Consider the following 43,256-nt stretch of genomic DNA (forward strand, 5'->3'; position numbering starts at 1 on the left):
TTAAAAAAAATATTTTATAATAGTGTTGCGGAATTAAGGTTATAGTCTGTCTTGGTGATACGCGGATATTTGGCGCCGGTATTCGAAGATGACCATGCATTATTGATATATTCCTTCAGTACATTCTGATAACCGCCGTCGGGTGCATAGACTGAGGTCAAGCGGGCCGAAGAATAAGAAAGGATATCCATACCGGCTACACCGTACAAGTTCATCGAGAAATCAAAGTTTTTCCAGGAAGCGGTAAGGTTCATTCCGTAAGTGAACTTGGGATATCCATTGCCTATAACAGTACGGTCGGCATCGGTAATCTGCCCGTCACCATTCAAATCAACAAACTTATAGTCGCCGGGCTGGGTAGTCTTGTCCTGATATACACCACTTTCAACTCCCTTTTCAACCGCCAGCCTATTCATTTCATCAATTTCGGCCTGGGTTCTGAAAATGCCTTCTACCTTCCAGCCATAGTAGGAACCTACAGGATAGCCGTTCTGTGTAATGGAGTGGTTGTCCCAGTTGTCGCCATCTTGTGCTGAACCTGACTTGCTGAATATCGGATCGCCGACTTCAATAGCCTCGTTCTTCAGGGTAGACCCATTCAGTCTTATGCCGATATTCCAATCGCTGAAGCTCTTGTTCCACGCAGCAGTAAACTCGAAACCTGAGTTACGGATATGTCCCGCATTAGTATAGACATTGGAGAAACCGGTGGAAGGACGAATCTGGCGATACAGAAGCAGATCCTTTGCGTCACGGATAAAGTAATCGGCAGAGAAAGAAAGCTCATTGTTCATAAAGGCAAAGTCAATACCGATATTTGTCTGCTCATTGGTTTCCCATTTCAGGTTGGTATCAATTTCTTTCTGCTGGGCAATACCGGCACCGTTAATCACACTCGAACCATTAAAGAACCAGTACATTGCATTTGCCGAAGACAACTGTGCTATGGACAAGTTGGTACCATTGCCCGCATTACCGGTCTGTCCCCATCCGGCACGCAACTTCAAGTTACTGAACAGTTCTAAATCCTTAATGAACTTTTCCTCGGAAAGACGCCAAGCTACAGAAGCGGAAGGGAATGTACCATAACGATTGCCGGCACCAAAGTTCGAAGAACCGTCGCGGCGTACCGTTGCAGTCACAATATAGCGGTCGTTCAAAGTATAAGTCAGACGGCCGAAGTAAGAAAGGAATCTTGTCTTCAAATCCAGCCCACCATCCGTTTGCTTAGACGATGGGTCATTGGTCAATGAAATTTTGCGGATGTTGTCTGCCGGGAAATCGTTGGCACTGGAATTCAGCCAGGCACCGTTCGTATCGCTGGTAGAGAAACCGGCCATTGCACTTACGCGGTGATGCTCATTGGACCAGTCATAGTTCAAGAACGCTTCCAGACCGAGTGAAGTGGACTGGCTCTGGTTCAGCGAGAACGAGTCCTTACGGTCTTGAGTTCCAAAGGTTCTATCATTATAGGCTGTATAGCCATTATAACCTTTTGTATAATAATTATAACTGGCAATAGTTTTGAAGGTCAACCCTTTGTACAAATCGAGTTGTAGGAAAGCACTGGCGAGCAGACGGTCCCATTTATTGATGCTGTCGGCAGTCTTGGCAGCAGCAACCAGATTGTCAGCTCCCTTGTTCACATCCCCATTACCTTCTTTCTTGTAATGTCCCCAAGTACCGTCGGGCAACACAATAGGCATGGAATAGAAAACACCGTCCTCTACATAATCCATGGTTGGAATGGCTTGTGCATAGTTTCTCAGGTTGCCTCCTCCCATCTTTTCCGAATGTGCATAGTTCAAGTTCAAGCCTACATGCAGAAAGTCTTTCACTTTGTGAGTGATATTAGCGCGTGCCGTCAAGCGTTTAAAATTCGACTCAATCACGATACCCTGGTTGTTCAAATAACCCAGAGATAAGTTGGCTTGGGTATTTTCGCTGCCTCCCGAAGCAGAAAGGTTATAGTTCTGCTGTAATGCCGTGCGTGACATTTCATCCTGCCAGTCAATGCTGTTCAGTCTGCCTATGTAATCCTCGCCATATGCCAGATTGGTCATGGCAATACCGTCATTCTTGACGGCGGAACGTACAGCACTTGCAAACAAGCCCGCATCAGCCACATCAATCTTATTCGAATTGAACTGGAGGGCATAGTTGGCCGAAAAGTTCACCTTTGCCTTCCCCTTACCACCGTTCTTGGTAGTAATCATAATGACGCCATTGGCACCGCGAGTACCATAGATTGCCGTAGCCGAAGCATCCTTCAGAATTTCGATGGACTCTACATCATTAGGATTCAAGAAATCGATGGAAGTTCCTACCTGCACACCGTCCACTACATAGAGTGGGTCGGCAGAACCATTCACGGTTGCCACACCGCGGATACGGATGGAGAAACCTCCTTCCGGGTCACCGGAAGAACGGATGACAGATACACCTGCCGCAGCTCCCTGCAAACCTTGTCCCAAGTTCACCGGATTCCGCTTCATCATTTCCTCCGCATTCACGGAAGCCACAGAACCGGTGAGGTCGGATTTCTTCATCGTACCGTAGCCCACAACAACTACCTCATCCAAGGTTTCGGTATCCTCCTTTAAAGTAATTTTCAGAGCATTCATATTCCCGGTTACTTTGACCGTTCGCGCCAGATAACCGATGTAACTGGTCTTCAGCGTAGAACCTACGGGACACTGCAAGGAGAAGTTACCGTCCAAATCGGTAATCATACCGTTTGTCGTACCTTCCACAATGACATTGGCACCGATGATGGGCTCGCCTTTCTCATCCACCACTTGGCCCTTCACAGTAACTACACTCTGCTGTACGACAGTGACACCTGCAAACGGCTGTACGCTTGTTGCAAAGAGAGGTCCGGCACATGCCAGCGATACTGACATGATACCCAAATACTTCATCACATTTCTCATAAATACTAAATACTTAGGTTTAACAAATACCCCGGTCATAAGCACATCGGGAAAAAGATATGCGACACAATTTTGTGCCACTATAGAGGCACTGCCGTGCCATTGGGAAGGCACATCTGTGCCACCATAGTGGCACAGATTTCGGTAACTATATCCCTTTCTCTTCCATACCGACAGGGGTGAATTCAATATAGATTTTCAAAGATTAAGTTCAGAAACTCAGGGAAGTGCCTTCAACCTGGTTCAACAGTTGCGGTTTGGCCTTTCCACAATCCACTTTCACAACCTGAATACGGTTGTCGGCAGGTAGACAAACCAATCCTTCTGCCTGCTTCTTGTCAGCACTGTATACCTTCAGGCTCATTTTACTCCAATCCATCTCAGCAGTGGACTGCGCCAACTTCAGATGAGGAAGTACCGAACCGTCACGTACCAGCATGATTATCGGCAGACTGCCTGCTTCAATCCGGTGCCATCCGCCTTCGTAGACTTTCTCTGTCTGGTAGTCTATCCATTTTCCTTCGGGAAGGTAAACTGTGCGGCCCGTCATACCGGATTCAAGCAAGGGGGCAACCAGAATCTGCGAACCGAAGAGATACTCGTCATCCACTTTCCATGCTCCCGGATCATCGGGGAATTCTACAAACAAGGCTCTTAGCATCGGTAAGCCCTTTTCTGTACATTCCTTAGCCTGAGCATACACATAAGGCATCAGACGGTACTTCATCTCCGCACTCTTGCGGAAGACATCCTGCACACGCTTGCTGTCGTACAACCACGGCTCTGTCGGAGGTGCCCCATGCGCGCGGGTATGGGAAGTAAGAAAACCGAACGGTATCCAGCGGCAATACAAGTCCTCCGGAGTGGATTTTACAAAGCCGCCCATATCATGGCTCCAGAAGGAGAAACCGGACAAGCCGAAGGACAAGCCTGCACGAAGCGTACCCAGCAGACCCGTGTTCGTAGTTGCAGCATCACCGCCCCAATGCAATGGATAACGCTGGGAACCAGCCCATGCGGCACGTGCCCACATTATATTCTCGTTGTGCAACTTCTTGGTTATCTCGGACACTGCCATATCATAACGCACCGGATAGAGGTTATGCTCATACCATCCGCTCTTGCCGGAAGCGTAAATACCATTCAGTGGAGCAGCCTCGCCAAAGTCTACTTTAATGGCACTGACACCGATATTCAGCAATCCCGCCAGTTTGTCCTGATACCACTTTACTGTTTCCGGATTGGAAAAATCAAGCACCACATCTTCGTAGGGAAGTTCACCATTTCCATTTTTCACATACATGTCTTTCTCTATCAGTTCAGAGAAATAACGGTTTTTAGGAGTGAAATAAGGCAACTGCCACAAACATACATGGAAACCTTGAGACCTCAAATCCTTCAACATCTGCTGTGGATTCTGGAAACGGTTCTCGGAGAATTTATAGTCACACTGCCAGTCCACATCAAACCAGCCGGTATCGAAATGGATAACATCGCACGGATACTTGTTCTTACGGATATTGGCCGCTACATCATAACCTTCCTTTTCACTGAAATAGGTAATACGGCTCATCCACGTACCGAAAGACCACAAGGGGGGCATGCCCGGCTTTCCTACCAAATCGGTGTACTCGTCCAGAATATCTTTCGGCTCGCCGAAGAAAACGAACAAATCCAGGTTCTCGTCACCCATGAACATTTTGTTCAGCCCAATATAGGTAGCACCAAAATCACAAGTCACGGGAGCGGATGTATGCATAAACATACCATATCCCCGGTTACTCATAAAGAAAGGAATCGGTTTGTACATCTGGTCCGTCTCAGGCCCTTGTGGGTCTGTAACGAACAAGTTCACCTTCTGTCCGGCCTTGTTCAGCCCAGTGGCAGACTCTCCGCAACCAAAAATCATTTCATCTGCAGTCAAGGTAAATACCGGATTGATGCGGCGAGCATTGTCGCTTCCCCGCTTCACAAAACAGAACGGCGTATATTTTACCTGCGTAGAGTCCGCGTCGCTCAAAGCGGCAGTCTGGCTCAAGATACGTCCGGCTTTATCCTTCAAGACGATTCTCCAAGGATTCTTGTTAATCTGAATGGTTCCATAGTCGCTGGAATAGATAATCTTGTCATTCGTCTCGGTAACTTTCCAGCTTCCATCCCTGCCCGGTTCCTTTGCCAACATGATGGAAGCGGCAGGTTTGGGTTCCACCGGGGTCGTTAGCATACGGATACGTACCGTACGCGGAGTTACAAAGTCAATCTTGAATTTGAGGTTAGGGTCATTTTCATAGGCAGTGAAGGGGAAATCGAGCATTCTCATTTTACGGGGCTGTGCACCGTTGGTATTGAAGGCTTGGCGGGGCATCAGATGCCCGCGTTTCCAATTCACCAGCCCTTCACCCGACTTGGCATCGAATGACTCCAGGTGATCTGCAAAAAACAAGGTATTACTCAAGTCACGGAAATCGGTACTCATGTCCAGAGGTTGGTTCATCAAATACGAAGTACCGTCATTGACATGTGGCTGTGCCAACAGATTGCCACCGGCAAACAACAGCATCGCCACTGCTAAAAGTTCTTTCTTCATACTATTAGGATTTAAATGATCTCGACTGCAAATGTATTTTTCTTAAAGGAAACACAGATGCCTTAAAAATGTCTTTTAATATCCGGTTTTGTTTCATAGAACCCATATAGGGCCATTGGAAACAAAATGCATACTATTTTTCACCAAACGGAGGATATCATCCCACACGAATACGCAAATCTTTCCTTGCTCGTTCGAAGGATTATATTTAAGTTTGCAGTTACAATATTGTTAATCCTTCTAATAAAGAAAATACATGAAACAACTGCTCCTATTCCTTATATGCAACCTGGCCTTCCTCCTTACTGTTCAAGGTAACTCAGCGGAAATCCCGCCGGCTGTCATGTTCAAGCAGCTCTCTACAACAGAAGGACTCTCCAACAACAGTGTCCGAAGCATCTACAGAGACAATAGGGGATTCCTCTGGGTGGGGACAGAATCAGGACTCAACAAATACGACGGCTACTCCTTCCAGCAGTATTACCAGAACAACTCCGACCTGCCGGACGATGCCATCAGCGAAATTTTCGAAGGACCGGACGACAATGTATGGATAAGGACTTCCAGCGGCTACAGTATCTATAATTATAAGACCGGTAAATTCGACAATGACTATAAACCCATACTCGATGGGCTGCAAATCCCCAGTAAAAACATTCTGAGGATGGGAAAAACATCCAAGAATGAGTTTTGGGCCTACGACTATTCCAAACTTTACATACGAAGCATGGACAACAGCTCCATCAAAGCCTATCCACTGGCAGTTGAAAAGATTTCAAACCTCTATATAGGTGTCCAGTTCATTTATATAATGTACTCCAACGGTACCCTATACAGTATCAGCAAGCAGACTTCCGAAGTCAAGGAAATAGCCATTCCCACCATCTATAGACCTTTGCTGGAGAATCATGAGCCACACATTTACATAGACCAAAACGAAAGCCTATGGGTATACACCTTCCAAAACAGCCTACTTTTGCACAAGAACAGTTTTACACAGCAATGGGAGGACATCAGCCTGAACAATAACACTCACATACAGTACAATCGCGTGCAACGCATCCTCGACCTGGGAGACGGCAACGTATGGATACTTACCAGCCATATGGGGCTGTTCGTTTACAACACCCTGACCAAATCGCTTACCAACTTGGTGCACAATCCATTGAAACCGCACACCATTGCCAGCAACAATCTGAATACCATTTACCGGGACAAAGACGGAACCATATACATAGGGAATTTCAAACACGGTATTTCCTATTATAGCCCCATGTCCCAAATCATACTATGCAACAAATCCCTGGAATATGATGATATCCTGACCTTCTGCGAAGACACCAGCCAGGAATACATTTACTACGGAACAGACGGTACGGGACTAATCCGACGTTCACTAGTGACCGATTCATACGAAAAGATAGCAACTCCCGCCAATATTGTAGTCGACTTATCCATCGACTCCAAAAACCGCCTATGGATAGGCACCTTCCAGAAAGGACTGCTATGCTACTCGAAAGGGCAAATCAAACAATACACAGTAAGTAACAGCCAGCTTCTCGAGAACAATGTGTATACAGTAAAGGTAGACAAACACGGATACATCTGGATAGGTACCATGAAAGGATACATACAGAGGTTAAATCCGGAAACCGAGCAGTTTGACACCATCTTGTACCGTCCGGGAGAATTCTTTGTCCGAGATATGTACTATGATAAAGACAGTACCCTTTACGTAGCGACCAAAGGAGGACTCATTATCATCGATACGGAAACCCAAGCCTATAATATCTACGCCGAAGCCGGCCGCTTCAAGGAGAACAATATGCTCACTGTCTATAAGGACAGCCGGGACCTTCTTTGGATAGGACATCCACACGGACTGAGTATATGGAACCAGAAGAACGACTCCATCTACTTCCTTGACCAGAAAAACGGACTTGCCGCCAACCTCGTCAGAGCCGTCACGGAAGACAACAACAACCAGATGTGGATTGGTACCGGCAACGGCATCTCACGAATCAAAATAACAAACGGTACATACGCCATCGTGAACTACTCCGTAAGCGACGGACTGATATGCAACGATACCAATGTCCACGCCATCCTCAAGCTACAGAACGGCAATATACTGATAGGCACGCCACAAGGTTACCAGACTATCATTCCACAAGACATCCTGACCACAAGTTATGATGCCAATATTTACCTTACCGGTATTGAGCTCAAATCCGGAATGACCCATCCGGACATCCTGAACGGCAGCTCACTTGAATGTGCACAACATCTTTCCTTCACTGAAAAGGAAAATTCATTCACTCTGTCCTTCTCTGCCCTCGACCTGGTGGAAACGGATAAGATAAAATATGCCTATAAGATTCATTCCAACTGGATTTATGCTGAAAACAACAAAGTAAACCTATCCATGCTGACTGCCGGAAACTATACTTTATCCGTCAAGGCATGCAACTCACAAGGCATATGGAGCCCCAACGTCAAGGAACTGAAAATAAAGATACTCCCTCCTTGGTGGCGCACTTGGTGGGCTTATACCATATATAGCGGTATCGTTTTGTACATCCTTCTGTCCATTATCCGCAATCTGCGCTTACGCCAAAAGCAGAAACAAATCATGCAGGCCATCGAGGTGGAAAATGAAAGGCAGCAGAAAATCAACAATATGAAACTGCAGTTCTTTGCCAACATAAGTCACGAACTGCGGACCCCCTTGTCACTTATCATCAATCCGCTTGAAGAGTTTTTCGTAGACCATCCCGAATATCGTAAAGGCATTCTGGATATGGTCAAACAAAATGCCGACTATCTGCTGGAACTGATTAACCAACTGCTGGATTTCAGAAAGCTGGATGCCAAGGCTGAAACCCTGAAATGCAAACATGACAACATCCTTATCATTCTGAGTGAAATATTCCACTCTTTCGATCCGATAGCACAGAAACGGAACATCAGCTATAGCCTTACCGCTCCACAACATTCTGTATTCATGGATTTTGACTATGACAAGATACGCAAGATATGCACAAATATCCTGTCAAATGCATTCAAGTTCACTCCCAATAAAGGAAGCATCTCACTGGATATTGCCGTAAGAGGCACAAATCTGGAACTGACCTTTACCGACACCGGTTGCGGCATAGAGGATGAAGCCAAGGAGAAAATATTCCAAAGATTCTATCAGTCGGGCAAAAACCAGTCGAACAACGGAGGCAGCGGCATTGGACTGCACATTGTTTCCGAATACGTAAAGATGCATCAGGGTACTGTCTGTGTCAGGGATAACCAGCCTTGTGGTTCTGTATTCCTGATTGCCCTACCCCTACACCAGAACAGTAATGAAACCAAAAACGGAGAACCGGTCGAAGGACCGGAAATAAAAGAAGAATCCCATCCATTCACCATACTACTCGTAGATGACAACTACGACTTCTTGAAATTTCTCTCTGAAAGTCTTGCCAGGCAGTATCATGTATTAAAAGCCACAAACGGAAAACATGCACTGAATGTACTGGAAAAGGAAGATATTGATTTAGTGGTCAGTGACATCATGATGCCCGAGATGGATGGTCTGGAACTATGTTCAACCATCAAGAATGACATACGCTACTCCCATATCCCCATTATCCTCCTGACAGCTAAAGCAAGTGAAGAACACCAATTGGAAGGGCTTAGCGTTGGCGCAGACGACTATATCACCAAGCCTTTCAATATGGAAGTCCTCAAGCTGCGCATCAACAAGATTATCGAGATGAACGTCAAACGTCAGGAAATATTCAATCAGGACATTAAAATCGAGCCAAGCCGTATCACCATCACTCCCCTTGACCAGCAGCTGGTGGAAAAAGCCATCCAGATTGTAGAGGACAATATCAGCGAAACCGAGTTTTCCGTCGAGGAGCTTGCCAGCAGCCTGAATATATCACGCAGCTATTTCTACAAGAAAATGATTAAGATAACGGGAAAGAAACCCATCGAATTCATCAGGACCATCCGTATGAAACGTGCACAACAACTCTTGACAGAAAGCCAGATGCAAGTTTCGGAAATTGCATATACCTTGGGGTATAACTCCCCCAAGATATTCTCCAAACATTTTAAAGAAGAGTTCAACATCAGCCCATCCGAATTTATAAGGCAGCAGGCTGAATAGAAACATTATTTTGACATCAAAGCATCCAACGAAGACACCAACGCCACCAAAGCAGCACTCCAATTAATGGCTATTTCATTGGAAGCATACGAACCTTCCACATCTGCATAAGACTCATCCGGCAGATTGGAAGGATAGGGTACACCGTCTTGTTGGCCAGGATTGGGACCGCCAACAAGGAAACCGGGAAGAGGTGCCTCTATATCATCCGATGCAGAAAGACGATGGTGCGGATACAGAGGACTTTTCATCCCGAAACCGGTGACATAACAATATCCCGTGGCATTCTTTCCTAAAATGTAGTCCATATTGCGGTAGGCGTTCGTCAGGTACGACTTCTCACCCGTAAGCAAATAGGCGCAAACCAGTGAAGTGGCTTGGTTAGCACACCCTTCGGCAAGGCATCCCCAAAAGAAATCTTTGGCATCGTTGCCGTAAGGAGCGTGGAAAGGAGAGCGGTCAGCACCCCGCACAGCCTCGGCAGCATAGTCCAGTAGCAGGTCCTTCATGGCATTTGCCAACTCCACGTCTTCACCCTGATATTCCCTGCCCGGTTGCAGCCAGGCAAACACGCCCAACGCTGTGGTATTGCCCCAAGAAGGAGTCTTATATGCGGTGGGGAGATGCTTCTTCACTTGTTCCCGGTAAACGGTCTTTCCCGTAGCAAGATAGAGCTCGGAAGCCGCCCAGAAGAATTCGTCATCAGCACTGCGATCACCATAAGCTCCCGTAACTACGGCAGGTTGATATTGCTTGTTGAGAAGATCCTGATGATAGAGTGCCTGCGGATGTGCTTCTGCCCAGGCATAAGCACGTTCGGCAGCCTGCAAAGCCACTTCCGAAAAGCCAGGATAATCCTCTTCGTAAGGAGCAAACAACACGGAAGCCTGCGCTAAAGCCGCAGCATAGTCCAATGCCGCCGTTACTGATTTCTGAACTACATAACGGGGCTGCTTACACTCCGTAGGCTTGATAAATCCCTCGAACGAAGGGGTAGTCAGCTTGTGGTAGACTCCTCCGTCGGCAGGGTCTTGCATGGTCAGCATCCATTTCAGGTTATAGTACATCTCGTCCAGCAAATCGGGCGTGTGGTTTCCGCTTTCCGGGATGTTCACCCGTTGACGGATAAAATAGTCAGGAAAACGGGCATAAATCGCCTGCATCAATCCGATGGAATAAGCGGAGTTCACAATGTACTTGTTATAATCTCCGGCATCATACCATCCTCCCGGAGAAGAAATCACCGCTCCCGCCTTACGTTCCGGCCCGGCAGCATTGGGATGTACCAGCACCTTGTCATCTGGATGGCCTGCCGGACGGCTCCACCGACCCGCATAAGTCGCTTCGATGGGCATACCCGTACGTTGGTAATAGAAAGACTTCAAAGCGGCATCGGCCAAAGGGGACAGCACCTTTTCCTTTACTTCGAATGCCACTGAATCGCCGTTAACCAACAGAAGATATCTTCCCGGTACCGTGATGTCACTGAAATCCAATATTGTCCTGCTCTTATCCGACCAAGCGGATGAAGCGGTATATCCGGGTTTGCCGGAAAGTAGCCGATTGCCCGTGGCTGCATCTACTATGGTAAATTCACGTACCTCACCGGCATTCACCACAGCTACTTTTTCCTGCTGGGGATAATACCCTAACTGATTCAAACGTACAGTTTCTGAAGGATGCCCTAAAGTGGCCATTCCTCCCAGAACTGTAAACAGACATGTAGTTATATTCATATCACTATTCTTTATATATTAATATTATTCCATTTCAAAATTATTTATCCGACAATAAGGTAATGAAACTGATAGCCGGCAAGTGTACCCGTACCAGTCCATTCTCCACCTTCACAGCAGTTTCCTTCATGCAGTCCTTTGTATTGGTCACATAGACTTTCAGTTCCTTCACTTCTGCAGGGATACCGGAGATGACAGCCTCACAATCCGCCCCATTATTGACCATATGGACGGCATATTCTCCGCGCACCATATTTCCGAAAGCTGCACAGTTTACATTTTTCTTGCTGCTACTGACTGGAATGGCCAAGGCATCGGCCGGAGTGGAGGCCAGCTGCTTAATGTTCCAGAAACGTTGTGTAGGACGCAAAGGACCTTTGGAGCCATAAATGCCGTCTCCCCACAACAACGAATAGTCTGAAGTGAGCTGCCACTGCAAGATGGACAGTGGTTGGCAAATAGCACAAATACGCGTATACAGATTGATTTCATAAAGTGCAAACGTCGACTCATTGAATATCTCGGCATAACCATGAGCAGCGGCATCCGTACTACCCTCACCAACCAAGAGTGGTACATTAATCGCTTTGGCAGCATCCGCCCACTTCTTTAACGTAACATCATCACAACCACGCCATGAATGGAAAGAAACTGCACCAATATACTTATGAGTCTCAGAATTGTTCAAAGCAGGAAGGATAAAATCAAAAGTCGTAGCATCCGAATTGTCGCCAAGCAGCATACGGGTAGGAAGATTCAACTCTGCCAGATAAGCTCCAAACTCCTTAATGAAATCGGCATGCTCCTGCGGCGTGTGAAGGACATCAATACCCAAATCCGATTCATTGAACGAGAACATGGAGAACTCAATACCATAATACCGTTTGGCATACAACAGATAATCTGCCATGGATTTATAAATCTTCTCCTTTTTCCGGCTATCCAGACGATAAGCAATGACACCACCTTGACGGGCATAACTTGCAGGACCTCCGTCAATGGCCCATGCAGGCGGAAACCAACAGCTTAGTATTACCGGCATTCCCATCGCCTTCAAGCGCTTTGCCATGAGGAAACTTTCCTCCACCCGCTTGTTCAGTCCCCCATTCTGTGCCACGGCAATAGGATCGGATTCTTCTTCGGGTTGCCACAATCTCCACGGAAATTCCACACGGCCATAAGCTACGCGCAAATTTTCCAGACAGTAATCTATCACTTTAGGGTCGGCAGCAGGATTCTGCAGGCGGAAATTCCCTCCAAAGCCTGCAAACAAACTTCCCGGATTCTGCATATCCAATGTAATTTCCGCGTCACTGTGATCTATCACTCCGGAAGCATGCAGTTCCATAGACAATGCTGTTCTCCCAGCCTTTTTCAGAATCGGCATCAGCGAGATATACACAACAGTACCGGTAGACTCTTTTTCAACCGTGACCTTTATAGACTTATTGAACTTGAATTCCAACTTCCTATTGGCCGAAGTAACGGTCAGCTTCCTGCCACTTGTCCTTACTTTGGCATCAACGTAGTTTTCCGGACTTAAAGCAATACAGTAATAGGCTGCCTGATTCAAAGTAGTGTCCGACAGCGCATCAATAGAAATCTCCACCAAGCCTTTTCCCTTATCAGTCACTTTCTGATGGAACTTTACACCTCGCAGAGTAGTCGTCACTTCCTGCATATCCCCCTCACGATGGAAAACGGGACGGACCTGCTTCTCCTTTCCAGTAATCTCCATATCTCCTTTCAAGGTTCCGACACGCAGGGATGACTCAAAGTCTATCAATTCACCGTCTACACGGACACCCGTGATATTGCTCCATGCCATCACTTCCGTCTGGGCAGAAAGCGGCAGAGATAATATACCACACAGCAATACAACTATTCCAAACTGGAAAATTCGTAAATTCTTCATAATATCAAATCTATAAAAGGTTGTCATTTCAGTCTGGTATCAATCTCAAACCCCATACGGCTGTTATGATAGGGACAATTCCACATACTTGCTTTAGGTTCCTTGTAGCGGGGAGTCCCATCTTCCAGCACGGTTCTGAACCATTCGCCATACTCCTTGTCTATCATCCGTGATTTGATGAAGTTCCAGGTGCGGACGGCACTGTCCAAATAAGATTGTTCACCAGTCAGTTGCCAGGCATTGATACAACCGACCACAGTTTCCGCCTGGCACCACCAGGAAGCATCCTTCCTGATTTTGTCCTTATGCCGTTCGTACATCATGGCGCCCATCGGGTTGATGCCCTCTTTCAAGGAGGCGTCTGCAAGTTCCAATGCTACCTTCCTGCACCTCCCGATAACCTCCGGGTCACCCAGAGCCTCTGCAGCTTCCGTCAGCAACCAGGAAGTTTCGATGTCATGCCCGTAAGAGTCGATGTCATCCAGATTGTTCCAATTCGAATCACAGTACAATATCAGGTGATGTGTTTGTGGATTGTAGAGCTTGGTTATTATCAAATCTATTACTTTTGTAAGACGTTCGCGTAGGCCATTATCCTTCCATACTTTATATAAAGCTGTGTATGCCTCCAATACGTGGATATGGGTATTCATTGTTTTGGTGGCAACGCCATCTCCATCATATCCCAGCTTTTGGGGAACTCCCCATTCGCGGGTGAAAGATTCTATATAACCATCGTTTACGGGGTCTTTGATTCTGCTCTCCATGGTCCGGTAAAGTTCTATGGCTTTTTGCAGGCTTTCATTGTTGCCCGTTGCTCTAAAATGTTCGGACAAACCGTAGATAGCATAAGAGCAGCCGTAAGTCTGCTTGTTCGTATCCAATGGGGTACCGTCCGCTTTTATCAGCCAATATACGCCTCCATACTGCGAATCAATGAAGTGGTCTATGAAATACCGTTGCGCCCTGTCAGCCAATTTACGGTAGGCAGTATCGCCATACATCCGGTAGGCGGTTGAAAAAGTCCAAAGGATGCGGGCATTCAGTACACCACCTTTGGGAGCATCCGCTATCGGGGCACCGTCACGTCCCAATGAACCATAAAAGCCTCCGGAAGAATCTACGCTGTATCTTTCCCAAAAAGAGAGGATATTCTCTTTCAAGTCCGAGGTTATTTCATCTTTTAAAACCTTGTCTACGTGTGACTGTGCTTGCAGGAAAGGTGTAACCAGCAACCATACTGTAATCAGCAAAAAAACGGAAAACATACGTTTCATAATATAGCGATTTAAGGAATTAATCATAGTTACATTGCAAATGTACAAAAAAACAAGTTGCCACTACTCACTACCATCCTTTTTCAATGGATACAATTGGTTCCGATAAAGGCTGTTTTTGGGTACTGAGTCCTTGTTTTACCAGACATCAGCTTTTATTAGCTCAAACGTTGGTATCTGGCAGTTCAAACACCATTGTATGACAAATATAACAATGAATATCATAAAAATAGAGGAAAAAGACACATTTCATAACGTTATTGGCTACAAACAAAAGCCATCCGTTTCCTTTTTAGTCCGTATATTAGTAGAAAATTTTGTAACTCAAAAATATATACTATGAGAAAGAAACATTTCCTATTTGCATCAGTCTTGGCACTGCTTTGCGGCAGCAGTACGCTGCATGCGCAAGACTTCAAGCTGACATCCTCCGGTTATTTCAAGAACCAGGGAGTCGACGTCATGGCTTTTGATGACATCTATCCCGAAGGACACCAGGGAGGGGTATGTATCATCATGAACGGACACCGTGTGGCGACAAACGGAGACATCCGCCTGGAAGCCACGCCCGGACAATGGCAGCCCGTACCGAAACAGCTCGACCGGAAGCTCGGTGACAACAGCATCACCGCCACACTGTGCTATCCCGACTCCTCACGCCATCTCACCGGATTCAACCCGATGATTTACCCGGACCTCCACCTTATATATACGGTAAACGTGGAAAGCAAAGGTAAAAACATAGAGGTGACCGTAGACCTTGACCGCCCCATTCCCCAGGAATTCATCGGAAAAGTGGGCTTCAACCTTGAATTCTTCCCGGGTTCCCTCTTCGGCAAGCCCTGGATTATGGACGGTCAGAGCGGCATCTTCCCGCAACAACCCAACTCTCCCCTAATGACAACCCAACCCAACTATCTGCATACGGGAAATTATCATGACGGCAAGCAATCGCTGGCAGACATGGACAAACTGATAGGAAAAGGTTACAGCCCGATTGTGGCCGACGACATCATCAGCGAACCTTATGCCAAAGGCCGTAAGTTTACCTCCCGCCCCGACGACCCTTACAACAAAGTAACCATCGAATCATTGAGTGGTGACCTACAACTGTTTGACGGGCGTATGAACCACAATAACGGCTGGTTCGTACTGCGCAGCAACATAAAACCGGGTGTCACCAAAGGGGCCGTCAAATGGATTATCACTCCGAACGTAGTGGCCGACTGGATGTATCAGCCGGTTATCCAGACTTCACAGATAGGTTATCATCCCGCCCAGGACAAGGAAGCCGTCATCGAAATGGATATACGTGACAATAGAAAGGAAACGGCACAAATCATCCGCATTGACGCAGACGGCGAGAAAGTGGTCAAGAACGTCACTCCTGCCAATTGGGGCAAGTTCCTGAGATACAACTATCTGAAGGTGGACTTCACGGATGTGAAGGAACCGGGACTCTACAAGATTAAATACGATACCTCCGTATCCCCTATCTTCCGCATCGACAATGACGTATATGCCCGCGGCGTATGGCAGCCCGTACTGGAATACTTCCTTCCCGTACAGATGTGCCACATGCGCGTCAACGAAAAATACCGCGTATGGCACGACTGCTGCCACATGGACGATGCCCAGATGGCACCGGCACACAATCATATCGACGGCTACGACCAGAAAGAGGGCCTGTCCAAGTTCAAACCGGGTGAAGTGGTTCCCGGAGTGAACATAGGCGGCTGGCACGATGCCGGAGACTTTGACCTCCGCATCGAATCCCAAGCCGGAGAATCCTATATCCTGGCACTGGCCTACGAAGCTTTCCACCCGAATCTCGACGTGACTTCCATCGACCAGATAAACCGTGTGACGGAAATCCACCAGCCCGACGGTAAGAATGACTTGCTGCAACAAGTAGAGAACGGCGCCCTTACGGTAGTCAACGGCTACCTGGCACTGGGACGTCTCTACCGGGGAATCATCTGCAACGACCTGCGCCAGTACGTACTTCTGGGTGATGCCGCCGCCATGACCGACGGGAAAATCGGTAATGAAGACGACCGCTGGATATTTACGGAGGATAACCCCGGACGGGAACTGTCGACAGCTGCCCAGCTGGCTGCCGTATCACGTGTATTGAAAGGTTTCAATGATACATTGAGTGTGCATTGCCTCGACATTGCTCGCAAAGTATATGCTTCTACCGGAAGCGGCAACAACAGAGCCTTGTTCCCCAAAGTGCAAGCAGCCGTAGAGCTGTACCTCACCACCGGCGAACAACCCTATATGGACTTCATTCTGGACAACCAGGAGCTCATCATCAAGCAGATAGGCCGCATCGGCTGGTACACGGCACGTGTGGAAAAACTGTTCGCACAGATGAAGAACAAGAAAGCCAAAGCCTTTTCAGCAGCTTTCCGCAAAGCTTTGACCGGATATGAACAAGAACTGAACAAACAAGTACAGGAGACTCCCTATGGCGTTCCCTACCGTCCGAACATCTGGGGTGCAGGCTGGGATATACAGCGTTTCGGCTTCCAGCACTACTTCCTGACAACCGCCTATCCGGAAATATTCCCGAAAGCACCGGTATTCAATGCCCTCAACTTCATTCTCGGATGCCACCCGGGCTCCAACCAAGCTTCCTTCGCCTCGGGTGTCGGCGCACAATCAGCCACTGTGGGCTACGGACTGAATCGCGCAGACTGGTCGTACATTCCCGGTGGAGTCATTTCCGGTACAGCTCTTATCCGTCCCGACTTCCCGGAACTCCTGACGTTCCCGTTCCTCTGGCAACAGACTGAGTATGTGTTGGGAGGAGGTTCGTCCCACTATATGTTCCTGGTACTTGCAGCAGAACAGTTGCTGAAACAATAAAAGACAGAGGGGGAACAAAACCCTCTGGATATTTTCTTTTAGGCGCGGATTACACGGATTTAGTTTACTGCATCCGTGGATTCCGCGTAACCCGCGCCCAATATTATAGTATAATGAAAGTGTTTATATACTTTTCACTCTTTCACCAATTATCCGTACGGAACGGAATGGTAGGCAGTTCATTCCCGCCAATCATTGTACCGACCTGGAAATCACGGAAACAATAGCGCACGGCAACGGGATTGGGCACCTTTTCCGAAGAAATCACGACCTCATTCGTCTGCCAGTGCAGCCATACTTTATCGGCAGGATGGAACACACGGTCCTCACCCGCCACTTCGAAACCGCGAAGGTCATAGTTGCGACAGATACCCATTTCCAAATGGTCGAAGGAAACCCATGCTTCACTGCCTTTAGCAGTCCATGACTTATATTGTGGGCCGAAACAGTGTATCTGCTTCAATCCATAGGTAAGGTTCAATGCCAGATAGCTCAAGCGTTGACCTACCTTTGTCTTGTTGCGGGGATGGATATTGTATATCTCATAAGGCTCTACAAGGTCGTTTGTAGAAATCATGGCACTGTTCGGAATCAGGCTTTGGGCACGGAATTGCGCTTCACGTAGGTAAGCAGCTTTCTCTTGCTGGGTACCTCCATAGGCGTACGGCGCTATTTCGGCAAAGTAGAAAGGCAATTCGCCCAGTCCCCATTCTTTGCGCCACAGCTGCACCATATCGGCCAGACGCTCGGCGTATGTTTCATGACGGCCTACGTTAGACTCGCCCTGATACCAGATGAATCCCTTTATGGTATAGTTCTGAAGCGGCTTCAGCATGGCATTGTACATCAGCATGGGGCGGTGCATGGGGTGCAGGCGTTCGATGGAATCGGGGTTGAGAGATATGTCTGGATAGTTTTCCAGCAGTTCACGGCTTATCCAACCTTCTACAGTGGCTCCACCGTAAGCGCTACAGATGATGCCGACCGGAATCCGGAGGGCACGGCTCAACGAAGTGGCAAAATAGTAGGCCGTCGCACTGAAATCGGGTGCGGTTTCTATGGAAGATATGTTCCAGCTACCTTTGCAGTCGGTTTGTGGTTCATAAGTCTGGTGCTTGGGAACGGTGAACATACGCACGCCTCTGTTTTCGGCAGAAGCTATGATGTCATCCGCTCCGTTCATGATGCAACAGCCGGCAAAGCCTTTCAGGGGCATTTCCATATTGCTCTGGCCGGAAGCAAGCCATACTTCACCGATTAGGATATTCTTCAACGTAGTTTTTTCTCCGTCATCAAAAGTTATCTCATAAGGCGTGTATCCTGCTGCCGGAGTTTTCACGGCAAGCAACCAACGGCCATCCTTATCGGCACGGCAAGTCGTTGTCTGTCCATTCCACGAAGGCGTGACACGTACTTCGGCTTTCGGTGCAGCCGTTCCCCACAGTTTCACTTCAGTCTGCTGCTGGAGTATCATGTTGTCGCCTACCAGTGCAGGCAGCTTTACTTTGGCGCCCAGCGAGGCGGCGCAGCATAATAGAATCAATGCAAGAGTCTTACTTTTCATAGTATATTTGTGTTTAATCTCATATTCAAAACCAATAACGTGAGCAAAAATAGGGCTTTTTTGCTCACGTTCTCCGTTTCATGTGCAAAAAGTGGGTGTTTTTGCACATGTACTCAAACAAAATTATACATAGATGTATTATACATTGATGTATAATTTGTATATTTGTCATTAAATCAAGAACAGAAAGCTTATGAAATCACCTTTTCAATACGGCACACTGGTTGATAAAGAGAGTTTCGTCAATCGGGTAGAAGAACGAAAGCAACTAAAAGAATTGCTTGGATCGGGTATCAACGTAATGCTTATTTCACCGCGCCGTTGGGGTAAGTCTTCACTTGTAAAAGTGGCAATGGACGAACTGATGCACGAAGACAAACACATCCGTGTATGCTTTATCGATGCATTCAGCATCAAGACCGAAGCCGAATTCTATCGCGTATTTGCCCGAGAAGTCATCACATGTGCAGCCTCTACACTCGAGAGGCGGCTGGAAGATATAAAGCACTTCCTAAAAACCATCTCTCCCAGCATTACCCTGAAAAGTGATACCTCCGACACTATGTCTTTCGACCTGAAGTTCGAATTAGAAGAAAAGGATGTCATGGAGATACTGGAACTACCCGAGAAGATAGCTTCCGCCAAAGGCATACAGCTCATTGTTTGTATTGACGAATTCCAACAATTGGCATTATTACCCGGTTATAAGAGCATGGAAGGCAAGATGCGCTCTGTCTGGCAACAGCAGCAACGGGTAGCCTATTGCTTCTATGGAAGCAAGCGGCACATGATGATGGACATTTTCAACAATTCGTCCAACCCCTTTTATCGTTTCGGCCAAGTGCTGTTCCTGCAAAAGATCAAGAAAGAGGAATGGGTACCTTTCATCGTTAATGCCTTCCACCGGACGGAGAAAGAAATCAGCGAAGAACAAGCCGGACGTTTGTGCGACATCGTGAAGTGCCATTCGTGGTATCTGCAACAGCTATGCTATTTCATCTGGAGCGGCACTTCCGGACAAGTGACGGACGAAACCATCGAAGTCCGTACCCGCCAACTGATAGACACCAACATGCCTATGTTCATGAACGATACCGAAAACCTGACTGCTGCCCAAACAGCCATGCTACGTGCTGTTGCCGACGGTGAGTACCGCCTCAACTCTGCCACCGTGGTACGCAAGTATGAACTGGGAAGCGCCCAAACCATCACACGCAACAAACGAATATTGACCAAACGTGACTTCATAGCGAAAGAAGGAGAACAGTACGTGTTCTCCGACCCGGTGTTCGAGTTGTGGTTCAGGAGGGAGTATTGCTGACTATTGTTAATGCAAACTAATTTTTAATCAGTATCTACAATCATTATAGGTAACTTTATTTTTAAACTGACCAATGAGAATACAGTAGTGGATTCTTGTGCAGTACTTGTAACGTCTATTGACACAGTTGCTATTTCATCTTCAGGAGTTTCCATACCAGCATTCACCTCATCTGTGACCCAAGCTTCTGCAACCGGTTCAAATTCTTTGTTTTCATTAATTATTTCCCAACCGTCTATAAGTAATGGAAATTCATCCCACCATCCCACTTCCAGCCCTCCAAAAAGTGCTGTTATACTCAAATTAGACATGAAATCTTGAGTCAGTCCATATTCCTCCAGTTCCTTTCCTATATTTATAAAATAACTACCGTTTAGATATTTATTAACTTCTGTAGCAGACAAATTTAGCTTTAATTCTATATCACTGGGACAATAAGTAATAGGTAATTCAAGTTCTTTATGGTTACCTGCAGAATCCATTAACTTTATATTTACTAAAGAGGACGCTTTTTTAGCAATATTATCTTTTACACCCTCCCATATCGTATTGTTCAAATTCGGCATAAAAGATATGTAATGTCCATCATATAAGGAAGCTATATCGGCTGTCAGTTCTTCGTCATTCTGTTCAGTATCTACATGCGTTATGAAATCCCATTTATAGCGCCATACTTTGTTTTGGCTATTTCTGTAAGTATGAGGGTCAATAAATACAATATATGGATTTGCAGTATTTTCCTCAGCATAAATCGTTTGTACCTTTGAATAACTGAATGCAACTCCTTCATTCACCGTTGGAACAGTTTCAATTGGTATTGAGTAAAGGCAACTAACTTGTTGAATATTTCCCTTCATATCTGTATAATTAACAACAAATGATAATTCAGACAGATTTCGATAATTTCCAGTCCCTTTGGACTGTATAGTAGCAATCCATTGACCTTCAAGCTCTTCATCCTTTTCGTTTTTGTCCGGCTCTATATTTACCAATTCATAATAGTCCGATGGAGTAACATAAGAGGCACGGGTTTGGCTTTTTCCATCTTCAAGAAAGTAAGTATCACTGTACCATGCATCAAGTTCTATGTTTTCTTTAGTGACCTTGAATCCACTTGGATTTATACGTAATTTAACTTTGATTCGGTCGCCTTTGACAATGGTTGCCGGAGAGTAATCTAAAATAATTATTCCTGTTGGAACCGGGTCCTGATTGATAGCTGACCATTTGGCTATCTTAATAGGTGCCCCATTTTTCAATGTAAAAATGACGTAGTCTTCATTGGAAATGTCTATACCCTTAAAAAAAGAATCCCCCTGCTCCCCTTTGTCTCCGGAAATTTCAATCCAGTTTTCGCCATTGTCCACAGAAAGATATACAGCATCTCTAATATAACCATTTCCCAAATCCGCACCGGTTTTAATCATCGGAGTAGGAGCATCATTACCGGTTTCACCTTGGGCTTTCACCCCCGTATCAATATCCCCAATCCACCAGTTACCATTGCCACCGACATATGGAGTCAGGCCGTCATTGCCGGTTTCACCTCGGGCTTTTATTCCCGTGTCTGTTGTACCTATCCACCAATTGCCATTTTTTCCGATATGAGGTGTCAGACCGTCGTTTCCATCTTCACCGTCCTCTCCATCCTTACCGTCGTCTCCGGTAGTGCGTATCATATCACCATCCGCATCAGTCAACCAGACAGTTTTCCCGTCTTCCACCTGAATGGTCCAATAGTAGAGACCGTCAGAATATTTGTCCACACCGATAATGGGAGTATAACCATCCTTTCCATCTTCCCCGTCAGCTCCATCTTTACCGTTATGAATAGTGATACTCCCGCTTTTGGAGAAGGTTATCTTGTATCCGTTTTCAAGAGTTTCCACCCCGGTTACATAGTCATTGTTTTCCAAAGCCGTTATCAATCTTTTCAATGAAGCAATTTCATTGTTGACAGTGGAGCACCATTCCTCAAGTTCGGTCACTTTGTCCTCCACCTTGTCCAGACGGTCTTTGATTTCACTGTCATCGTAATCGTCGCTGCATGATGAAATAGGCAGCAAGGTAAATCCGGCCAATGCGGCAATACCTAAAAATTGGAACGCATTTTTTATAAACCAATTGCAAAAATTGGAACTTTTAGAATTCACTTTAAATAGAATCATAACCAGATAGTATTAGTCCCCGCGTTCCTCCGAGAATATAAAAAAAGACAGCGTGGAACTGCGTGCTATCCATCGTCTTTGAAGGTCCTGAGAAAACCCGAACAAACAGATGAACAGACAGCAGACCCACGCCGAAACCAGCGTAGGAACCATCTGTGCCATCCTTGTTTGTTCTCGAAAATTTCTCAGGTTCTCAAAGACAAGAATGAAGCACAACGCTTCTTACAATATCATTTCACAAAAACATGGAAACCAAGGACACTTCCTTGCTTCTTTCGCAAATTTAAAGATAAAGAATGAAAACAAGAAAAAGATTGGGTGTTTTTTTGATAGCAGTATGCCAAAAGACGATACTTCAGCACTTGAAAGAGCTTCCACTCTCTTTTTGTCATTCTGACACTTTGTATTTTCTATCGCGCGAGAATCGCGTATTTCCGTCCCGTCACCCACGCAGAAGGAAATACAAGAGCGGAAAGTCGTAAACAGCAGGCTATAAGCATTATACCAAAACAAACATCCTTCTAATAATTCAGAATCACCTCTCCGAAAGCCCTGATACACCGAAAAGGTAAAAGCAAAAGAACGTTTTACTAAAACAGAGTTGCCGTTTTACTAAAACGTAACTCCCCTTTTAGTAAAACGGCATACTCTTTTTAGCTTAAAGGTGTAGCCAATTTCTGCATAAAAGTCCCACAAAAGCGGAAGAATATGCAAGAAGAACGCATCTTTATGAACCGAATATCCACAACATATCCCAAATCCGTTCTTCTGCAAAACCATGCGTGGCAGGGAAACGGGCAAAAGCATTACTTTTTGTCAAGAATACAAGGACATTGCTATCTTTCAGCGCCTTTTACAACAACCCATACAGTTCCCACGCCCACACATGCCGCATTCCTTCATTAGACGGCAGGCAGAAGTCATCAAGCGAAACAAACAGCTTCTCATAATTTCCGGTTATAAACGAAGATTCCCAGCCTTTTTTTTCGTCCATAACCTAAAAAGTCAGCGAAAAAGACAAGATTTTCGGTTATAAACGAAAGATTCATTCAACCAGGCAAGGCGGATGCTTCCTTTCCGCATCCCCAAATCCCTTAACCTATCCTAATAATCCACCTTACTGTCACTTATTTAGAATTGAATTTATTATCTTTGCCGCGTTGTGTACCATACATCCACGTCCTGCCGAAGCAGACAATATTGCCTGCCGCAACAGACACTGGACTTCAGCGCGACAGACACCGGTGTCTGACGTGACAAACACCAGACTCTGACACGACAGACGCCAGCGTCTGTCAATCAGCAATTAAGCAACTGATAACAAGAAAATTACATAATAACGAATTTCATCCGAATGAAACAGTACAAAACCGTAAACAACCTTGTAGGCTGGATTACCTTCCTCATTGCAGCGACGGTCTACTGCATGACCATCGAACCTACTGCAAGCTTTTGGGACTGCCCGGAGTTCATCACCACCGGCTATAAGCTGGAAGTAGGACACCCGCCCGGCGCACCGTTCTTCATGCTGGTAGCCAACCTATTCTCACAATTTGCTTCCGATGCCTCCACCGTTGCCAAGATGGTGAACTACATGAGCGCGCTGATGAGCGGCGCATGTATCCTGTTCCTTTTCTGGAGCATCACGCACCTGGTACGCAAACTTGTGGTGACAGACGAAAACAATATCACACGCGGCCAGATGGTTACCATCATGGGTAGCGGTCTGGTGGGCGCACTTGCCTACACGTTCAGCGATACCTTCTGGTTCAGCGCTGTGGAAGGCGAGGTGTATGCCTTCTCCTCACTGTTCACTGCCGTCGTATTCTGGCTCATACTGAAATGGGAGGACGTTGCCAACGAGCCTCACAGTGACCGCTGGCTGATTCTTATCGCCTACCTGACGGGACTTTCCATCGGCGTGCACTTGCTGAACCTGCTCTGCCTGCCCGCCATCGTACTGGTATACTACTACAAGAAAGTACCCAACGCCAATGCCCGAGGTTCCCTGCTGGCATTGCTCGCTTCGGGCATACTGGTAGCAGCCGTACTCTACGGCATCGTGCCGGGTATCGTGAAAGTGGGCGGCTGGTTCGAACTGCTCTTCGTCAACACGCTGGGCATGTCCTTCAACACGGGTGTCATCGTATATATCATTCTGTTGGCAGCCTGCCTCATCTGGGGTATCTACGAAAGCTATACCGAACGCAACAAGGCACGTATGGCACTCTCGTTCATACTCACCATCGCCATGCTGGGTATCCCGTTCTACGGACACGGTACCAGCTCGGTAGTTATCGGTGTCATTGTCATTGCCGCATTGTGGCTCTACCTCCGTCCGAAGACGCAGGCAGCCGTCAAAGAGAAATTCCGCGTATCGGCACGCACGCTGAACACCTCGCTGCTCTGCACCATGATGATCGTCATCGGATATTCCTCGTATGCACTTATCGTCATCCGCTCCACCGCCAACACGCCGATGGACCAGAACTCTCCGGAAGACATCTTCACACTGGGCGAATACCTGGGACGCGAGCAGTATGGCACACGCCCGCTGTTCTATGGCCCTGCCTTCTCCTCGCAAGTGGCACTGGACGTGAAAGACGGTTACTGCGAACCGCGCATCAAGTACAACGGCACGAAGTTCATCCGCAAGGAGAAAGCTACACCCGACGAAAAGGATTCGTACATCGAAATCCCCGGACGCATTGAGTACGAATACGCCCAGAACATGCTGTTCCCGCGTATGTACAGCAGTGCCCATACACAACAATACCATGCCTGGCAGGACATCAAGGGTTACGATGTGCCCTATGACAAATGCGGCAACATGATTATGGTAAACATGCCCACACAGTGGGAAAACATCAAGTTCTTCTTCTCCTACCAGCTCAACTGGATGTACTGGCGCTACTTCATGTGGAACTTCGCCGGACGCCAGAACGACATACAAGGCAGCGGAGAAATTGAACACGGCAACTGGATTACCGGTATCCCGTTCATCGACAACTGGCTGGTGGGCGACCAGAGCCTCTTGCCTCAGGAACTGAAAGACAACAAGGGACACAACGTATTCTACTGCCTGCCCCTGCTGCTGGGTATCATCGGCCTGCTATGGCAAGCCTACCGTGGGCAGAAAGGCATCCAGCAATTCTGGGTGGTCTTCTTCCTCTTCTTCATGACCGGTATCGCCATCGTGCTCTACCTGAACCAGACTCCGAGCCAACCGCGCGAACGTGACTATGCCTACGCCGGTTCGTTCTACGCCTTCGCCATCTGGATTGGTATGGGTGTAGCAGGACTCGTCCGTCTGCTTCAAGACTATGCCAAGATGAAGGAACTGCCTGCTGCCGCCATCGTTTCCGTAGCCTGCCTCTTTGTCCCCGTGCAGATGGCAAGCCAGACTTGGGACGACCACGACCGCAGCGACCGCTACATGGCACGCGACTTCGGCCAGAACTACCTGATGTCCCTGCAAGAAAGCGGCAACCCGATTATCTATACCAATGGTGACAACGATACCTTCCCCCTCTGGTACAACCAGGAGACCGAAGGTTTCCGTACCGACGCCCGTACCTGCAACCTCTCGTACCTGCAGACCGATTGGTACATCGACCAGATGAAGCGCCCCGCCTACGACAGTCCTTCTCTCCCCATCACCTGGGACCGTATGGAGTACGTAGAAGGCACCAACGAATACGTCCCCATCCAGCCTGAGTACAAGAAAAGCATCGACCAGCTCTATGCCGAAGCCGAGAAGCAGGCACTGGACGGTAATCCCGAAGCACTAGTCAATGTAAAGAAAGAATTCGGTGACAACCCGTATGAGCTAAAGAATATCCTCAAGAACTGGGTGCGCAACAAGAATCAGGACTTGAAGGTGATTCCTACCGACAGCATTGTCATCAAGGTAGACAAGGAAGCCGTGCGCCGCAGCGGCATGATGATACCGGGCGACTCAATCCCCGACTACATGCACATTTCGCTGAAAGGCAAACGCGCCCTCTACAAGAGCGAGTTGATGATGCTCGAAATGCTGAGCGAGGCCAACTGGGAACGCCCCATCTATATCGCTGTCAGCGTAGGCAGGGAGAACCAGCTGAATATGGAAAACCACTTCGTTCAGGAAGGTCTTGCCTATCGTTTCACTCCGTTCGACACCAGTAAGACGGGCGTGACAATAGACTCCGAAAAGATGTACGACAACCTGATGAACAAGTTCAAGTTCGGTGGCATCGACAAGCCGGGCATCTATATCGACGAGAACGCCATGCGCATGTGCCACTCTCACCGTCGCATCTTCTCCCAACTCGTGCAGCAGCTGATGCGTGAGGGCAAGAAAGACAAGGCAAAAGCTGCCCTGGACTATGCAGAAAAGGTGATTCCCGCCTACAACGTGCCTTACGACTGGCAGAACGGTGCCGTACAGATGGCGGAAGCCTACTACCAACTGGGCGAAACCGCCAAGGCAGACGAGATGATGAAAGCCCTTGCTGACAAGGCTGTAGAGTACCTGACCTGGTATCTGAGCCTGGACGACAACCGCTTCATGATTTCTACCCGTGAGTTTGAATACCACTGGGCTGTACTCGATGCCGAGGTGAAGGCCATGAAGAAGTACAACTCCAAGCTCGCCGAAATCTACGAGCCGAAGGTGGAAGAACTGTATAATATGTATGTGGACAGAATGAAGGAGTGAGAATAAGGATTAGGGATTAGCCTGTGCAGTTCATCACTAATCATTAACCCCTAATCCTTAACCCCTAATCCTTAAAATCCCTAATCCCTTAATCCTTAATCACGTGTTTATAGAACAACCTCCTGAGTTTTTTCGCAAACTATATCCCGGTGCAGTCTGGAGGATGGACCCCAATGAAAAAGCCGTTTATCTGACTTTCGACGATGGCCCTATCCCCGAAGTAACTCCCTGGGTGCTCGACCTGCTGGATAAGCACAACATCAAAGCCACCTTCTTCATGGTAGGTGACAACATACGGAAGCATCCGGACGAATTCCGGATGGTCGTTGAGTGTGGGCACCGCATCGGTAACCACACCTTCAACCATATCCGTGGATTTGAATACACGGCCAAGAATTATCTGGGAAATACCGAACAGGCGAAGATTTTCATGGAAATGGGTGGGGACATCAATTGCAATGTGGAGAAGGTTCTCTACCCTCTCTTGTTCCGCCCTCCCCACGGCCATATGTTCGCCAACCAGTATCTCACGCTGAAACGAACCTACAAGATTGTGATGTGGGACCTCGTGACCCGCGACTACAGCAAGAAGCTGCGCGGTCCGCAAGTGCTAGCCAACGTGATGCGCTACGCCCGCAACGGCTCCATCATCACCTTCCACGATTCCTTGAAATCCTGGTGCAACGGAAACCTGCAGTACGCATTGCCGCGCGCCATTGACTTCCTGAAGGAAGAGGGATATGAATTCAAAGTATTATAAACTTGAAACAGCAGAAAGTTACCAACATCTGCTGTCACAATAAATTCCACATAAAATAAGAAGAGGTTGTCTCGGCAAAAGGCAACCCCTTACATTTTATAGGCTCATGTCCTGTTCCACAAGAATAAACAGATGTTTTATAATTACCAAGTAAATGTACATCTGTATTCATCCCACTGGTCTTTTACAACCAGTTCCGTAGGATAACTGTCGGAATTCAATGTCCATGTAAAATACATATCGGACACAGAGTCCTCGCCATTGTATGTATAATGCCCTACAAGCGGCAGATGTTTCGTAGCCTTACCAAGCATGCCTCCATAATAGGCATATATCATCTCGTCCATATCCACATCCAGTATTTCATCAAACAACATCAGGCAGCCCTTATTCTCGATAGGAGCTGTTATATTATCCGTCGTATAGTCTATGGCAGCACTATACTCCCACTCGTCATTGCTGTCGATAATTCCGTCACCATTGAGATCCCCACTAGCTACATAACGTGTGGAAGTCTTCACCACATCTCCATCCTTATAGGTGATGTTCGTTATTTCACCATCGCTTTCAGAGCGTTTCATTACAACCAGATGGCCTTCAGTGTCGTATTCCATCTCCCAAGTAAACTCATCGGCATCGGGAGTACCAGCGTGGTCTATTGAGTTGCAAAATTCCACATAACCATCGCTGTTGAGCTGCAAGTTCAGTTCTGTAACATCGCCCTCTTCATCCGTCACGGTGATTCTTGCTCGGTCCTTTGCAACATCTGCCTTTGTAGTAGCGGGAAAGTACTCAAAGACGGCTTTATCCCCATCCTCAGTTGTAATGTTCGTCACCAGCCCTTCTTCATTGTGAGAAATCGCCATGCCCGAAACCGACTTCGGAAGCCCTCCCGTAAACACTTGCGAAGGATTGACCACAGTGGCGGTGTTTTCGCCACCCTCACCATTCTCATTTTCGTCATCGTCACTGCAAGCAGTGAATCCCAAGCACAACGCCACACCCAACATGGAGGCAGCCATCATTTTAAACATTTTCATAAGTTACAAATCTTGTTTTATCCCCATCCCTCTAAGGAAAATCCATAATAACAAAAGTATAAGGAATGCCGTCCGTATCTCACGACAACAAGACTCTGCCATTCAAACCCGGACAGATACTTTTGGCCATTTATCATTCCCAGACAAAGCTTAATATTTTTTGCAAAGTAATAAACTTTTCCTTTCACTCCTTGTCACTGAAAAAGGTGATTTTTCAGCCACATACAGAAAAAATTCAGCATCTCCGATAAAAAGCAAAATGAATAAGACGTATATTTGCAACAACTAGGCACAGATTGAATTCCACTAAAATATACCGATATGAGGGTACTCCATACTAAGCTATTATCACTCCTCTTTTCTTTAACCACTATCCTGCTTCACGCCGGAGAAATACCAACAGACACTCTGTTGGCACACTTCTACAACCGGGCAGCCAATCTCATGGAAGAAGGACACTACGATGAAGCGCAACGTAGCTTCGACAGCGCCTTTGCCACCCGGAACGTAAAGCACTCCTTCATGTATCCCATCTTGCTGAACGAACAAGCCACACTGCTGGTCTATGTGGGAAAGACAGAAGAAGCCTTTGCCATGAAAAAAAATGTGCTCCCCTACCTGCCGCAGATAGATGATTTGGAAAAGCACATCAGCGTATACAACGATTTGGGCCTCCTCTACCGTCAGCACCAAATGAATGACTCTACACTCTACTATTACAATAAAGCACTGGACAGTGCCTTGCAATATGGGGACGAAAGCTGGATAGCCCACATCTGCAACAATGTGTCCATCCTATACTTCAATATCAGGCAGCTGGACGAAGCTGAAAAGTATACCGACATGGCCACCGAACATGCCGCCAGAACCGAAGACCCATTCGTAGCTTTCACCACCTGGCAAATCAGGACAACCATAAAGGCTGAGCTGAACAAGCTGGATGATGCTGAAAAATCCAACCGCAAAGCCTAGAACATTGCCTGCCACGGAGAGGGAAACGAAGACTTATGGAAGATACGCTGCCTGCCCGGCATGCTGAGACTCTTTGAACGAAAAGAACAACCTGATTCCATAGACCACTACTTGAAATTGGGGAACAAACTACTACAACGGGTACCATCCAACTCCATCGCTGCCATAGGATTCATACAATCGAGGGCAGCCACCGAAACAAACCGCAAAAACTATGCCCGCGCCTTGAAGGACTTCCACTGGCTGCGTAACCGGAAAACCGGTACCGAGCCCAAAACATTATTTACACAAATGGCACGATGCTACGATGCTTTGGGAAACCCCAAACTGGCCTACACCTATATGGATAGTGCCCGCATGTGGACTGATACGCTGGCACAGCACAATCTGACGCAACAAATGGCAGAATTCAACGTGAAATATCACACACAAGAAAAGGAATTGGAGATAGCCCACCTGCAACAAGAACAACTGGAACACCAAGCCTTCCTGCTAAAAGCCTCCATTGCTGTAGCCCTTCTGTCCGGTCTTGCTCTCATTACTTTGTTGACGCTCCGCCACAAGAAACGAATAGCCGAAAAGAAGATTGAACTGCTAAAGCAAGAAAACGAACTGAACTCGGCACGCCGTTACATTGAAGGGTTGGAAGAGGAATGCAAATATTTTGCCAAGGAACTGCATGACGGCATAGCCAACGACCTGCTGGGGCTGCAAATGAAGATAGAAACTTCTGCCGGCAAAGGGAATGAGCAGGAACTGGCTTCACTCGTCAGCAAACTGAGAAACAACGTGCGGAATATCTCACACGAACTGATGCCTCCCGAATTCGAGCATCTCAGTCTAGACCAGATACTCGACCGTTATGCTGCCAAACTGGCCGATAACACCGGCATAGAGGTCAGCTATCATCCAACGGAGAACAACGCATCACGCCATCTTCCCAATGAAACCGCTTATGAGCTGTACCGCATCGTACAAGAGCTCACCATGAACATCGTGAAACATGCCTCAGCCAGTCATATAGTCATCAGTCTCCGTGCCGACAATGAAAATAAATATACCCTGCAAATTACAGACAACGGTAAGAATGCAAACAAGCAACAAACAGCAACAAACAACAATGACGGCATAGGATTGCGCACCGTAAACGACCGTATCAGAGCCATCAACGCTACCGCCAATGTATGCTCGTCAACAGAAAACAACGTTTTCACCCTACTGCTTGACATAAACGAATGAAACCAAACAAAGAAACATACAGAATACTGGTAATAGATGACCACCCGATTGTTGCTGAAGGCATCATCGCACTGGCCTCGCAACTCGAAGGAGTGACGTGCAAAGGAGCCACTTGTGCAAAAGACGTGGAACAACTGACCCTCAAAGAGAGATTCGACCTTTGCATCATTGACCTTGAACTACCGGATATGAATGGATTCCAACTCATATCCCACCTTCACAGCCGGATATCCGAATGCGGCATTTTAATCTATACCATGCATGAAGAACCTTGGATCATAGCCAAATTATCCACCCTAAACATCAACGGAGCTGTTTCAAAAAATGCCAGCACCAGCGAATTGAGAGACGCCATCAGTACACTGAAAAACGGAACCAGATACTTCAGCAATGTTTTCAGCGAACTGGACAAGGAAAAACAAAACACCCTACCACATGCGCTTCCCGAATTGTCGAGACGTGAAAAAGAAGTGCTCGCCTATCTCTCGCAAGGACTGAGCACTTCTGAAATATCCCAATTACTATTTCTCAGCATCAATACAATACAGACTTACCGGAAGCGCCTGATGGAAAAACTGGAGGCCAAAAACGTTGCAGAACTTGTCTACAAGGGGAAGAGCTTATTCTGAGAACACTTGTCATTCGTCCGGACAGTTACAAACCTCCAACTTCTCAATCTTCTCCGTCTGAAAAGGAAGAAAATCAACTTAGCGGATACTCACCGTCATCGGATTGCGCACCTTCTGTGCAAAATCAGCCATGTATCGGTTCCAGGCTTCAGCAGTCTTGATGTCCGCGCGGTCCCAGGCAAAGCCCCAGTAATACACGTAGTCAGCGCCCGGCTCATAGTCGCTGACAACCAGTACATGACCGTCCGCATTGTTACGCATCTTCTTCTCCTCTATGGGGAAAAGCACGGTTTTGGCTTCCTTCACAACGGCAGGGAAAGCGGCCCCCATAAATATCTTGCCATTATCCGGTCCGGTAGTGGGGTCTACATACGTCATATAACCACCAGCGGCATCAGCCACCACAGCACCGTCCGGTTCGTGCAGCACAATACCGGTAACAATGGGCAAAGATTCCTTTAGATTGCTATACGAAACGGCAGTACGGTTCAGATGAGAACCGGCATCCAGCGTAATCAGACGTGTTTCCACCACCGCAGTATCCCCTTTCACAGCCAACGGATTGAACTCCAGCTTCACGGTGAAGCGCAACGGACCGTTGTCCAGCACCTCCTGCGTCTTGTAGCACCACGGATAGATAATGGTATCATTCACCATCAATGCAGACACTCCAGCTCCCAATGTTGGGCCTACTGCATAGCAGTCCATGCCATAACCGTGGTCTATATGATAGGAGAATGTGCGTACCAGCTCATCGGCTGCCTTCGGGTCTGTCTTGCGCAATTCATTAACCTGCTTCCAGGAGTCTGCATCCAGTTCCTTGGCATACATGTCTTCCAGTACCGGTGCAGCAGTGCCTCGCTTCGTGAACAAGTCGTAGCCGAAACCGCGTTCACCCCTTGCCTGCAATGCAGGACCGTAGGCACGGAAGCCTACCAAGTCGTTCTCCCAGGCCATGTCGTCCAGACGTTCGGGATACTGCCGCCCACAAGCCCTTACCTCCACATCGACGGGAGTACCGGCCTGGACGGTATATGCAGCCGATGCATTGGCGGCTACCGTAGCAGGGAAGATTAATTTGTCATCGTAGGTCACTTGGTAAGGCACCTGCTCCCCTTCGACATTCAGAACCACAATCTGTGCGGTGTCTGCCAGATTCAGAAGGTTTGAGATTTCGGTCATGGACACCTCTACCATCTCATCGGAACGGTCCATCGCTAACGGATTGGTTACCGTAACAGTCACTATCTTGCTATCGTTGCAAGCAAGACAGCAGAGGGCCGCCATACATAATAAAAGAAAGTTTCTCATATAATCATTGCTTTTTCCTAATCAGTTGTATAACTTTCTTTTAGGCGCGGATTTCGCGGATTATACGGATTTTCCTTATCCTTTCCGCGAAATCCGCGTAATCCGCGCCCAAAAGAAAAAGGTGACAAGTGACATTATCCTGCCACTTTATCACCTTCTCAATTATCCTTAAATTTATTTCGGTTGCTTTCCGATATAAGCCAAGATACCTCCGTCTACATAGAGGATGTGACCGTTTACCGCATTAGAGGCTTCCGATGCCAGGAACACTGCCGGACCGGTAAGTTCTTCCGGAGCCAGCCAGCGGCCTGCCGGAGTCTTGGCGCAGATGAACGAGTCGAACGGGTGACGGCTACCGTCGGCCTGCTTTTCACGCAGCGGAGCAGTCTGCGGGGTAGCGATGTAACCCGGACCGATACCGTTACATTGGATGTTATATTCACCATATTCAGAGCAGATGTTGCGAGTCAGCATCTTCAAGCCACCCTTGGCAGCGGCATAGGCCGACACAGTCTCACGCCCCAGTTCGGACATCATAGAGCAGATATTGATAATTTTACCGTGGCCCTTCTTCATCATGGCAGGCAGAACAGCCTTTGATACGATGAACGGAGCATTGAGGTCGATATCGATTACACGACGGAAGTCAGCAGCCTCCATCTCGTGCATAGGAACACGGCGGATGATGCCGGCATTGTTTACGAGGATATCAACAGAGCCTACTTCCTTTTCAATCTGGGCTACCATGGCCTGAACAGCAGGTTCGTCTGTCACATCACATACATAACCGCGTGCCTTGATACCCTTTTCAGTATAGGCAGCCAAGCCTTTGTCTACCAACTCCTGGTTGATATCGTTGAAACAGATAGTTGCTCCTTGCTCTGCAAAAGCTGAAGCGATAGCAAAACCGATACCATAAGAAGCACCTGTAACAAGGGCTACTTTACCTTCCAAAGAAAAATTCAAATACGGATTCATAACGTTAAATTATTAAGTTTAAATAAGTGATATTCTATTTATGTACGATTTGCAAGTAGTTTATACTCAATGGAAACTTTATTTTGGGAGAATGCCTTCCCTATAAGGAAATCGCAGCGAATGCTTTTCGTATCGTAGCTTTTCACATCATCGGGATGCTCAGCATAGCGAATTTCATAGTTCGTTTTCATGATTGCACTACATTTAATAGGTTATAACTTCAGCCATCAAATACACATCGTTTGCGTACACGATGCAAATGTAACAAAAGAAAATGGAGAAACCGTATAAATTTGTGTCAATTATATAGCAATATCGTTCAAAGATTCGTAAAAAGAAAAAATCTATACCTATAGTGCCAACAAGAGGGGGAAAGAATAACAAAAAAACCCACTAAAACTTGCGATTTTAGTGGGTTTTTAGCTGCAATTAGCTGCATCGTAGTTGGACTACCAGGATTCGAACCTGGACAAACAGAACCAAAACCTGTTGTGCTACCATTACACCATAGTCCAAACATAGGGCTTTCTGTTAAAAAGCGGTGCAAAGATAAAAGGAAGCCCCGAAATATCCAAATATTTCGGGGCTATTTTTACTGCCAAAGCATTATTTCCTTAATTACTTCTCTTTAGGATACCGCTATTTGGCGATAATCAGATAGTAATTCTTCTTGCCGCGCTGTACCAGCAGGTATTTTTCGTCCAGCAGGTCGGCTGTCGTAATCACCTGGTCGAAAGCAGCCAGTTTCTCCTTATTCAGAGAAACGCCACCGCCTTGCACCAGCTTACGCATCTCGCCCTTGGAAGCGAATACAGCAGCATTATCCACGAACAAATCCACCGCCTTCACACCGGCAGCCAGTGCATCACGGGATATTTCGAACTGGGGAACACCCTCGAACACAGCCAGCAGCGTATCTTCGTCCAACTTCTTCAGTGCATCAGAAGTTGCATTGCCAAACAAGATGTTGGATGCATCCACAGCAGCATTATAGTCCTCTTCGGAATGAACCATGATAGTCACTTCCTTGGCCAGACACTTCTGAAGGACGCGCAAATGGGGAGCAGCCTCGTGCTCGGCCGTCAGAGCGTCAATCTCCTCCTTGGACAGTGCAGTGAATATCTTTATGTAGCGTTTGGCATCCTCGTCGCTCACGTTCAGCCAGAACTGGTAGAACTTATATGGAGAAGTGTAGCGCGGGTCGAGCCAGATGTTTCCGGACTCTGTCTTGCCGAACTTACCACCGTCGGCCTTCGTAATCAGCGGGCTGGTCAGTGCAAATACCTCCCCACCGTTCGTACGGCGAATCAGTTCGGCACCGGTGGTGATGTTACCCCACTGGTCGCTGCCACCCATCTGGAGCTTGCAGCCTTTGGTTTCATACAGATGAAGGAAGTCGTACCCCTGCAACAGCTGGTAGGTGAATTCCGTGAAGGAAAGACCGTCACGTGCCTCACCGTTCAGACGCTTCTTTACAGAATCTTTCGCCATCATATAGTTCACGGTGATGTGCTTACCCACTTCACGGGCAAAATCGAGGAAAGTGAAGTTCTTCATCCAATCGTAGTTGTTCACCAACTCGGCACGGTTGGGGGCATCCGAATCAAAATCCAGGAACTTGGAGAGCTGGGCCTTCATACCGGCCAGGTTGCGCTGCAACGTCTCTTCCGTAAGCAGATTGCGTTCGGCAGACTTTCCGGAAGGGTCACCAATCATACCCGTAGCACCGCCAATCAGTGCCAACGGCTTGTGTCCGCAACGCTGGAAGTGACGCAAAATCATCACACTGCAAAGGTGCCCGATGTGCAAAGAGTCCGCAGTAGGGTCGAAACCAATGTATGCAGTCACTTGTTCCTTAGCCAGAAGTTCTTCCGTACCCGGCATCATATCGTGGAGCATGCCACGCCATCTTAATTCTTCTACAAAATTCATCGAATGATTAAGTTATCTGATTAATTATTTAAGTGATTATCTATGAATTGTTTGATTCCTATTTTAATCTGCGCAAAAATACGACTCTTTATTCGAAGAAACAACTCTTAGGGTTTAAAAAAGACTTTGCAGACATTTCTCCGGAGTGTTTCTCCAAGCTCCTCGGGAGAGATGCCGCGCACTTCGGCAGCGCGTGCATACAATTCCCCGATGGAAACTTCGCTTTCATCCGTTTCGATGAACAGCCGGTCGGCAGGTACCCGGCACAAGGCTGCTTCCTGGTATTTCTCCCCGAATGAAAGGTAAAAGCCATGTTTCAGATATTCCTCCGCCAGCGCCGCCTTGCCACGGAAACCATGTATTATCCACGGATTCGACGGGCGCAAGTCCCGCTTCACCTTCAGCAGTTCATCAACCGCCTTCACCAGATGAATCACCAGCGGCTTTCCCACTTCCTCTGCCAAACATGCCTGGCACCTGAACACTTCCACCTGCAAATCCATCGGAGCATCTGCCAGCTTGTCCAGCCCGGCTTCGCCCACGGCAAGTACTTGGGGATGGCGCACTAACTCCTCCAGGCCGCACACCCTGCTAGCCACAGCACCTTCAACTCCTGAGTGTTCACCTCCACTCCGACCTATATGCCAGGGATGTATCCCCACCGAATACCATCCGCCGCTCTGTGGAGAGAACGTTTCGGGATAGCAATTTGCAATGGCAGTTCCGGGTACTTGCGGAAGCCGGTGTGTATGTATGTCAACTGGAATATTCATGGAACGGGATCATATCCGGAACCTCCCCAGGGATGGCAGCGCAGAATGCGCCTGACTGCCAGACAAACCCCCTTGAAAGGTCCGTGTTTCTTGATGGCCTCCACCGCATATTGCGAACAAGTGGGGGTAAAACGGCATGAAGGCCCTATCATGGGCGATATGCACTTCTGATAGAAATAGATAGGAAGCAGCAGCAGATATGAAAGCAGACGCTTCATGACACCTGCGGAGTTTGCTCAGCTTCAGCATTTGCCGCTACCTTCTCGGCAATGCGTGCCAAAGCTGTCTTCATACGGTCCTCAATGACAGAAGAGTCTACCAACTGGTCCGAAAGATAGATGAAGGCCACGGCCAGACGGCACTTTTTTTCCGTCAGCACGGCCAGCAGTCCGTGTTTGTTCATGCGGTAGGCTTCACGTATCTGGCGTTTCACGCGGTTGCGCTTCACCGCTCGCTTGAAACGGCGTTTCGAAACACTTACAAGAATGGAAATGGGTGCCTCCAGCTCCTCCACCGGCAGATACACCACACGCAAAGGGAAAACCGAAAACGAGCGTGAGCCGCCCGCAAACATCTTCTCTATCACTTTCTTCTTGTCCAACCGTTCGGACTTACGCAAGGTATTTGGCATGGGGTGATGAGTTATAAGTTATGAGTGATGGGTGATGAGTTATGAGTGATAAGTTATGGGGCGATACAAAAACGAGCTACAAGTACCTGGCGACATAAAAGCACAACCACTTGTAGCTCAATTTTATAAATCCATTGTTATGCCTACAAGCTATAAGCAAATCACTCATAACTTATAACTCATAACTCTTTTTACTTTCCTTTATTATTCTCCTTGATAAACATGTCAAGCGCCGCCGTCATTGAGGGTGCCTGCACGCTGGGAGCTTCCAGGTCAAGACGAAGTCCGGCATCACGGACTGCCTGGGCAGTGGTAGAGCCGAATGTTCCGATCTTGATTTCCTTCTGGTCAAAATCAGGGAAATTCTTCTTCAAGGCACTGATGCCTGCCGGACTGAAGAACACCAGCATGTCATAATCAAAAGCCTCATCTGCAGCAAAGTCATTGCTGACAGTACGGTACATGACAGCTTCCGTGTGCTGAATCTTATTCTTATCCAGCAGATTCTTCACGTCATCATTGTGTACATCCGACATTGGTACCAAGTACTTTTCAGTCTTATGCTTAACAATGGAAGGTATCAAATCGTCAATCTTCCCGGTGTTTCCGAAGAAAATCTTACGCTTACGATACTGCACATACTTTTGGATATACAGAGCAACGGCCTCCGTCACGCAGAAATACTTCATTGTTTCGGGAATTGTCACACGCAATTCTGTACACAAGTGGAAGAAATGATCAATAGCATGACGCGAAGTAAAAATAACGGCAGTATGATCCAAGACCGAAATTTTCTGTTGTCTGAACTCTTTCGCTGAAAGGCTCTCCACTTTGATAAATGGGCGAAAATCTATTTTCACACCATACTTCTCGGCGATGTCGTAGTAAGGAGATTTCTCTGATGCCGGTTTCGGCTGCGACACAAGTACTTTCTTAATTTTCAACGTCCTAAAATTTTATTATCAAATAACTGTTTAGCTGCATCACACCTTGATATAACACAAAACAAGGCATGATTTCAAGGGCACAAAAGTACACAATTAAAAGCAAACCGCCATATAAATTGTTACAAAAAAGCTTTAACCACTTGTATAACATCAATATTTTAGCAAAAAAGGCTAAAATCAATCCGATTATTATCGTCAGCTGCAAACTCAAATCAAAATAGACTACGAACAGGGCAAACGGGAAAAGGGCGAATCCCAAGTAATAAAGTAGCGTAGAATAGGACTCAAGCCATAGCGTTGTAACACTTTCGTCAAAAAAAATCCAACCCAGAAAAGAGTAGAGCATCCACTTCAAGCACAAATAGAAGAGACACACACCGATGTAAATCCCCAGCAGAAGCCCCGGCGACACATGACGTACCAGTTCCGGCTGTATATCATTGAAGTAGTTGAAGATACAGACGCCTGCTAGGATGCAGGTCTGCAGGATGAGCAGCAGCAAATAGCGCATATCGGCGGCTGTGGAAGTGGCAAATATGCTGGTACGTTCGCGATGAAGCAGGAAATCCTTCACCAGTTGCAGCAGGAACTTGCGGCTGCGTGACAAGACATAGGCCGACAGAAAGAAACAGCACAAAAGGACCACGGTGATGCCATCGTCCATTCTCGGAGAATATGGAATAGGAATCCCCTCCGTCCCCACTACTGCCCAAGCCATCAACAGCCCTATCATATTGCAGCGAATTTACGGATGGAGGCGTCCCACAAGGGAGTGGTATATATCAGTTCCACGGCTTCCTGCGGTGTCTGCGCCACATGCCAGATGGCACCGTGCTGCGTACGCATGAAGTTTTCGTCCACCGCCTGCCGGAGCATATCGAGCAGAGGGTCGAAATAGTTCTTGACATTCAGTATCACAATCGGGTTCAGATACAGTCCGAGTTGCTTCCAAGTGATGATTTCCAGCAGTTCTTCCAGGGTGCCGCAACCACCGGGCAGGGCGATGACGGCATCGCTCAAGTCGGCCATTGTCTTTTTCCGTTCGTGCATGCTTTCCACTTCCACGAGTTGGGTAAGTCCGGTGTGATGCCATCCCTGCTCCACCATGAAGCGGGGAATGACGCCCGTCACCTCTCCCCCTGCCCGGAGTGCCGCATCGGACACAGCGGACATCAGTCCCATATTTCCCGCACCATTAATCAGGCGAATTTGCCGCTGCCCCAGCAGAGTGCCCAACTCACGGGCTGCATCGAAATAAACGGAATCTATCTTTGTGCTCGAAGCACAATATACGCATACGGAATTTATCTTGTTCATCATCTTGCTACCTCCTTTTTAGGTACCGCCACAAAGGTACATGATTTCGGGGAGATTTGAAACAAATTTCTTTCTTCCCACTTACGACGGGGGATTTTTCATAAATCAATAACGGATTATGTGTGCCGCAGGCACTGATAAGGCACATTAAACAGAGCTACACCCTTTGCCCCGGATAGCTACACCCTTTGGGGTAAATGGCTACACCATGTCAGGGAAAGGGTGTAGCCTTATATAAAAGGTAAAATTCCCTGTTGACATATAGTGATGAAAGCAGGGAATCGTTCACTTTATTGAATCAGAGGACCTTATATATCAATATTCGAGCCAAAAGTAATCCGTCAAGGTCAATCCGATTAATAGGATTATTCCCGCAATAAGCATAGAGACTTGTATTGAAGTAATTTTCAGCAGAAGGGTCCACCGTCGTAAACCTTCCCAGCGCAGCATCATACATGCGTGCCCCATAATCATACAGATTCAACCCCTTCTTGCCATCGTACTCCTTGCCGTTGTATTTATAAGGCTGCACATTGCCTGAACTTGCAAACACACCACCGAAGGGATAGTAATGGTTCGCTTCCTCAACAGCACCGCTGGAACTGAGGACTACGCGGTTGTTTCCCTGATGGTCCTGCAGGTAATAGTGATACTTCTTGTCCGAAAGCGTAACATACCCCTCTTCCGTAAGAAGAAGCTTGGCAACACCGTTTTCATAGACCACATTGCAGCAATACACCGTAGGAACCAGATTGCCCGAACCATCTGCCTCCTTATACATCATGCGCCGCTTGATGCCGTCGGCAGTATAGCCATACTGTATGAAACCGCCGGAAGCAAAAGTGACGCCTGTTGGCAAATTTAATACATTATACGTAATATCGCTAATTCCCTTGTTTAAATCTTTGGTCAAATTGCCGTTCGCATCATAAACGTACTCGTTCGCCTGCTTCACACCGTCCTTGAACTCGAAGCCACCGTTGTAGGCGGAAGCCGTCACGGCATCGTCCACACGGGTCAGCTGATTGCCGTTCAAAGTGTAAGTCAGGTTATCAATCAAACCGTAACTGGAAGCAGCGGTCTGACCGTAACGTTGCAGGGTCTTGATGTTGCCGTTTTTGTCATAGGCGGTTACATTCTCACTGAAACGGTTGGTGTTCGTATTGATGCCGGCTGTTTCACCGTAGGTGGCGTTCATCAGGCGGCTTAATCCGTCATAAGTGAATTTGTAACCGCGGACTGTACTTTCGTTCCCGGACTTCCAGGTCATGCTGCTGATATTGCCATTGTACTTCGCTGTACCCACACCCGTGTTGTAGTACACGTTCTGTGTGAAGCATGTACCGCTGATGCCCGTCAGCCAGCTACGCAGGTTGTAGGCATATGTCAGTTTGTTGATGCTCGTTCCGTGATACTGCTTGGTCAGCAAACGACCGAAGTTGTCATAAGTGGCTTTTCCACTGCCTCCCAATGTATGCTCCACCTTGCTCACCCTGTCAGCATAGTCGTAGCTGTAAGTGTATACTTCCTCTCTTGTAGTCTTTCCGGAAGCGGGAAGTAAATAAAAAACTATCCTAACATGCAAGATATAGTAATATCTGATGTTAGGATAGCAATTAAATAGATTATTTCAAGAATATAAAATACTTATTTATTTAAGATATACAAAACTCCAGTTTCGCAATCTGTATTAAGATAAACTCCATGATGAAATAACAAATAAATCAAATATTTTTCTTCTGGATATGACAAACCAACAGAAAGTACACCTTTCTCATTAAAAAGCAAAGAAATAAGATTTTCTACTTTTCCTTTATAAATTGAATCTATGTATGGCTGTGGAGTTACCATACAGTCCATTTCCTTTAGTGAACAAAATGTAATGCTGTCTATACCCAATGTCTGTTCTAATAAAATTGGAAAAAGTTCATATCGATATTTCTTATTAGCTACCCCATCATTCAGAAATAGGTACATATCTCCTTCTCTTGGAACTATCGAATATACACTATCTTTGTATTCTATATTCATTGCAACAAAAGGGCTTTGCCAAGTAGAATCAACAAACATATCTTCATACCTCTCACTTGTTTTATGTACACACATTACAAATAAGAGATTAATACCCAACATAAGGATAATCTTATTCCAACAGTTTTTGGGGTATTTTCCTTCCACGATATTCCGTTCTTTTTGCATCTCCTGTTCTTTTTCTAATTTTATTCTCAGTATTAATAGCACGAATTTCTCTCATGGGTATTCCATTTCCTATATTTTCATAAGACATAATACCTTTATCTACATCCGACGAATGCTGTAACTCATGGATTAAACCAATTCTTGGTGTCCGATGATTTCCATTAATATCCGTTTTAACATCAGGGTCATAATTTATAATGCTTCCTTGCGGAATGTCTTTTTTAGCTTTTTCTCTATCAAATCCTGAAGAATTAGACTCTCCTCGTTTAGTCCTTGTTATTGAATGAACATTCTTACTTTTCTCCAGTTCAATAATCATCTCACCAATTTCCTTATCATCCTTCTTAAGTTGCTGCAAATCTGCTTTCACGTCCTTTTGATACTTGGTATCAAATCCAAAGAACATTTTCACATTATCTATCAAACCATTCGGGTTCGGATTTACAACAATTGTATCTCCATTCACATCTATGTTATTCACCGGATTATTCGCCCCATACTGATACGGTGACATCGAATAATACTTCTCTGCAAACCTGTCATTCGTCGTAAACCGTCCCAACGCAGCATCATAATGTCTCGCCCCATAATCATACCAATTCAAACCCTTCTTCGTGTCAAACTCCTTACCGTTATACTTGTAAGGCTGGGTATTGCCTGTAGTGCCAAACACACCACCGAAAGGGTAGTAATGGTTCGTTTCCTCCACAGTACCTGACCGGTTGATTACTACACGGTTGTTACCTTGATGGTCCTTCAGATAGTAATGATACTGCTGGGTACCGGTCAGGTTGATGTAACCCTCTTCTGTGAGTAACAACTTCTGAGTACCATTTTCATAGATCACATTACCGCAGTAGTCAGTCGTTGTGGTTGTACTACCTATCTTATGGACTGTTCTCAGTTTCGTGCCGTCAGCACCATAAGTATAGGTGATTGTGCTACCATCACTGAACGATACCGTACTGGGCAAATTTAATACATTATATTGAATATCGGTAATTCCCTTATTCAAATCTTTCGTTAAATTACCATTGGCATCGTAGGCATACTCCCCTGCGGCGCTTGCACCGTTTACAAAGGCAGTGTTTGTACCGTATGCAGCGGTACTCACGGCATCGTCCACACGGCTCAACTGATTACCGGTCAATGTGTAAGTCAGGTTGTCTATCAGGCCGTAGGCACTGGCACCAGTCTGGCCATAGCGTTGCAAACTCTTGATGTTACCGTTCTTGTCATAACCCGTAACGTTCTCCGAGAAGCGGTTCGCATTCGTGCTGATACTT

Annotated in this window: 28 protein-coding genes, 1 tRNA gene and 2 pseudogenes; 8 read left to right on the forward strand and 23 right to left on the reverse strand. The window is 46.8% G+C overall.

The genetic code is table 11. The annotated features are described in order from the left end of the window. Positions 1 to 14: 14 nt before the first annotated feature. Positions 15 to 2,933, reverse strand: coding sequence for a TonB-dependent receptor (locus DW096_RS18245; RefSeq protein WP_233555732.1), 2,919 nt, complete (start codon positions 2,931 to 2,933; stop codon positions 15 to 17). 211 nt (positions 2,934 to 3,144) lie between these two features. Next, positions 3,145 to 5,520, reverse strand: a complete 2,376-nt coding sequence (locus tag DW096_RS18250; protein WP_035447362.1) for a TIM-barrel domain-containing protein — start codon at positions 5,518 to 5,520, stop codon at positions 3,145 to 3,147. 256 nt (positions 5,521 to 5,776) lie between these two features. Between DW096_RS18250 and DW096_RS18255 the strand changes: the two genes are divergently transcribed. After that, positions 5,777 to 9,688, forward strand: a complete 3,912-nt coding sequence (locus DW096_RS18255; protein WP_118931165.1) for a two-component regulator propeller domain-containing protein — start codon at positions 5,777 to 5,779, stop codon at positions 9,686 to 9,688. A 5-nt stretch (positions 9,689 to 9,693) separates the two neighbouring features. Here DW096_RS18255 and DW096_RS18260 read toward each other — a convergent pair whose 3' ends face one another. From DW096_RS18260 to DW096_RS18270, 3 genes are read right to left on the reverse strand one after another with little or no spacing between them, the layout of a single operon-like run. Then, entirely contained in the window at positions 9,694 to 11,424 is a 1,731-nt protein-coding gene (locus DW096_RS18260) for a glycoside hydrolase family 9 protein (protein ID WP_118931166.1), read from the reverse strand. 40 nt (positions 11,425 to 11,464) lie between these two features. Then, positions 11,465 to 13,339 (reverse strand): hypothetical protein, encoded by a 1,875-nt coding sequence (locus DW096_RS18265; RefSeq protein WP_227212877.1) that lies wholly within the window; start codon positions 13,337 to 13,339, stop codon positions 11,465 to 11,467. Between the two features lie 23 nt (positions 13,340 to 13,362). Further along, positions 13,363 to 14,616: an AGE family epimerase/isomerase gene (locus DW096_RS18270; RefSeq protein WP_044469000.1), complete on the reverse strand. Its 1,254-nt coding sequence runs from the start codon at positions 14,614 to 14,616 to the stop codon at positions 13,363 to 13,365. 339 nt (positions 14,617 to 14,955) lie between these two features. Here DW096_RS18270 and DW096_RS18275 point away from each other — a divergent pair, with 339 nt between their 5' ends. Beyond that, positions 14,956 to 17,490 (forward strand): glycoside hydrolase family 9 protein, encoded by a 2,535-nt coding sequence (locus DW096_RS18275; RefSeq protein WP_120028798.1) that lies wholly within the window; start codon positions 14,956 to 14,958, stop codon positions 17,488 to 17,490. A gap of 142 nt (positions 17,491 to 17,632) precedes the next feature. Here DW096_RS18275 and DW096_RS18280 read toward each other — a convergent pair whose 3' ends face one another. Then, positions 17,633 to 19,054 carry a sialate O-acetylesterase gene (locus DW096_RS18280; RefSeq protein ID WP_016272257.1) on the reverse strand — a complete coding sequence of 474 codons (1,422 nt, stop codon included), beginning with the start codon at positions 19,052 to 19,054 and terminating at the stop codon, positions 17,633 to 17,635. A gap of 193 nt (positions 19,055 to 19,247) precedes the next feature. Here DW096_RS18280 and DW096_RS18285 point away from each other — a divergent pair, with 193 nt between their 5' ends. Further along, positions 19,248 to 20,375 carry an ATP-binding protein gene (locus tag DW096_RS18285; RefSeq protein ID WP_117749268.1) on the forward strand — a complete coding sequence of 376 codons (1,128 nt, stop codon included), beginning with the start codon at positions 19,248 to 19,250 and terminating at the stop codon, positions 20,373 to 20,375. Between the two features lie 23 nt (positions 20,376 to 20,398). Here the strand turns inward: DW096_RS18285 and DW096_RS18290 are convergent, their stop codons facing one another. Both DW096_RS18290 and DW096_RS19485 read right to left on the reverse strand, forming a co-directional pair. Continuing rightward, positions 20,399 to 22,543 (reverse strand): PL29 family lyase N-terminal domain-containing protein, encoded by a 2,145-nt coding sequence (locus tag DW096_RS18290; RefSeq protein ID WP_118931167.1) that lies wholly within the window; start codon positions 22,541 to 22,543, stop codon positions 20,399 to 20,401. An 853-nt stretch (positions 22,544 to 23,396) separates the two neighbouring features. Continuing rightward, on the reverse strand, positions 23,397 to 23,537 hold the full coding sequence (locus tag DW096_RS19485; RefSeq protein ID WP_165853728.1) for a hypothetical protein: 141 nt from the start codon (positions 23,535 to 23,537) through the stop codon (positions 23,397 to 23,399). A 360-nt stretch (positions 23,538 to 23,897) separates the two neighbouring features. Here DW096_RS19485 and DW096_RS18300 point away from each other — a divergent pair, with 360 nt between their 5' ends. After that, positions 23,898 to 27,242: a DUF2723 domain-containing protein gene (locus DW096_RS18300; protein WP_120028797.1), complete on the forward strand. Its 3,345-nt coding sequence runs from the start codon at positions 23,898 to 23,900 to the stop codon at positions 27,240 to 27,242. Positions 27,243 to 27,345: 103 nt separating this feature from the next. Further along, a complete protein-coding gene (locus tag DW096_RS18305; protein ID WP_118931168.1) occupies positions 27,346 to 28,002 on the forward strand; it encodes a polysaccharide deacetylase family protein in 657 nt (218 codons plus the stop codon). A 143-nt stretch (positions 28,003 to 28,145) separates the two neighbouring features. Here the strand turns inward: DW096_RS18305 and DW096_RS18310 are convergent, their stop codons facing one another. Then, positions 28,146 to 29,042, reverse strand: coding sequence for a DUF4595 domain-containing protein (locus tag DW096_RS18310; protein ID WP_005831035.1), 897 nt, complete (start codon positions 29,040 to 29,042; stop codon positions 28,146 to 28,148). A 321-nt stretch (positions 29,043 to 29,363) separates the two neighbouring features. Between DW096_RS18310 and DW096_RS19620 the strand changes: the two genes are divergently transcribed. The 3 genes from DW096_RS19620 to DW096_RS18325 are packed head-to-tail and all read left to right on the forward strand — an operon-like array spanning position 29,364 to position 31,882. After that, a complete protein-coding gene (locus DW096_RS19620) occupies positions 29,364 to 30,014 on the forward strand; it encodes a hypothetical protein (protein WP_227212876.1) in 651 nt (216 codons plus the stop codon). 60 nt (positions 30,015 to 30,074) lie between these two features. Then, positions 30,075 to 31,253, forward strand: a complete 1,179-nt coding sequence (locus tag DW096_RS19625; protein ID WP_227212874.1) for a sensor histidine kinase — start codon at positions 30,075 to 30,077, stop codon at positions 31,251 to 31,253. Beyond that, positions 31,250 to 31,882 carry a response regulator transcription factor gene (locus DW096_RS18325; protein ID WP_118931170.1) on the forward strand — a complete coding sequence of 211 codons (633 nt, stop codon included), beginning with the start codon at positions 31,250 to 31,252 and terminating at the stop codon, positions 31,880 to 31,882. Before DW096_RS19625 ends, DW096_RS18325 begins: the two co-directional genes overlap by 4 nt. A 78-nt stretch (positions 31,883 to 31,960) precedes the next feature. Here the strand turns inward: DW096_RS18325 and DW096_RS18330 are convergent, their stop codons facing one another. From DW096_RS18330 to DW096_RS18395, 14 genes and pseudogenes are all read right to left on the reverse strand, one after another. Next, positions 31,961 to 33,193, reverse strand: a complete 1,233-nt coding sequence (locus DW096_RS18330; protein WP_005838041.1) for a DUF4861 domain-containing protein — start codon at positions 33,191 to 33,193, stop codon at positions 31,961 to 31,963. Between the two features lie 174 nt (positions 33,194 to 33,367). After that, the gene (locus DW096_RS18335; protein WP_005831048.1) at positions 33,368 to 34,171 is read right to left on the reverse strand and encodes a gluconate 5-dehydrogenase; all 804 of its coding nucleotides are present in this window, start codon (positions 34,169 to 34,171) and stop codon (positions 33,368 to 33,370) included. Positions 34,172 to 34,227: 56 nt separating this feature from the next. Next, positions 34,228 to 34,362 (reverse strand): annotated as a pseudogene (locus DW096_RS18340) (5-keto-4-deoxyuronate isomerase); the annotation flags it as partial. 253 nt (positions 34,363 to 34,615) lie between these two features. Then, positions 34,616 to 34,686, reverse strand: a tRNA-Gln gene (locus DW096_RS18345). Between the two features lie 124 nt (positions 34,687 to 34,810). Continuing rightward, positions 34,811 to 36,103 (reverse strand): tyrosine--tRNA ligase, encoded by a 1,293-nt coding sequence (gene tyrS / locus DW096_RS18350; protein WP_005834072.1) that lies wholly within the window; start codon positions 36,101 to 36,103, stop codon positions 34,811 to 34,813. Between the two features lie 107 nt (positions 36,104 to 36,210). Further along, a complete protein-coding gene (locus DW096_RS18355) occupies positions 36,211 to 36,876 on the reverse strand; it encodes a TatD family hydrolase (protein WP_009037550.1) in 666 nt (221 codons plus the stop codon). Next, positions 36,873 to 37,094 carry a membrane protein insertion efficiency factor YidD gene (gene yidD, locus DW096_RS18360; protein ID WP_057281493.1) on the reverse strand — a complete coding sequence of 74 codons (222 nt, stop codon included), beginning with the start codon at positions 37,092 to 37,094 and terminating at the stop codon, positions 36,873 to 36,875. Before yidD ends, DW096_RS18355 begins: the two co-directional genes overlap by 4 nt. Next, on the reverse strand, positions 37,091 to 37,507 hold the full coding sequence (gene rnpA, locus DW096_RS18365; protein ID WP_057281494.1) for a ribonuclease P protein component: 417 nt from the start codon (positions 37,505 to 37,507) through the stop codon (positions 37,091 to 37,093). Before rnpA ends, yidD begins: the two co-directional genes overlap by 4 nt. Positions 37,508 to 37,698: 191 nt before the next feature. Further along, complete coding sequence (locus DW096_RS18370) at positions 37,699 to 38,451, reverse strand: uroporphyrinogen-III synthase (protein WP_005834069.1); 753 nt, start codon at positions 38,449 to 38,451, stop codon at positions 37,699 to 37,701. A 4-nt stretch (positions 38,452 to 38,455) separates the two neighbouring features. Then, positions 38,456 to 39,187: a DUF4271 domain-containing protein gene (locus DW096_RS18375; protein WP_009037548.1), complete on the reverse strand. Its 732-nt coding sequence runs from the start codon at positions 39,185 to 39,187 to the stop codon at positions 38,456 to 38,458. Then, positions 39,184 to 39,771: a TIGR00730 family Rossman fold protein gene (locus DW096_RS18380; RefSeq protein ID WP_057281536.1), complete on the reverse strand. Its 588-nt coding sequence runs from the start codon at positions 39,769 to 39,771 to the stop codon at positions 39,184 to 39,186. Before DW096_RS18380 ends, DW096_RS18375 begins: the two co-directional genes overlap by 4 nt. Positions 39,772 to 40,108: 337 nt before the next feature. After that, positions 40,109 to 41,041 (reverse strand): annotated as a pseudogene (locus tag DW096_RS18385) (RHS repeat-associated core domain-containing protein); the annotation flags it as partial. Between the two features lie 377 nt (positions 41,042 to 41,418). Continuing rightward, entirely contained in the window at positions 41,419 to 41,949 is a 531-nt protein-coding gene (locus DW096_RS18390; protein WP_118931273.1) for a hypothetical protein, read from the reverse strand. After that, the coding region (locus tag DW096_RS18395; RefSeq protein ID WP_233555733.1) for an RHS repeat domain-containing protein at positions 41,915 to 43,256 on the reverse strand (1,342 nt) is incomplete at its 5' end. The genes DW096_RS18390 and DW096_RS18395, both read right to left, overlap by 35 nt.

The sequence above is a fragment of the Bacteroides sp. AM07-18 genome, assembly GCF_003602695.1.
GTDB classification, from domain to species: domain Bacteria; phylum Bacteroidota; class Bacteroidia; order Bacteroidales; family Bacteroidaceae; genus Bacteroides; species Bacteroides uniformis.

What these genes read in the sequence shown, in the direction of transcription:
- DW096_RS18275 (WP_120028798.1), top strand. Translation starts at nt 14,956, where the DNA reads ATGAGAAAGAAACATTTCCTATTTGCATCAGTCTTGGCACTGCTTTGC.
- yidD (WP_057281493.1), bottom strand. Translation starts at nt 37,094, where the DNA reads ATGAAGCGTCTGCTTTCATATCTGCTGCTGCTTCCTATCTATTTCTAT.
- DW096_RS18355 (WP_009037550.1), bottom strand. Translation starts at nt 36,876, where the DNA reads ATGAATATTCCAGTTGACATACATACACACCGGCTTCCGCAAGTACCC.
- DW096_RS18375 (WP_009037548.1), bottom strand. Translation starts at nt 39,187, where the DNA reads ATGATAGGGCTGTTGATGGCTTGGGCAGTAGTGGGGACGGAGGGGATT.
- DW096_RS18310 (WP_005831035.1), bottom strand. Translation starts at nt 29,042, where the DNA reads ATGAAAATGTTTAAAATGATGGCTGCCTCCATGTTGGGTGTGGCGTTG.
- DW096_RS19485 (WP_165853728.1), bottom strand. Translation starts at nt 23,537, where the DNA reads ATGGACGAAAAAAAAGGCTGGGAATCTTCGTTTATAACCGGAAATTAT.
- DW096_RS18270 (WP_044469000.1), bottom strand. Translation starts at nt 14,616, where the DNA reads ATGAAACGTATGTTTTCCGTTTTTTTGCTGATTACAGTATGGTTGCTG.
- DW096_RS18260 (WP_118931166.1), bottom strand. Translation starts at nt 11,424, where the DNA reads ATGAATATAACTACATGTCTGTTTACAGTTCTGGGAGGAATGGCCACT.
- DW096_RS19620 (WP_227212876.1), top strand. Translation starts at nt 29,364, where the DNA reads ATGAGGGTACTCCATACTAAGCTATTATCACTCCTCTTTTCTTTAACC.
- DW096_RS18380 (WP_057281536.1), bottom strand. Translation starts at nt 39,771, where the DNA reads ATGAACAAGATAAATTCCGTATGCGTATATTGTGCTTCGAGCACAAAG.
- DW096_RS18300 (WP_120028797.1), top strand. Translation starts at nt 23,898, where the DNA reads ATGAAACAGTACAAAACCGTAAACAACCTTGTAGGCTGGATTACCTTC.
- DW096_RS18245 (WP_233555732.1), bottom strand. Translation starts at nt 2,933, where the DNA reads ATGAGAAATGTGATGAAGTATTTGGGTATCATGTCAGTATCGCTGGCA.
- tyrS (WP_005834072.1), bottom strand. Translation starts at nt 36,103, where the DNA reads ATGAATTTTGTAGAAGAATTAAGATGGCGTGGCATGCTCCACGATATG.
- DW096_RS18280 (WP_016272257.1), bottom strand. Translation starts at nt 19,054, where the DNA reads ATGAAAAGTAAGACTCTTGCATTGATTCTATTATGCTGCGCCGCCTCG.
- DW096_RS18250 (WP_035447362.1), bottom strand. Translation starts at nt 5,520, where the DNA reads ATGAAGAAAGAACTTTTAGCAGTGGCGATGCTGTTGTTTGCCGGTGGC.
- DW096_RS18325 (WP_118931170.1), top strand. Translation starts at nt 31,250, where the DNA reads ATGAAACCAAACAAAGAAACATACAGAATACTGGTAATAGATGACCAC.
- DW096_RS18335 (WP_005831048.1), bottom strand. Translation starts at nt 34,171, where the DNA reads ATGAATCCGTATTTGAATTTTTCTTTGGAAGGTAAAGTAGCCCTTGTT.
- DW096_RS18265 (WP_227212877.1), bottom strand. Translation starts at nt 13,339, where the DNA reads ATGAAGAATTTACGAATTTTCCAGTTTGGAATAGTTGTATTGCTGTGT.
- DW096_RS18285 (WP_117749268.1), top strand. Translation starts at nt 19,248, where the DNA reads ATGAAATCACCTTTTCAATACGGCACACTGGTTGATAAAGAGAGTTTC.
- DW096_RS18290 (WP_118931167.1), bottom strand. Translation starts at nt 22,543, where the DNA reads ATGATTCTATTTAAAGTGAATTCTAAAAGTTCCAATTTTTGCAATTGG.
- DW096_RS19625 (WP_227212874.1), top strand. Translation starts at nt 30,075, where the DNA reads ATGCTGAGACTCTTTGAACGAAAAGAACAACCTGATTCCATAGACCAC.
- rnpA (WP_057281494.1), bottom strand. Translation starts at nt 37,507, where the DNA reads ATGCCAAATACCTTGCGTAAGTCCGAACGGTTGGACAAGAAGAAAGTG.
- DW096_RS18255 (WP_118931165.1), top strand. Translation starts at nt 5,777, where the DNA reads ATGAAACAACTGCTCCTATTCCTTATATGCAACCTGGCCTTCCTCCTT.
- DW096_RS18330 (WP_005838041.1), bottom strand. Translation starts at nt 33,193, where the DNA reads ATGAGAAACTTTCTTTTATTATGTATGGCGGCCCTCTGCTGTCTTGCT.